At 63.3% G+C, this 57,671-nt stretch carries 36 protein-coding genes (1 of these 36 cut by a window edge); 16 read left to right on the top strand and 20 right to left on the bottom strand.

Annotated features, from left to right (window positions below):
* On the bottom strand, positions 1 to 344 hold the 5' portion of the coding sequence (locus tag AC07RZ_RS16585) for a nuclear transport factor 2 family protein (RefSeq protein WP_494668746.1). Its footprint begins 103 nt before the window's first position; 344 of the gene's 447 nt are visible here — the first part of the coding sequence; it begins with the start codon at positions 342 to 344; its stop codon lies beyond the left edge, outside the window.
* A 254-nt stretch (positions 345 to 598) separates the two neighbouring features.
* Between AC07RZ_RS16585 and AC07RZ_RS16580 the strand changes: the two genes are divergently transcribed.
* From AC07RZ_RS16580 to AC07RZ_RS16560, 5 genes are all read left to right on the top strand, one after another.
* Positions 599 to 1,438 carry an NAD-dependent epimerase/dehydratase family protein gene (locus tag AC07RZ_RS16580; RefSeq protein ID WP_494668745.1) on the top strand — a complete coding sequence of 280 codons (840 nt, stop codon included), beginning with the start codon at positions 599 to 601 and terminating at the stop codon, positions 1,436 to 1,438.
* A 146-nt stretch (positions 1,439 to 1,584) separates the two neighbouring features.
* Positions 1,585 to 2,340 (top strand): amino acid ABC transporter permease, encoded by a 756-nt coding sequence (locus AC07RZ_RS16575; protein WP_494668744.1) that lies wholly within the window; start codon positions 1,585 to 1,587, stop codon positions 2,338 to 2,340.
* Positions 2,337 to 2,990, top strand: coding sequence for an amino acid ABC transporter permease (locus AC07RZ_RS16570; RefSeq protein WP_092400142.1), 654 nt, complete (start codon positions 2,337 to 2,339; stop codon positions 2,988 to 2,990). Before AC07RZ_RS16575 ends, AC07RZ_RS16570 begins: the two co-directional genes overlap by 4 nt.
* Positions 2,974 to 3,750, top strand: a complete 777-nt coding sequence (locus AC07RZ_RS16565) for an amino acid ABC transporter ATP-binding protein (protein WP_494668743.1) — start codon at positions 2,974 to 2,976, stop codon at positions 3,748 to 3,750. Before AC07RZ_RS16570 ends, AC07RZ_RS16565 begins: the two co-directional genes overlap by 17 nt.
* 14 nt (positions 3,751 to 3,764) lie before the next feature.
* Positions 3,765 to 4,562, top strand: coding sequence for a transporter substrate-binding domain-containing protein (locus tag AC07RZ_RS16560; protein WP_494668742.1), 798 nt, complete (start codon positions 3,765 to 3,767; stop codon positions 4,560 to 4,562).
* 65 nt (positions 4,563 to 4,627) lie between these two features.
* On the opposite strand, the gene AC07RZ_RS16555 is transcribed toward AC07RZ_RS16560, so the two are convergent.
* From AC07RZ_RS16555 to AC07RZ_RS16545, 3 genes are all read right to left on the bottom strand, one after another.
* Positions 4,628 to 6,205, bottom strand: a complete 1,578-nt coding sequence (locus AC07RZ_RS16555) for an aldehyde dehydrogenase (NADP(+)) (protein ID WP_494668741.1) — start codon at positions 6,203 to 6,205, stop codon at positions 4,628 to 4,630.
* Positions 6,206 to 6,854: 649 nt separating this feature from the next.
* The gene (gene kdgD / locus AC07RZ_RS16550; RefSeq protein ID WP_494668740.1) at positions 6,855 to 7,766 is read right to left on the bottom strand and encodes a 5-dehydro-4-deoxyglucarate dehydratase; all 912 of its coding nucleotides are present in this window, start codon (positions 7,764 to 7,766) and stop codon (positions 6,855 to 6,857) included.
* A gap of 260 nt (positions 7,767 to 8,026) precedes the next feature.
* The gene (locus tag AC07RZ_RS16545; RefSeq protein ID WP_144738003.1) at positions 8,027 to 8,785 is read right to left on the bottom strand and encodes a FadR/GntR family transcriptional regulator; all 759 of its coding nucleotides are present in this window, start codon (positions 8,783 to 8,785) and stop codon (positions 8,027 to 8,029) included.
* A gap of 313 nt (positions 8,786 to 9,098) precedes the next feature.
* Here AC07RZ_RS16545 and AC07RZ_RS16540 point away from each other — a divergent pair, with 313 nt between their 5' ends.
* The 3 genes from AC07RZ_RS16540 to AC07RZ_RS16530 are packed head-to-tail and all read left to right on the top strand — an operon-like array spanning position 9,099 to position 13,118.
* Positions 9,099 to 10,445 (top strand): MFS transporter, encoded by a 1,347-nt coding sequence (locus AC07RZ_RS16540; protein WP_494668870.1) that lies wholly within the window; start codon positions 9,099 to 9,101, stop codon positions 10,443 to 10,445.
* Positions 10,442 to 12,025, top strand: coding sequence for a galactarate dehydratase (garD, locus tag AC07RZ_RS16535; RefSeq protein ID WP_494668739.1), 1,584 nt, complete (start codon positions 10,442 to 10,444; stop codon positions 12,023 to 12,025). The genes AC07RZ_RS16540 and garD overlap by 4 nt, the downstream gene beginning before the upstream one ends.
* 10 nt (positions 12,026 to 12,035) lie before the next feature.
* Positions 12,036 to 13,118: a lactonase family protein gene (locus tag AC07RZ_RS16530; RefSeq protein ID WP_494668738.1), complete on the top strand. Its 1,083-nt coding sequence runs from the start codon at positions 12,036 to 12,038 to the stop codon at positions 13,116 to 13,118.
* A gap of 31 nt (positions 13,119 to 13,149) precedes the next feature.
* On the opposite strand, the gene AC07RZ_RS16525 is transcribed toward AC07RZ_RS16530, so the two are convergent.
* From AC07RZ_RS16525 to AC07RZ_RS16515, 3 genes are all read right to left on the bottom strand, one after another.
* Positions 13,150 to 14,193 carry a questin oxidase family protein gene (locus tag AC07RZ_RS16525; protein WP_494668737.1) on the bottom strand — a complete coding sequence of 348 codons (1,044 nt, stop codon included), beginning with the start codon at positions 14,191 to 14,193 and terminating at the stop codon, positions 13,150 to 13,152.
* An 83-nt stretch (positions 14,194 to 14,276) separates the two neighbouring features.
* Positions 14,277 to 15,587, bottom strand: coding sequence for an ATP-binding protein (locus AC07RZ_RS16520; RefSeq protein ID WP_494668736.1), 1,311 nt, complete (start codon positions 15,585 to 15,587; stop codon positions 14,277 to 14,279).
* Positions 15,577 to 16,245: a response regulator transcription factor gene (locus AC07RZ_RS16515; RefSeq protein ID WP_092400122.1), complete on the bottom strand. Its 669-nt coding sequence runs from the start codon at positions 16,243 to 16,245 to the stop codon at positions 15,577 to 15,579. Before AC07RZ_RS16515 ends, AC07RZ_RS16520 begins: the two co-directional genes overlap by 11 nt.
* Before the next feature lie 238 nt (positions 16,246 to 16,483).
* Between AC07RZ_RS16515 and AC07RZ_RS16510 the strand changes: the two genes are divergently transcribed.
* The 3 genes from AC07RZ_RS16510 to AC07RZ_RS16500 all read left to right on the top strand — a co-directional run bounded on the left by AC07RZ_RS16510 (position 16,484) and on the right by AC07RZ_RS16500 (position 20,345).
* Positions 16,484 to 18,649, top strand: coding sequence for a TonB-dependent receptor domain-containing protein (locus tag AC07RZ_RS16510; RefSeq protein WP_494668735.1), 2,166 nt, complete (start codon positions 16,484 to 16,486; stop codon positions 18,647 to 18,649).
* 50 nt (positions 18,650 to 18,699) lie between these two features.
* Positions 18,700 to 19,419: an acid phosphatase gene (locus tag AC07RZ_RS16505; protein WP_494668734.1), complete on the top strand. Its 720-nt coding sequence runs from the start codon at positions 18,700 to 18,702 to the stop codon at positions 19,417 to 19,419.
* Positions 19,420 to 19,568: 149 nt separating this feature from the next.
* Positions 19,569 to 20,345: a hypothetical protein gene (locus tag AC07RZ_RS16500; RefSeq protein WP_494668733.1), complete on the top strand. Its 777-nt coding sequence runs from the start codon at positions 19,569 to 19,571 to the stop codon at positions 20,343 to 20,345.
* Between the two features lie 98 nt (positions 20,346 to 20,443).
* Here the strand turns inward: AC07RZ_RS16500 and AC07RZ_RS16495 are convergent, their stop codons facing one another.
* From AC07RZ_RS16495 to AC07RZ_RS16450, 10 genes are all read right to left on the bottom strand, one after another.
* Positions 20,444 to 20,968: a DUF1993 domain-containing protein gene (locus tag AC07RZ_RS16495; RefSeq protein WP_494668732.1), complete on the bottom strand. Its 525-nt coding sequence runs from the start codon at positions 20,966 to 20,968 to the stop codon at positions 20,444 to 20,446.
* Positions 20,969 to 21,151: 183 nt separating this feature from the next.
* Positions 21,152 to 21,634, bottom strand: a complete 483-nt coding sequence (locus tag AC07RZ_RS16490; protein ID WP_494668731.1) for a GNAT family N-acetyltransferase — start codon at positions 21,632 to 21,634, stop codon at positions 21,152 to 21,154.
* A gap of 117 nt (positions 21,635 to 21,751) precedes the next feature.
* A complete protein-coding gene (locus tag AC07RZ_RS16485; RefSeq protein ID WP_494668730.1) occupies positions 21,752 to 23,902 on the bottom strand; it encodes a carboxy terminal-processing peptidase in 2,151 nt (716 codons plus the stop codon).
* A gap of 232 nt (positions 23,903 to 24,134) precedes the next feature.
* On the bottom strand, positions 24,135 to 25,241 hold the full coding sequence (locus tag AC07RZ_RS16480) for an adenosine deaminase family protein (protein WP_494668869.1): 1,107 nt from the start codon (positions 25,239 to 25,241) through the stop codon (positions 24,135 to 24,137).
* An 81-nt stretch (positions 25,242 to 25,322) separates the two neighbouring features.
* Positions 25,323 to 26,285 carry a nucleoside hydrolase gene (locus AC07RZ_RS16475; RefSeq protein WP_494668729.1) on the bottom strand — a complete coding sequence of 321 codons (963 nt, stop codon included), beginning with the start codon at positions 26,283 to 26,285 and terminating at the stop codon, positions 25,323 to 25,325.
* Positions 26,286 to 26,329: 44 nt separating this feature from the next.
* The gene (locus tag AC07RZ_RS16470; RefSeq protein WP_494668728.1) at positions 26,330 to 27,346 is read right to left on the bottom strand and encodes an ABC transporter ATP-binding protein; all 1,017 of its coding nucleotides are present in this window, start codon (positions 27,344 to 27,346) and stop codon (positions 26,330 to 26,332) included.
* 7 nt (positions 27,347 to 27,353) lie between these two features.
* On the bottom strand, positions 27,354 to 28,133 hold the full coding sequence (locus AC07RZ_RS16465; protein ID WP_144737987.1) for an ABC transporter permease: 780 nt from the start codon (positions 28,131 to 28,133) through the stop codon (positions 27,354 to 27,356).
* A complete protein-coding gene (locus AC07RZ_RS16460) occupies positions 28,130 to 28,957 on the bottom strand; it encodes an ABC transporter permease (protein ID WP_494668727.1) in 828 nt (275 codons plus the stop codon). The genes AC07RZ_RS16465 and AC07RZ_RS16460 overlap by 4 nt, the downstream gene beginning before the upstream one ends.
* 22 nt (positions 28,958 to 28,979) lie before the next feature.
* Positions 28,980 to 30,011, bottom strand: a complete 1,032-nt coding sequence (locus AC07RZ_RS16455; RefSeq protein ID WP_494668726.1) for an ABC transporter substrate-binding protein — start codon at positions 30,009 to 30,011, stop codon at positions 28,980 to 28,982.
* Between the two features lie 52 nt (positions 30,012 to 30,063).
* Positions 30,064 to 31,185 (bottom strand): porin, encoded by a 1,122-nt coding sequence (locus tag AC07RZ_RS16450; RefSeq protein WP_494668725.1) that lies wholly within the window; start codon positions 31,183 to 31,185, stop codon positions 30,064 to 30,066.
* Positions 31,186 to 31,333: 148 nt separating this feature from the next.
* On the opposite strand from AC07RZ_RS16450, the gene AC07RZ_RS16445 reads away from it, so the two are divergent.
* A complete protein-coding gene (locus AC07RZ_RS16445; RefSeq protein ID WP_494668724.1) occupies positions 31,334 to 32,257 on the top strand; it encodes a LysR family transcriptional regulator in 924 nt (307 codons plus the stop codon).
* A 42-nt stretch (positions 32,258 to 32,299) separates the two neighbouring features.
* Here AC07RZ_RS16445 and AC07RZ_RS16440 read toward each other — a convergent pair whose 3' ends face one another.
* Positions 32,300 to 32,728, bottom strand: coding sequence for a TOBE domain-containing protein (locus AC07RZ_RS16440; RefSeq protein ID WP_494668723.1), 429 nt, complete (start codon positions 32,726 to 32,728; stop codon positions 32,300 to 32,302).
* A gap of 164 nt (positions 32,729 to 32,892) precedes the next feature.
* Complete coding sequence (locus AC07RZ_RS16435; protein WP_494668722.1) at positions 32,893 to 49,767, bottom strand: amino acid adenylation domain-containing protein; 16,875 nt, start codon at positions 49,765 to 49,767, stop codon at positions 32,893 to 32,895.
* 552 nt (positions 49,768 to 50,319) lie between these two features.
* On the opposite strand from AC07RZ_RS16435, the gene AC07RZ_RS16430 reads away from it, so the two are divergent.
* The 3 genes from AC07RZ_RS16430 (at position 50,320) to AC07RZ_RS16420 (ending at position 54,985) form a co-directional block, all read left to right on the top strand.
* Positions 50,320 to 51,588, top strand: a complete 1,269-nt coding sequence (locus AC07RZ_RS16430) for an MFS transporter (protein WP_494668721.1) — start codon at positions 50,320 to 50,322, stop codon at positions 51,586 to 51,588.
* Between the two features lie 193 nt (positions 51,589 to 51,781).
* The gene (locus tag AC07RZ_RS16425; protein WP_494668720.1) at positions 51,782 to 53,341 is read left to right on the top strand and encodes a S53 family peptidase; all 1,560 of its coding nucleotides are present in this window, start codon (positions 51,782 to 51,784) and stop codon (positions 53,339 to 53,341) included.
* 42 nt (positions 53,342 to 53,383) lie between these two features.
* Positions 53,384 to 54,985 (top strand): S10 family peptidase, encoded by a 1,602-nt coding sequence (locus AC07RZ_RS16420; RefSeq protein ID WP_494668719.1) that lies wholly within the window; start codon positions 53,384 to 53,386, stop codon positions 54,983 to 54,985.
* Here the strand turns inward: AC07RZ_RS16420 and AC07RZ_RS16415 are convergent.
* Entirely contained in the window at positions 54,972 to 55,490 is a 519-nt protein-coding gene (locus AC07RZ_RS16415) for a class IV adenylate cyclase (RefSeq protein WP_494668718.1), read from the bottom strand. The genes AC07RZ_RS16420 and AC07RZ_RS16415 overlap by 14 nt on opposite strands.
* Before the next feature lie 167 nt (positions 55,491 to 55,657).
* Here AC07RZ_RS16415 and AC07RZ_RS16410 point away from each other — a divergent pair, with 167 nt between their 5' ends.
* Positions 55,658 to 57,631, top strand: a complete 1,974-nt coding sequence (locus AC07RZ_RS16410; protein ID WP_494668717.1) for a phosphocholine-specific phospholipase C — start codon at positions 55,658 to 55,660, stop codon at positions 57,629 to 57,631.
* The last annotated feature ends 40 nt before the right edge of the window (positions 57,632 to 57,671 follow it).

Genomic DNA, 57,671 nt, shown 5'->3' with positions numbered 1-57,671 from the left:
GAGTCATTGGTGACTGCTGCCAGGGTGTGGCGCACCACCGCGGTATCTCCCGAAATCTTGACGCTCTGGTCCGACAGGGCAATGCTGACGAAGTCCGATTCGCCGCTGACCAGCGCGCCGATGAATTCCGCCTTGTCTTGCACCTTGCCGTTCGAGTGGCCGTAACTCAGTTCGTCCATGACCAGCCGGTCGAGCGCCGCACGGTCGCCGGGATGGAGCATCGCTGCCCGCAGTTTTTCGACTTGTTCAGCGACGGTTTCTTCATCGGGGGCGGCTGCTGCGCCTTGGGCAATGATCATGGAGCAGACCATTGCAGTGCACAAATACATCCATTTCTTAAACATCGGGGTCTCCTTGGTGGTGGTTTGTTTTCTTATCAGTCATCATACAACATAAAATAGCGTCGAGAATAGCCGGATTACGCGGACCTATCCAATATATCGAGGGATATATCCGATGATTTGACAAGAAGGACGCAGGCAATACATAATCGATTAAGTTGTATGACAACGTATAACAATAAGCGGGAGCACAGCAATCGCAGATACGCCACAATGTCTGCGATCTCTCTCAAATCGGCATCGGCACGGGACATGGCATGAGCGACAAGACAAATAGTGCAGAGGGCGGCGCGCAGTTCCGGCGCCTGTTGTTGACCGGCGCCGGCGGCGGCCTGGGCAAGGTATTGCGGCCAAGGCTGGCAGCGTTCGCCGCCACCGTCAGGGTTTCCGACCTGGCGGCGGTGTTGGCCGGCGACGCCGCGCCAAACGAAGAAGTGCAGCCCTGCAACCTGGCCGACCGGGCCGCGGTGGACGCGCTGGTGGCCGGCTGCGACGCCATCGTGCATCTCGGCGGCGTATCGGTGGAGCGGCCGTTCGAGGAAATCCTGGAAGCCAATATCAAGGGCGTGTTCCACATATACGAAGCGGCGCGGCGGCATGGCGTCAAGCGCGTGATTTTCGCCAGCTCCAACCACGTCACCGGGTTTTACCGGCAAGACCAGGTCATCGACAGCCACGACCTGCGGCGGCCGGACGGTTATTACGGCTTGTCCAAATCATACGGCGAAGACATGGCGCAGCTGTATTTCGACCGTTACGGCATCGAGACCGTCAGCATCCGCATCGGCAATTCCTTCCCCACCGCCAAAGACCGGCGCGCGCTGGCCTGCTGGCTGAGCTACGACGACCTGACCGAACTGCTGCGCTGCAGCCTGTTCACGCCGCAGGTCGGCCACACGGTGGTGTACGGCATGTCCGACAATAACGGCGTCTGGTGGAACAACCGCCATGCCGCGCATCTCGGTTTTAGGCCGCGCGACAGCTCGGAACAGTTCCGCGCCGCGGTCGAGGCGCAGCCTCTGCCGGCCGCGGACGATCCGGTGCGCATGTACCAGGGCGGCATGTTTACAGTGACAGGACCGTTCGAGCCGCAATAAGCCGGCTTGAACGGCAAGTCCCCGGAACAAGCGCAAAAAAAAGCGCAGCCGGGGCGGAATGCAGGGAGACCGCGGCAGTCGGCAGATGAAAATCGCGATTGGCGCGCCGAGATAAGCAGAAAAAGCTACAGGAGCATTCGTCGGTCATGAGTTTTTCTCTTCACTTTAGCGATCTTCTTCCCTATTGGCCGGTGTTCCTTGAGGGCGCATGGCTGACCCTGAAGATGACCGGCGTCGCGGTAGTGGCCGGAGTGAGCATCGGCACGCTGGTGGCTTTCGCCAAGCGCGGCCGCCGCAAATGGCTGTCGAAAGCCTGTTCGGTATACATCGACGCGGTGCGCAACACGCCGTTCCTGGTGCAGCTGTTCCTCTTGTATTTCGGCCTGGCCAGCCTCGGCATCCACATGCCGACCTTCGCTGCTGCCGTGCTGGCGATGATCATCAATATCGCCGCCTACGCCGCTGAAATCATCCGCGCCGGACTGGAAGCAGTGCCGCGCGGCCAGATCGAAGCGGCCGAATGCCTCGGCCTGTCGCGCTGGCGCATCGGCTGGCACGTGATGCTGCAGCCCTCGATAGAGAAGGTCTACCCGGCGCTGACCAGCCAGTTCCTGCTGATGATGCAGGCTTCCGCCATGGCTTCGCAGATCTCGGCCGAGGAGTTGACGGCGATCGCCAACACCGTGCAGTCGGATACCTTCCGTTCGCTGGAAACCTATATCGTGGTGGCTTGCCTGTACCTGGTGCTGTCGCTGCTGGTCAAGCTGCTGGCCTGGGGCCTGGGCGAATATTTCTTCAAGCGGCGCCGGGCGATCCGGCGCGCCGCGGCGCAAGCCGGCCGGAAGCAGCCGGCTGCCCCCGAGGCCGCCGCGATCGGCGCCGGCAAGCGGAGGACGACATGATCGGCAACTTCAGCTGGACCCACCTGATTTACCTGGCGCAGTCGATCTGGTGGACGCTGCTGCTGTCGCTGATCGCCTTCCTGCTCGGCAGCATCGGCGGCTTCGGCGTCATGCTGGCGCGCATTTCGCCGCGCCGCTGGCTGCGTTTGCCGGCCTTGCTCTACATCGAATCGATACAAGGCATCCCGCTGCTGATCCTGCTGTTCATCGTCTACTACGGCTTGTCGGTTTACGGTTTTGCCTTGCCGGCGCTGGTGGCGGCCGGGCTGGCGATGATGGTCTACACCAGCGCCTACCTGGGCGACATCTGGCGCGGCTGCGTCGAAGCGATGCCGAAACCGCAGTGGGAAGCCGCCGAATGCCTGTCGCTGACGCGCTGGCAGACGCTGCGCCTGGTGATCATTCCGCAGGCGCTGCGCCTGTCGTTGCCGCCGACCGTCGGTTTCCTGGTGCAGGTCATCAAGATGACTTCGCTGGCCTCGGTGATCGGTTTTGTCGAACTGACGCGCGCCGGCCAGATCATCAACAACTCGATTTTCCAGCCGTTCCTGATCTTCAGCCTGGTCGGGGCTTTTTATTTCGCACTGTGTTACCCGCTTTCGCGCTGGAGCGAAGCTATGGAGAATAAGCTCAATGTCGGCAATCGCTAACCCAATCGTCAAGCTGGACCAGATCTACAAAAGTTTCGGCGCCAACCAGGTCCTCAAGGGTGTCTCGTTCGAAGTCGGCAAGGGCGAGATGATCGCCATCATCGGCGCCAGCGGTTCCGGAAAAAGCACGGCGCTGCGCTGCATCGACCGGCTCGAAACCATCGATTCCGGCAGCATCGAGGTGTGCGACATCCGGGTCGACGATCCGCAGGTCGACCTGCACCGGCTGCGCCAGGAAGTCGGCATCGTGTTCCAGAGCTACAACCTGTTTCCGCACCTGACGGTGCAGGAGAACATCATGCTGGCGCTGCGCCATGTCAAGCGCCAGCCGCGCGCGGAAGCGTTGCGGGTGTCGCTGGCGGCGCTGGAGCAGGTCGGCCTGGGCGACAAGGCGGCGGCGTACCCGGAACAGTTGTCCGGCGGCCAGCAGCAGCGGGTGGCGATCGCGCGTTCGCTGGCGATGGCGCCGAAAGTAATGCTGTTCGATGAAGTGACGTCGGCGCTCGATCCGCAGCTCACCGGCGAAGTGCTGCGCGTCATGGAAGACCTGGCGGCCGGCGGCATGACGATGCTGCTGGTGACGCATGAAATGGCGTTCGCCAAGCGGGTCGCCGACCGCATCATCTACATGCATCAAGGCAAGGTATGGGAAGTCGGCCCCGGCGACATGCTGGACGCGCCGCAAACCGCGGAACTGCGCGCTTTCCTCAACAACGGTTTGCAGCCGGACCGGATTTTGCGTCACATAACTATTCCATAAAACAGGAGACAGGCATGAAACTCGACACACTTTTTACCCGCGGCTGCATCGCCGCTTTGCTATTCTGCGGAGCGGCCCACGCGGCATTGGCGGACCAGCTGGACGACATCAAGAAAGCCGGCAAGGTGCGGGTGGCGATCGCCATGGGCACGCCGCTGTTCAGCTACGCCGACGCCAACCTGCAGCCGACCGGCTCGGATGTCGACACCGCGACGCAGCTGGCGCACGACCTGGGCGTCAAGCTGGAACTGGTGCCGATCACCAACGCCGCCCGCGTGCCGACCTTGCAGGCGCAGCGCGCCGACCTGGTGATCGCCGACCTGTCGATCACGCCCGAGCGCGCCAAGGTGGTCGATTTTTCGGTGCCGTATGCGGTGATCACGATCATCGTCGGCGGACCGAAGAGCATCAAGATCAAGGACTATGCCGACCTCGCCGGCAAGCGCATCGGCCTGACCCGCGCCACCGTCAACGATACGCTCACCACGCAGCTGGCCAAGGGCGCGGAAATCATGCGTTATGAAGACGATGCGACCTTGATCACCTCGATGGTGACCGGACAGATCGAGATCTTTTCCAGCACGCCCTCCAACCTGGCCGAAATGATCAAGCGGGCGCCGGCCAAGAACCTGGAATTGAAATTCGCGCAAAAGGATTTTGACCTGGGCATCGCCATGAACAAAGACCAGCCGAAGCTGAAGGAGTGGGTCAATGCCTGGGTTGTCGCCAATCACAAGAATGGCAAGCTGAATGCGATCTACAAGAAATACCATGGCCGCGATTTGCCGGCTACCATCGCGAACGCCGGTTGAACCGCGCAACGCCGGCAGCAGTGTTGCCAGCGCCGGCCCGGAGCAGCCGGCGACGGCCGGGATCGTCAAACCGTGACGTACTTTCCATCCACCAGGCGCGACAAGCCTGACGGGTTGCCGTCCTGCAGTTCGGCCGGCAGCAGGGCCGCCGGCAAGTCCTGGTAGCACACCGGCCGCAGGAAACGGTCGATGGCAGTGGCGCCGACCGAGGTGCTGCGGCTGTCGGACGTCGCCGGGAACGGGCCGCCGTGCACCATCGCATAAGATACTTCCACTCCAGTCGGGAAACCGTTCACCAGGATGCGGCCGGCCTTGCGTTCCAGCGTCGGCAGCAGCTTGCGGGCCAGCGCGTGGTCTTGCTCATCCAGTTGCAGCGTGGCGGTCAGCTGGCCGGCCAGGTGTTCGGCGACGGCGCGCATTTCATCTTCGTCCCTGCAGGAAACCAGCAGCGAGCTGGGGCCGAAAATTTCATCTTCCAGCTGCTCGGTGGCGAGGAAGGTGGCGGCGTCGGTGGCAAACAGCGTCGCCTGGGCTGCGCATGGCGCGGTTGCCGCCTGGCCGTGGCCAAGCGTATCGACGCCGGCTACCGCGCCCATGCGTTCGATGCCGGCGGCATAGGCGCCGTGGATGCCGGGCGTCAGCATGGTGCCGGCGGCCTTGGTTTTCAATGCCTGCAATGCCGCTTCCTGGAACTGCGCCAGGTGCTCGCCGGCCAGGCCGATCACCAGGCCGGGATTGGTGCAGAACTGTCCCACGCCCATGGTCAGCGAGTCGACGAAAGCCGCGCCGATTTTCGCTGCGCGCGCGGCCAGTGCGTGCGGCAGCAGGAACATCGGGTTGATGCTGCTCATCTCGGCGTACACCGGGATCGGTTCACGCCGTTGCGCCGCTGCGCGCATCAGCGCAAGGCCGCCCTGGCGCGAGCCGGTAAAGCCGACTGCCTTGATCGCCGGGTGGCTGACCAGGGCCTGGCCGACTTCATTGCCGGTGCCGATGATCAGGGAAAACACGCCTTCGGGCAGTTTGCAGGCGGCGACTGCCTGCTGGATTGCGCGTCCTACCAGTTCTGAGGTGCCGGGGTGGGCATTGTGGGTCTTGACCACGACCGGGCAGCCGGCCGCCAGCGCGGAGGCGGTGTCGCCGCCGGCTACCGAGAACGCTAGCGGGAAATTGCTGGCGCCGAAGACGGCGACGGGGCCGATGGCGATCTTGCGCAGGCGCAGGTCGGAGCGTGGCGGGGTGCGTTCCGGCATTGCCGAGTCGAGGGTGGCGCCGAGGTAATTGCCGGCGCGCAGTACGCTGGCGAACAGGCGCAGCTGGCCGACGGTGCGGCCGCGTTCGCCTTCCAGGCGGGCGGTGGGCAGGCCGGATTCTTGCGTTGCGCGTTCGATCAGGGCGGGGCCCAGCGCCAGGATGCCGTTGGCGATTTCTTCCAGGAATTCTGCGCGTTGCTGGGGCGTGGTGGCGCGATAGCTGTCGAAAGCTTGTTGTGCGAGGGTGCAGGCGCGGGCCACTTCGGTTGCGCCGCCGGCGCCGAAATCGGGGGCGATGGTTTCGTTGGTGGCGGGGTTGACGGCGCGCAGGCTGCCTTCTGTGCCGCGTACCGCGGATTGGCCGATGAGCATTTCACCAGTGATATTCATTTATGTTCCTCAATTCGATTATGCGTATCGCCGCAAAAGCAGTGAAATATATCCACCACCACAAAAACGGTTGTATATATCTGCCACCACAACAGCAGTTAAATGGGGTCAGAGTTTTTTTTCGCGCCTTTTGCGAAAATTACTCTGACCCCATTTAACGGGCCACGGAGTACGTTCGGTGGCATGCGATGTCCTTCGTTCGGTGTTACCTAAAATGTTTTCTACTCCGTGGGTACAAGCCGGGAGCGGCCCGGCAGCCGCTCACTTTCTTTTGCTTCGCCTTACGCGGCCCGGCCAAAAGAAAGTAAGCAAAGAAAAGGCGACCGCAAAGCCGTTGCCCTCCCTTCGGTCGGGTCCCCAAATCCGGCGCGTGTCAGCCGGGTGGGGAACAAAACTCGCCTTCGGCTCAAACATGTCCCCCACAATTCCCGGCTGACACGCGCCGGATTTGGCAACGTCCCAATGCGGAATTCAAAAGCAACCCCAACGGCAACGTCAAAAGCAACTTCAACCCCAACGTCAAAAGCAACTTCAACCCCAACGTCAAAATCAACTTCAAAAGCAACTACAACTTCAAAAACAACAGCCGCGAATTGCTTCAGTCCGGGTACGTATTACCCGTCAGCGCTGCCGTTGCCCGTTCAGATAATTACTGCGGCCCCTGCGCCAGGATCAGTGCTTTCAGTTGCTCATGTTCTTCCGCATTGAGATCAACCAGCGGTGTGCGTACCGGGCCGCCGTCATGGCCGACAATGGTGGCGCCGGCCTTGACGATACTGACTGCGTAACCGGCTTTCTTGTTCCGGATCGCCAGGTAAGGCAGGAAGAAATCGTCCAGCAGGCGGCCGGTGGTGGCGTGGTCGTCGTTCTTGATTGCGGTATAGAAATCGATCGCCATCTTCGGCAGGAAATTGAATACAGCCGAAGAATAGACCGGCACGCCGAGCGCCTTGTAGGGGGCGGCGAACAGTTCTGCTGTCGGCAGGCCGCCGAGGTAGCTCAGGCGGTCGCCGAGGCGGCGCCGGATCGATACCATCAGCTCGATATCGCCGATGCCGTCCTTGAAGCCGATCAGGTTAGGGCAGCGCGCCGCCAGCAGTTCCACCGAGTCCGCGTTCAGGCGGCAGATGCCGCGGTTGTACACGACTACGCCGAACTTGACCGAATTGCAGATGGCTTCCACATGCGCGACCAGGCCGTCTTGCGACGCTTCGGTCAGGTAGTGCGGCATCAGCAGGATGCCTTGCGCGCCAAGGCGTTCGGCTTCCTGCGCAAAAGCGATGGCGGTGCGGGTAGGGCCGCCGGCGCCGGCCAGGATCGGCACTTTGCCGCGGCAGGTTTCGACCGCCACCCTTACCACGTTGGAATACTCGGAGGTGGTCAGCGAAAAGAACTCGCCGGTGCCGCCTGCCACAAACAAGGCGCTTGCACCGTAGGGAGCCAGCCATTCGAGCCGAGCTGCATAAGTGCTCGGGCGGAATTCGCCTTGCGCATCGAAATCGGTGATCGGGAATGACAGCAGGCCGGCGGAAAGCGTTTGTTTGAGTTCTTGAGGATTCATGGTCTCGGGATGAAGTAGTGCTGCGGTTGATAATCGGACGCTTTCGCCGCAAAAGGGCGCCAGGCGTCCGGATGATTAAGTTATCAGTCATCGTACAACAAAGATTTGCAGTATGCAAGCCGGATAATGTTGTTTGTTGTAGTGGGAAGGGGATGAGCCGTGCGCGGAAGGCCGGGTCAGGCGGCGGGGAAAGCGAGCAGGGGGTGGAACGTTGCCATGAAGCTGCCGGGCGCGCCGGCAGCGAGGTTTTCAGTGTCTGTTTACGACGCCAGCGCCATGCTGTCCTGCACCTTGCGCAAGCGCTCGCGGCTGTTGCTCAGGTGGGTGCGCATTGCTGCCCGCGCTGTCTCCGGGTCCTGGCGCACGATGGCGTTGTAGATATCTTCGTGCTCGCGGTGGACGCGGTCCAGGTAGGCCGCCGGATCGTCATGCGCCAGTCTGGCGGAGTTGATCCGGGTGCGCGGGATGATGGTGGTGCCGAGGTGGGTCAGGATGTCGACAAAATAGCGGTTGCCGGTCGCTTGCGCGATATGCAGGTGGAACTGGACGTCGGCCGCCACCGAGTCGCCGTGCTCGTGGGCGCTCTTCTGGAAGGCGTCCAGCGCCATCCGCATCTGCGCCAGCTGCTCGTCGCTGCGCCGCGCCGCCGCCAGCCCCGCGGCTTCCGCCTCGAGGCTGATGCGCAGTTCCAGGATGGCCAGGATATCGCGCATGGTGATCACGGTTTCCGGATCGATGTCGAAGCTGCCGGAGCTGCTTGCCGCCAGCACGAAAGTGCCGATGCCGTGCCGCGTCTCTACCAGTCCCGAAGCCTGCAGGTGCGAAATCGCCTCGCGTATCACGGTGCGGCTGACGCCCTGGGTACGCATCAGTTCCGATTCGGTCGGCAGCTTGTCCCCGGGTTTGCTGCTGCCGTTCCTTATGCTGTCGGCAATATTGGCGACCACGCTCTGCGCCAGGTTGCGATGTTTCTTGCGCGGTGCGCCAGGGTCGGGCTGAGTAGTGAGCGGTGTATTCATGGGGTAGGGGCCGCGGGAAAGGTAAATCTAGTTGCTAAATTATTTCTGGCTGATTATACTACGATTCAAGTTGTAGGATGACTGATAACATCAAGGTAGTTTAACGCAGGTTAAACATCAAGAATAATAAGAACGGCGCCTTGTAACAAGCCCCGGCCTGGACCCGCAGCATGCGGCCAAGGCCGCGGGTGGCGGAAGCTGCGCATTCCAGGCCGCTCTGCCGCAGGCGCCGACTCTGGCGAAACAGGAGACGCAGGTGAATATCGATAAAACGGCCGGGCCGGCAGCGGCCCCGCGCGGCAAGCTGCGCTACATGATTTTGTTCATGCTGTTCGTGGTGACCACTTTCAACTACGCGGACCGCGCCATCCTGTCCATTGCAGGCACTGCGATGAAGGGCGAACTGGGCTTCGACGCGGTCACCATGGGTTTCATCTTCTCGGCTTTCAGCTGGGCCTATGTGCTGGGACAGCTGCCGGGCGGCTGGCTGCTCGACCGCTACGGATCGAAACGGGTCTACGCCGCCAGCATCTTCATCTGGTCGCTGTTTACGCTGCTGCAGGGCGGCGTACATTTCCTCGGCGTGCTGTGGGCGGTGCCGGCCTTGTTCATGCTGCGCTTCATGGTGGGCCTGGCGGAAGCGCCTTCTTTTCCCGCGAACGGCCGCATCGTCGCCGCCTGGTTCCCGACCACCGAGCGCGGCACCGCCTCGGCGATCTTCAACTCCGCGCAATATTTCGCCACTGTGCTGTTCGCGCCGCTGATGGCCTGGATCACGCACGCTTACGGCTGGTCGGAAACGTTTGTCGTCATGGGCGTGGCGGGCCTGGTGCTGAGCATGATCTGGATGCGGGTGATGCACAGCCCGCAAGACCATCCGCGCATGACGCCGGCGGAGCTGGCGCATATCCGCGACGGCGGCGGCCTGGTCGAGATGGACCAGGGCCTGGGACAGGCGGCAGGCAAGGGAGCGCAGGTGAACCGCGGCGTCAAGCTGGGCTATCTCAAGCAGCTGCTCGGCAACCGCATGCTGGCCGGCGTCTACCTGGGCCAATATTGCATCAATACGATCACCTACTTTTTCCTGACCTGGTTCCCCATCTACCTGGTGCAGGAGCGCGGCATGTCGATCCTGAAGGCCGGCATCGTGGCGTCCTTGCCGGCGATCTGCGGTTTTCTCGGCGGCGTGCTGGGCGGCCTGATCTCGGACCGCCTGATCAAGCGCGGCTTCTCGCTGACCTGGGCGCGCAAGATCCCGATCGTCGCCGGCCTGCTGCTGTCGACTACCATGATCTTGTGCAATTACGTCGATACCCAATGGATGGTGGTCGGCATCATGGCGCTGGCGTTTTTCGGCAAGGGCGTCGGCGCGCTGGGCTGGGCGGTGGTGGCGGATACCTCGCCGAAGGAAATCATCGGCCTCACCGGCAGCCTGTTCAACATGTTCGGCAACATCGCAGGCATCACGGCGCCGATCGTGATCGGCTACATCATCAAGCAGACCGGCTCCTTCGAGTGGGCGCTGGTGTATGTCGGCGCCAACGCCTTGCTGGCCGTGGTCAGCTACCTGGTGATCGTGAAAGACATCAAGCGCGTCGAGCTCAAGCCGCTGGACGATGCAGGGCAGCCATACAAGAAATTATCTGGAGTGGAATCATGAGCAAGGCAGCAACCGACAAAACAGACAGCAACACGCCGCTGTATATCCGCATGCAGGAGCAAGACAATGTCGCCATTGTCGCCAACGACGGCGGCCTGCCGGCCGGTTCGGTGTTTCCCTGCGGGCTGGTGCTGCGCGACAAGGTGCCGCAAGGCCACAAGGTTGCCCTGGGCGACCTGGCTGAAGGCGAGGCCATCGTGCGCTACGGCGTGGTGATCGGTTATGCGCAGCGGCCGATCGCGCAAGGCAGCTGGATCGAAGAATCGCTGGTCAGGATGCCGCCGGCACGGGAACTGAGCAACCTGCCGATCGCCACCCGCAAGCCGGTGGCGGCGGCGCCGCTGGAAGGCTACACCTTCGAGGGTTACCGCAACGCTGACGGCACGGTCGGCACCCGCAATATCCTGGCGATCAGCACCACGGTGCAATGCGTGTCGGGGGTGGTGGAGCATGCGGTCAAGCGCATCAAGGCCGAGCTGCTGTCGAGCTATCCCCATGTCGACGACGTCATCGGCCTGGAGCACACCTACGGCTGCGGCGTGGCGATCGACGCGCCGGGCGCGGAGATTCCGATCCGCACCCTGCGCAACATCAGCATGAATCCGAATTTCGGCGGCCAGGCGATGGTAGTCAGCCTGGGCTGCGAAAAACTGCAGCCGGGCCGGCTGTTCCCGCAAGGCTCGATTCCGATCCAGAGCACCGGCGGCAAGGAAGACGGCTTGCGCGTGGTGTGCCTGCAGGATGCCGAACACGTCGGTTTCGAATCGATGATCGTTTCCATCATGGCCACCGCCAGGGAGCAATTGGCGGAACTCGACAAGCGGCGCCGGGTTACCTGCCCGGCCTCGGAGCTGGTGGTCGGCGTGCAGTGCGGCGGCAGCGACGCCTTCTCCGGCGTGACGGCGAATCCGGCGGTAGGGTTTGCCAGCGACCTGCTGGTGCGCGCCGGCGCCGCCGTGATGTTTTCCGAAACCACCGAAGTGCGCGACGGCATCGACCAGCTGACCGCGCGCGCCGCCAGCGCCGAGGTGGCGCAAGCCATGATCCGCGAGATGGCCTGGTACGACGATTACCTGACCCGCGGCGGCGTCGACCGCAGCGCCAACACCACGCCCGGCAACAAGAAGGGCGGCCTGGCCAACATCGTCGAAAAAGCCATGGGCTCGATCGTCAAATCCGGCAGCAGCACGATTTCCGGCGTGCTGTCGCCGGGCGACAAGCTGCGCCAGAAGGGGTTGATCTATGCCGCCACGCCGGCCAGCGATTTTGTCTGCGGCACGCTGCAGCTGGCCGCCGGCATGAACCTGCACGTATTCACCACCGGCCGCGGCACGCCTTACGGCCTGGCCGCGGTGCCGGTCATCAAGGTCGCCACCCGCAACGACCTGGCGCGGCGCTGGCACGACCTGATGGATGTCAACGCCGGCCGCATCGCCAGCGGCGAGGCCAGCATCGAAGAGGTCGGCTGGGAATTGTTCCAGCTGATGCTGGATGTGGCCAGCGGGCGCAAGCAGACCTGGGCGGAACACCACAAATTGCACAATGCCTTGACGCTGTTCAATCCGGCGCCGATTACCTGACAGGACAGAAATGCACCATAACCTCGGCCGGCTGTGTACCTCCCTGGCGCTCATGGCGTGCGCCGCATCGGCTTCGGCCGCAACCATGGTGTACGTGTCCAACGCCGACAGCCGCGACATTTATGTCATGGAGCTCAGCCAGGCGGACGGTAGCGTCGCCCTGGTGGAGAAAGTGGCGGCCGGCGGCACGGTGATGCCGCTGGCGGTCAGTCCCGACCGCCGATTCCTGTATGCCTCCTTGCGTTCGCTGCCGTATTCGGTCAGCAGCTTCTCCATCGATCGGCAAAGCGGCAAGCTGGGCTTGCTGTCGACCGTACCGCTGGCCGACAACATGGCCAACCTGGCGACCGACAAGACCGGCCGTTTTTTGCTGGCGGCGTCCTACACCGGCAGCAAGATTTCCATCAATCCGATCGCCGCCAAGGGCGAGGTCGAGGCGCCGCCGCTGGCCGTGATCCCGACCCGCGAAAAAGCCCATGCGGTAGCAACCGATCCTGCCAACACCCATCTGTTCGCCAGCAGCCTGGGTGGCGACGTCATCCAGCAATATCGCTTCGATGCGGCCAGCGGCCAGGTCACGCCTGGCGTTCCGCCGTATGTGGAAACCAGCCATGGCGCCGGTCCGCGCCATTTCGTGTTCGACCGCCGCGCCCGTTTCGTCTACGGCACCAACGAACTGGACGGCAGCCTCAATACCTATCGCTACGATGCCGCCGCCGGCGCCATGACGCTGCTGGCTTCCGTTTCGCTGCGGCCCAAGGATTTCCAGGGCGCGGCGCTGGCGCCCGCCGACTTGCACCTGACGCCGGACGGCCGTTTCCTGTATGCCTCGGAGCGCACCTCAAGCACGCTGGCCGGGTTTGCCGTCGATCCCGACAGCGGCGCATTGACTCCGATCGGCAATTTTCCGACAGAGACCCAGCCGCGCGGCTTCAATATCGACCCAAGCGGCCGCTACCTGCTGGCGGTCGGCCAGCAGTCGAACCGCATGAGCAGCTACGCCATTGAACAGAAAACCGGCGCGCTGCAGCTGCTGCACCGCTACGACATGGGGAAAAATCCCAACTGGGTCGAGATCGTCGAGCTGCCATAGCCGTCGCCGGCAAGGTGACGACGACCGATCGTCAATGCATCTGGAACATGCGGCCGGCCCGCCGCGCCGCTGCCGCCAGGTACAGCGGCGACGGCGCGCGCAGGTTTTCGCAATAGCAGGTGTAGACCATCTTGATCACGTGGTCGTCGTCGGAGGCGATGGCGGTGGTGAACAGGTCTTGCCAGGTATCCGCATTGTCGATCAAGGTTTCTACATCATCCGAGATCACATCCGATGCCGCCAGGGGCGGCGCGCCTATCGATACGTACGCGGCGCAAACCGCTACCCACAGGTCCGGCAGCAGGCGCTGGACCAGCGCCGCCGGCAGACGGGACAGTACGCGGCGCGCGGCATGCAAGCCGGTGACGACATGCAGGGCGGTGAAATTGTTGGTCTGCCAATACAGGGAAATGGCGGCCCGCGCCATATCGTCGAGCAGTTGCGGCTGCGCCGGCGCCGCCGGCAGCACTGCGTAGAACAGCGGGTAGCCGGCCACCGCCCGCAGGCGCGTAACAATCAGGCTGCCGGTGAATACCGTGCCATGCAGCGCGCGCGACAAGATGGCCAGACCCTGGTTGACCGAGGCAGCCGGTATTCGCTGGTGTGGTCCCGTGTCGATGTGCAGGTTGCCGCAGACCAGCGCCGCCAGCCCCGCAGCGATTTCGCTCAGGTGCTGTGCTTCCAGGCCGTATGCAAGCCGGATCAAGGCATGGAAGGCGCCGCTTGCGGGCGCAAACGGTATCCTGTCCAGCACTTGTTCAAGGACGGCGTCGGCGCCGGCGCTCCAGATCCATTCTTCAAAATATTCGCGCAGGGCGCTGACGGCGCTGGCGTCGCCGATGCAGGCCAGCCAGGTATCGCGGCCGACCGCCTTGAGCACTGGTCGGGCCGGCACGGCCGAGCGGCGTTGCCAGGTGTCGAAAAATTCCTGCAGGCGCGCCGGCTGCGCGCCCATTCCGGCCAGCGCGCACAGCGCCATCGGACAGTGGTTGGTCAAGCCTTTGTTGTCGTCGGCATAGCGGACATTGGCGTCAAGCAGGCGGTGCAGGGTTGGTTCGCGTAGTCGTTGATTCATGTGATAGGCCCAAGATCAGTGGTTGACTGGCGCAGTATGCAAGTTAAAGTAAACTTGAGGTCAACAGGAATTTTTGCTGCGCCCTATGCAGCTCTTTTGAAGATCACGCTGGCTTTCAGGCCGGCCAGCCGCGGCGCCTGGCCCAGCCTCACTTCCGCCTGGTGCAGCTCGGCCACCTGCTTGACGATGGCCAGGCCGAGGCCGCTGCCGGTGGCCTGCGGCACCAGGCAGCGGTAGAAACGGTCAAACACGCGCTCCCGTTCATCCGCAGGAATGCCAGGCCCGCTGTCTTCTATTTCCAGCAGGATGTCGTCCTGGCTGGCGCGGATGGTGACGTCGACCTGGCCGCCGCTGGGGGTGTAGCGCACCGCGTTGTCGATCAGGTTGCGCAGCAGGATGTGCAAATGATGCTCGGATCCCATGATGTGCCCGGCATCCAGCTGCTCGACGCCGAGGTTGATTTTGCGCGTGTTGGCATAGGGGATCAGGTCGATGGTCACCTCGCGCGCAATCTCGTGCAGCTGCAGGCGGGTGTGCGGATCATGGATGCCGCCCGACTCCAGGCGCGACACCATCAGCAATTGTTCGACCAGGTGGCTGGTGCGCTTGACCCCGGCCTTCAGGTCCGCCAGCGCGCGGGCTTCGCGCCCGCTGCCGAGCGACTGTTCCACCAGCTGAGTCTGGATCTGCAGGGTGGCCAGGGGAGTGCGCAATTCGTGCGAGGCGTCGGCGATGAATTTTTTCTGGCCTTCGAGGGCGACGCCCAGGCGCTGCAGCAAGGTATCGAGCGCATGCGTCAGCGGCTTGATTTCAGCCGGCTGGTCTTGCGTGGCCAGCCGGCCCAGCTTGTCGGGAGTGCGCTTGGCCAGCTCCTGCGACAGGCGGGTCAGCGATTGCAGGCCGGTGCCGACGCTCCAATGGATCAGCAAGCCCATGATCAGTAAAAAAATCAGCAGCGGTATCAGTGAACGCAGTGCGTGCTCGACGGCGATGTTGCGCCTGCCGCTGAGCGATTGCGCTACCTGGATCAGGTTGCGGTCGGTCTTGCGAATGAACAGTTTCCATTCGCTGCCGCGCCAGGTTATTTCGCTGAAGCCGGGTGTTGAAAAGCGCGGCAGGACGATAGCCTGGTGCGAGCTGTAGCTGAGCTTGCCGTTCTGGTCCCAGATCTGCAGGATGCTGTCGTCGCCGTCGTATTTCAGCGCCGGTTCGTTGGCGGCCAGGTCGTTGCCGCTGAAATGCACTGGAATGGCGGAGGCGATCTGGCTCATCTGGTCGTCGTAGATATCGGCCAGCAGGGCGCGGTCGATCAGGTAGTCGGCCAGCACAAAACATGCGCCCAGGATAGCCAGCCCGGACAACAGCCAGAACAGCAGGCGGTTTCTAATCGACACACGCGCTCTCGAGCATGTAGCCCAGGCCGCGGATGTTGCGGATCACGCCCGGCGCCAGTTTTTTCCGCAATGCGTGGATATGCACCTCGATGGTGTTGCTCTCCACTTCATCGTTCCAGCCATACACCTTGTCGACCAGCTGCGCGCGCGACAGCACCGCGCCCGGCTTTTCGATCAATGCCGCCAGCACCATCAGTTCGCGGCTGCTCAAGGCAATGTTTTTTCCTTTGTAAGCGACGGTATTGCTGGCCGGGTCGAAATGGATGTCGCCGTGCACCAGCAACGGGCTGGTGCGGCCGCCGCTACGGCGCAGCAAGGCGCGTATGCGGGCTGCCAGTTCATCCAGGTCGAACGGTTTGCTCAGGTAGTCGTCGGCGCCGGCGTCCAGTCCTTCGATCCGGTTCAGCACGCGGTCGCTGGCCGACAGGATGATGACCGGCGTGCTGTTGCTGCCGGAGCGCATTTTTTTCAGTACTTCCAGTCCCGATTTGCGCGGCAGGCCCAGGTCCAGCAGCACCGCGGAATAAGACTCGGCGGCCAGCGCGGCTTCGGCGGCAATCCCGTCCTGGGTCCAGTCGACGGTGAAGCCGTAGGGATAGAACCCCTTGCGGATGCTGTTGCCCAGCATGTAGTCGTCTTCAATCAGAAGTAAGCGCATCGGGTTACCCGCCTTGGTCGACCCTTGAAGATAGCAGCCGATTATGACCAGCGCGTGAAATGCGGCGCAGGTTGACGTAAATCAGACAGATTCCGCACAGCTCATTTTCGCTTAATTTTCAAAGCTTATGCTTCGCCCCGAACTACGGCTGACGGCTGCAGATACAGGCAGCAAGCCATTCGCCGGACAATTTCTTTCGATTTTTTTGCGACAACGATTCTAAAAAGGAAACATGGAAATGAAGCGCCCAAGTTTGAAGCCAGGCACCCAGCAGGTCTTGTACGCGTTAGTATGCATGGCGGCGCCGATGATGGCCGCCGCACAGCAAGCAGCCGACGTCGACGCCGGCGCCGGCGGCGATGCCGCCATCGTTGAAGTGACCGGCAAGGCAGCTACCGCAGCCAAGACCGCGTTGTCGCAGGGTTCGCTGACGGCCCGTTCGGCGCAATCGATAGTGAGCGATGAATTCATCCGCAACCTGACCTCGCCGGTGGCCGATTTCAGCCAGGTGCTGCAGATGACGCCGGGCATGTACAGCTACAGCCCGAACGGCGTCGGCCTGGGCGATACCAAGACTTTCTTCCGCGGCTTTTCCGACGGCGACTATACGATCAGCTTCGACGGCATCCCGTTCCAGGACACCAACAGTCCTTCGCACCACACCTGGGCTTTTTTCCCCAGCCAGTTCCTGGGCGGCGCGGTGATCGACCGCAGCCCCGGCTCGGCCGCCACCATCGGCCCGGCCAACTTCGGCGGCTCGGTCAACCTGCTGTCGCGCAACCTGGAGCCGGAACAGCGCATCAGCGTGTTCGATTCCTACGGTTCGTTCAACACCAAGATCTACGGCGCCGAGGTTGAAAGCGGGCAGTTCGGCGCCGACGGCGCTTCCAACCTGCTGGTCAACGCGCACCAGATGACATCGAACGGCTACCAAAGCTACAACAAGCAAACTCGTGATGCGGTGTCGCTCAAATATCAATATGCGATCAGCAGCAGCACGGCGCTGACCCTGTTCGGTTCCTATATCGACCTGAAAGCCAATACGCCCAACACCAAGGGCGCGACCCGCGCCCAGATCGCGCAGTTCGGCGACGACTACCTGCTCAGCAACGATCCGAAGCAAGCCAACTACTGGGGCTACAACTTCTACCATGTGACTTCGGATTTCGAATATGCCGGCCTCAGCTCCGACCTGGGCGGCGGCTGGAAGCTGGACGACAAGCTGTACACCTACGCTTATCACAACCAGCAAAACTACAACGGCAGCACCATCACAGCCACCAGCGCTACCGACAAGCTCAACAGCTACCGCACCTACGGCAACCTGCTGCGCCTGAGCCAGGAATCGAGCTTCGGCGTCCTGCGCACCGGGCTGTGGGCGGAAAACGCCGACACCAACCGCTACCAGATCCCGTCCGATCCGCGCACCTGGGTCGACGCCGCGCTGCCGAATTTCCATGAACGCTTCAAGACCACGACCCTGCAGCCGTTCGTCGAATATGAATTCCAGGTCGCCAAGGACTTGAAAATCACGCCAGGCGTGAAGTATTCGTCTTACCGCCAGGACCTGACCCAGTACGCCGACAACGGCAAGACCGTCGGCAACCTGGGCGGCAAGCCTAGCGTCCAGCACGCGGTGACCTATAACACCGTGTTGCCGTCGATTGACGTGCACTACATGCTGCAGCCGAACTGGTCGGTCTACGGCCAGTATGTCGTCGGCGACGAAATTCCTCCGAGCAGCGTGTTCGACGTCAAGAACGCTAACGTCACGGCCTTGCCGTCGTCGATCAAGAGCAAGACTTTCCAGGTCGGCTCGGTCTGGAAATCTGACGGCTTCACGTTCGACATTGACGCTTATCACATCAAATTCGATAACGCCTATTCATCGTTCACCGACAACGCCGGCAACACCACTTTCTTCGCCAACGGCGGCTCCACCACCCAGGGCGTCGAAGCCGAAGGCAACCTGGTGCTGGGCGCCGGCTTCAGCCTGTACGCCAACGCCACCTACGGCACCGCCAAGTTCGCCAATGGCCAGTGGATCGCCGGCGCGCCTAGCGATACCGAAACGCTGGGCCTGAACTACAACCGCGGCGGCTGGGATATCGGCTGGCTCAACAAGCGGGTCGGCACCATGTATAACGATAACGGCAGCGTGCACCAGGCGGTCAAGATCAGCCCGTTCACGATCTCGAACCTGTTCGTCAACTACACGATCAAGCGTCCAACCCAATTCATCAAGCAGGCCAAGATCCAGTTCGGCGTCAATAACCTGTTCGACAAGCACAGCGTCGTCGGCGTCAATCCGGCCAGCACCGCCACCTCGGCGCCGGCGCCGGGCGACGTGCTGACGCTGCTGCCGGCGCGCAGCATGTCGCTGACGCTGAACCTGGATTTCTAGACAACGAGCGGGAGCGCCGCTCCCTGTTTTTTTATTTGAAAGTACTGTCCATGCGTAAATTCATTGCTTCCCTGCTGCTCCTGTCCTTTGTCGCCTGCGCCGGCCCGGTGCTGGCGCGCGAGGAAAATCCATTCATCACGTCGAAAGAAATCGACCTGGTCAAGCTGCTGCCGCCGCCGCCCGCCAACGATTCGCTGCAAACCAAGGCTGAGCTGAGCGAAATCCTCGCCCTGCAAGCCGCGCGCACGCCGGAAATGGTGGCGCGTTCGCAAGCCGACGCCACGGAAGACATCTGGCGTTTTGCCGACGTCATGGGCGTGAAATTCAAACGCGACCGGCTGCCGCTGTTCGCCGCGTTCTTCCAGCGCGTGGTTGATTCCGAAGGCGCCGTGGTCGATACCTACAAGGATGTCTGGAAGCGTCCGCGTCCATTCATGTACAGCGACCTGGTCAAGCCTGTCGTCAAACTGTCGCGCTCCGGCGCCTATCCGTCCGGCCATGCCACGGCCGGTACCCTGATGGGCATCGTCTTGTCTAACATGGTGCCGGAAAAACGCGCCGAGATCATGGCGCGCGCCGCCGAATATGCCAACAACCGCATCGTCGGCGGCGTGCACTACCGTTCCGACATTGAAACCGGCCGCATCACAGGCACCGTGATCGCCGCCAGGCTGCAGGCGCGCGACGATTTCAACAGCGCGTTCGACGCCGCCAAGAAAGAGCTGCGCGGCGTGCTGGAACTGGGGGCCGATCCGACTGACAACAGGTAACCGCAAGCGAATCCCCGGATTTCAAAAAACCAATCCCCCGGGATTGGTTTTTTTTAGCCCTCGTTTATATGTTCGGCCCGTATTTTTACGATATCTTTATGCGCGTTTCTCTAGACTGAAGTCATCAGAGACAGCATGCGAGCCTTATCATGATCATCACGGTTTTCAGCGAAGACGAGTTTGCCAAACGCTCGATCATTGCGCTCAACCTGGCGGCCCATTGCGCGCGGAACCGGCGCCGGGTGCTGCTGACAGACGCCACTGCGCTGCAGTATGCATTGGGCTGGGATGCGCGGCGCCGGGCCGCGGGCGGCAAGCCGAAGATCACCGTGCGCGGCAGCGCAGACCTGGAATCGGACCTGGAAAATCCGGCGTCCTATTATCGCAACCATTATCCGGAAACCATCGTCGATACTGACGGCAGCAACGCGCGCAATGCCAACGCGGCGCTGGTCGCCACCGACGTGCTGGTGATCCCGGTCCATTCCCGCCAGGCTTGCAACCGGCAGGCGCTGGTCGAGCGCATCGAAGCAGCGCGGCTGTTCAATCCCGCGTTGCGCATACTGGTGGTGGAAGTCCAGGCCATCAGCGCCTTTGGCGCCGCCGCGGATACCGAAGCCAGCCCGGCCCGGGCCTTGGCAAAAGAAATCCTGACCGCAACCCTGGCCGAGACGGTGATCCACGAGTGGATAGACGATCGCAGCATCTTCGACAAGGGTCTGAGCGTATTCGAGCCGAGCCCTCGCAATGAACGCGCCGTCGCCGAGATCGAAGATCTTTACCAGGAAATCGCAAGGACCAGGATCCAGCCGGTCGAGCAAGAAGCCAACAGCCTGGCGATCTTGCACGCCTTGCAAAGACGGACGCAAGAGAAGGAACTGTGCCACGTCGGCATCGACATCCTCCACGGACCCATCACCCATTAATTAGGGTCAGAGTTGAATTAATTCTTAAAAATTAATTCAACTCTGACCCTAATTAATTATTGCTAAGTTAATTCGACTCTGACCCTAATTAATTTCTGTTAGGCCGGTTCTATGTCGAAGTGGCCTAGGTAGTCGAGTTTTCCTACGGCTACGCCTTTGTTGCGCAGGATGGCGTGGGTGGTGGCTATGTGGAAGAAAAAATTCGGCAGGGTGAACGTCAGCAGGTAGGCGTCGCCTTGCAGGGTGGTTTTGAACTTGCCGAAGGTTAACGTTACCGGATGTGTTGCGCTTTCTTGCAAATCGTCCGGCTGTACGCTTTCCAGGAATGCGATTGTCTTGGCAATCCGTTCTTGCAACTCGGCGAATGTCGTCTCGTTGTCTTCAAAGCGCGGCGGCTGGACCGCCGACAGCCGGCCGATTGCATTTTTCGAGGTGTCGCTGGCGCGCTGGATCTGTCCTGCCAGCGGCAGCATGTCCGGCGCCAGCCTGGCGTTGACCATCTCTGCGGGGTCGGTGTTGCCGGCCTTGGCGTGGGCCTCGGCTTTCTCCAGGTAGCCGGCGAGCACGCCCAAGCCACGCACGAACACCGGAACGGAAATTTGGTACATCGATAAGGACTGCATGTCGGACTCCTGGAAGGATGGGCATCAAGCCGGGAGCATCATCCTATCCGTTTTGGTCTGATGCTGCATGCCAGCCAGGGAACCGCCCGCGCGCCCGGTCCACTTGGTGCGGATCCGGGATGCCAGGTTCACCGCCAAGCTGCGTACCTTCGTCGATTTCCTGGTGCTGCGGCCTGGCCGAAACTACAGGTCGAGGCGATAGAACCTGGTGTCGAGCCCCATGCGTGGGAAAGCCGGCGGCAGGCCGCTGGCGTCGATCTCGGCAAAGCCGTTCTTTTCATAGAAACGATGTGCGGCCAGGAAGGCTGCCGTCGTGCCCAGGAACACCTGCCGCAATCCTTGCCGGCGCGACCAGCTGAGCAGCTCTTGCAACAGGCGATGGGCGACCTGATGCTCGCGGCCGCGGAATGGCGCCTTGACGAACATCTTGCGCAGCGCGCCCTGGGCGTTGCCGATATCCTTCAGCGATATGCTGCCGACCACTTCCTCGCCGGCCCGGGCGATCCAGAAATTGCCGTGGCCGCTCTGGTAGAAATTGGGGATATCCAGCAGGTCGGGCTGTTCCCGCAAAGTGATTGCGAAGCCGAATTCGGTCTGCTGGATCGGCAGGATCAGCGCGATTACGCCGTCGCGATATGGTTCTGAATAGGGGCTGATGGTGATCATTTTCAAGCGGTCCATGGCGGAAGTAAAAAAAGACAGGCAAGCGCCTGTCTTTTACTTTACATCATGCGTTGATCGCTGGCTCGCGCCGCCGGCACGGCCAAGGCGCGGCAGGACCGGTCACTTGTCCTTGCCGCTGGCCGGCTGCATCGCGAATTTCGGATTGGCCTTGAGCAGGTCCGAGGTGTCGCCGAGGATTTTCGCGGCTTCGTTCAGCAATACGTCCTTGGCGCTTTTTTGCGCCTTCTCTGCCGCCAGCTCGGAGCTCAAGCTGCGTTCGTTGGCTTGCAGGCCGTCGTCCTGGCGGTTGAGGTCGGCCGCATCGGCAGCGTCCTTGTCCTTGCTGTCGCTGTCGCCAGCCTTGGCGCGCGCCTTGAGGCGGGCTTCCTGCTGGTTCATTTCATTGCGGCGGTCGGTTTCGTTGAGCGAGATGACGCGCTTCTTGCGCAGCGTATTCAGCTCAGCCACGTCTTCCTGGAAGCGCTGGAAGTCCTTGTCCTTTTCGACCCGCATATCGTGCCGGCTCTGGATCTGCGGCAGCAGGCCCTTGACGTCGCCGACAGGCGTGTAGTCGGCTGCCTTGACCTGCGACCATGGCAAGGCGTTGTCGTAGCTCGATTCGCCAAAACTTTCGGGATCCGAGAAACCTGGCAGGCTGATGTCCGGGGTCACGCCGCGCAGCTGGGTGGTGCCGCCGTTGATGCGGAAAAACTGGGCGATGGTCATCTTCAGTTCGCCGAATTTCGGCTTGTCGTTGTGCGACAGCTCGTCGAGGTTGACCATGGTTTGCACCGTGCCCTTGCCGAAACTGCCTTCGCCGATGATGACGCCGCGGCCATAGTCCTGGATCGCCGCCGCAAAGATTTCCGAGGCGGAGGCCGAACCGCGGTTGATCAGCACCGCCAGCGGACCGGTCCATGCCGGCGCAGGAATATCGTCGCCCTCGACGTTGACATCGCCGCGCGCATTGCGCTGCTGGACGATCGGGCCCTTGCCGACAAACAGGCCGGTCAGGTCGACTGCTTCGGTCAGCGAACCGCCGCCGTTATTGCGCAGATCCATCAGGACGCTGTCGACCTTCTCTTTTTTCAGTTCGGCCAGGAGCGCCGCGACGTCGCGGCTGGCGCTGCGGAAATTCTTGTCGCCCTTGCGCCGGCCTTCGAAATCCTCGTAGAACGCTGGCAGGGTAATCACGCCGACCTTGCGGGCAGTATCGCCGTTCTTGATCGTCAGGATGGTTTTCTTGGCGGCCTGCTGCTCCAGGCTGATCTTGTTGCGCACCAGGCTGATCAGCTTGTGCTTGCCGTCCGGGCCGGCGTCGGCCGGCAATATGTCGAGCCGCACCACCGTGTCCTTGGCGCCGCGGATCTGCTTGACCACATCGTCGATGCGGGTGCCGACCACGTCGGTCATGGCGCCCTTGTCGCCTTGCGCGACGCCGACAATCCGGTCGCCGACGGCAAGCTTGCCGGACAATTGCGCCGGGCCGCCCGCCACCAGCTCGCGGATGGTGGTGTAGTCGTCCCTTTCCTGCAGCACTGCGCCGATGCCGACCAGCGAAAGCTTCATGGAGATATCGAAATCGGCCGCCGCGCTGGTGCCGAGGTAGTCGGTATGCGGTTCAATCGATGTCGCATAGGCGTTCATGAAAATCTGGAACACGTCGTCGCTCTTGTACTTGTAGGCGCGCGCCAGGGAATTTTCGTAGCGTTTGCCGAGCGTGTCGCGGATCGCCTGGTCCTTCTTGCCGGCCAGCTTCAGGCGCAGCCAGTCGTTCTTGACGCGCTTGCGCCACAGGTCACGGCTCTCGGCTTCGGATTTCGGCCAAGGTTCCTTGTCGCGGACGAAGGAGTAGTCTTCTTTCTGGCTGAAGTCGAACCCCTGCTTGAGCAGCTCGCGCGCATACGTCAGGCGTTCGACGATGCGCTGCTGGTACAGGTTGAAAATGGAAAAAGGGATGCGCAGGTCTTCATGGTAGATGGCGTCGTCCAGCTTGGTGTTCTCGGCGGTGAACTGGTCAATGTCGGCCTGCACGAAAAAGAACTTTTCGGGATCGAGCGACTTGATGTAACGATTGATGACCTTGGCCGACAAAGTGTCGTCCAGCGGCACCGGCTTGTAATGGAAGCGTGTCAGGAACTGCGCGCTCAGGTGCGCCGCCTGCGCTTGCTGCTGCAATGGCGACAGGACCGGCGGCGGCCCTGATTCCAGCGCGTGGGCAGCGGTCGAAATTGCCAGGATGACACATAACAGACTGTTTTTTAAGCGCATATAACCTTCAATTCGATGTTCGGTGTTGATTTGAGCGGCAAGGGCATCGTCCTTGCCCGCCACATCGGGCATGGCCGCCGGAGGCCGGCGCTGTGCAATTCGACCCGCACGCCGGGCAAGCGTTCAGATTAAGTAATTCTACTTGGCTTTACTTAAAGCTTGCTTAAATCAGGCTTTCCCGGCTTGTTGCGCCATTAATTTTCCCCAATGGCAACTCAGAACACCGCTTGAATCAGGGCGCAGGCGCCAGCTGGCTGCGCAAGGTATCGAACTCGGCGCTCCACTGGCTGCGCCAGCCGCTGCGCGTGGCCGCGTCGATCCAGGCGCCGTCGAGGCCGTTCAGCAGGCATGCCCGCAGCGCGTCGAGGTCGAGGCCGAACTGCAGCATCATCAGCCAGGCCTGGGTCGGCGTGACATTGTGCAAGGTGGGGTCGTCGGTATTCGGATGTACGCGCAGTCCCTGCCGCACCATTTCGCGGATAGGGTGGTCGAGGTGCCAGCGCTCCGGCGCCAGCGCCCGCAAATAATAGGAGTTGGTCGGTACCACCGTGAAGATCACGTCTTGCTCTATGCAGCGCTGCACCAGTTCGGGATTGTCGATCACGGTGTAGCCGTGGTCGATGCGGTCGACCTTGAGCAGCTCCAGCGCGCTTTCGACATTGACCCATGGCATGCCGAATTCGCCGGCGTGCGCGGTGGTCTTGAAGCCGGCCTGGCGGGCGTCGCGGTAAGCCTTCCAGAACAGTTCCGGCGGCCGGTCGTTTTCGCGGTAATCGATGCCGATGCCGATCACCTCGTCGCGCCGGTGGGCGCACATCCATTCCACCATTTCCACCGCCGCCGCCGGATCGGCCTCGCGGTCTATGCTGGGCACCAGGCGGCCGACGACGCCGAAATCGTGCAGGGCATCGCGGATCGCCGCGACAATCGCATCCTGGGCCGCGGCATAGCCGATCTGCGAGACGTGCACGGTGCCGGTCGGATTCCAGAAGAATTCGGCGTAGCGCACGCCATGCCGGCCGGCGTCCTGCAGGTATTCGTAGGTGATCCGATGCAGGTCTGCCGGGCTGACGATCAGGTGGGCGTCGAGTGCGCGCAGCACCCGCAGCACGCCGACCGGTTTTTCGCCGCGGGTATAGAAAGCCTCGATTTCCTCGCGGCTGACAACGTTGCCGACCTTGGCGGCCAGCTCGATGAAGGTTTGCTTGCGCACCGTGCCGTACAGGTGGCAATGCAGCTCGACCTTGGGAATGGCGCGCAGGAATTGCTCCAGGCGCGGCGCATCGGGTATGTCCACGCCCCGTTTGATCTGGCTCATGAGACAGGGCGTCCGGCGCAGCCGGCGGGAAACGATAAAAATTTGTTCATGGTGATTCGTTTGTTTCGTTTGAAAAATGACATGCGCGCGGGAGGCGCCGGTTCAGGATATGGCCGGCAGCAAATCTTCCATCAGGTGCTGCATGGCCAGCCAGCCATTGGCGGCCATCGCGATCTCGACGTTGGCGGCGGCGCGTTGCGGCACGCGGAATTCGCAGACCGTCATGCCGCGCGTGAAGCGACCGTTCAGTTCGATGACGACGTGCGCCGGCTTGAATTCAAACAGCTCGGGCCAGCGCAGGTACAGGGCGACCACCGGGTCGTACATCGGCATCGGCACGCTGCCGTCCGCGCTGCGGATGCGCAGGTAGCCTTCCAGGTAACCCGCCAGCCAGTCGCTGCGCTGCGTGCCGACCTCCCTGACTTGCGCTACCTCGGCGCCGGTCACCGCCAGCTGCCGGCACAGGTTGAGGCCGAACATGCGCAACGGCACGCCGCTGCGGAATACGACATCGGCGGCTTCCGGATCGGCATAGATATTGAATTCGGCGGCAGCGGTGTGGTTGCCCTGGTCGGTAGAGCCGCCCATCAGGATGATTTCCTTGATCTGCGCGGCGATATCGGGCGCGCGCAGCAGGGCTGTCGCGACATTGGTCAACGGTGCGATCGCCAGCAGCGTGATTTCTCCGGGATGCCGGCGTATCGCCGCGATCAAGGCGTCGCATGCATGCAGGTCGGGCGCCGTTGCGTTGGGCGCCACCGCGTCGGGCGCCACCGCAGCCACCGGCGGCAGGCTGGCGCCGGTGGTGCGCATGCCGGCTTGGCCGAGGATGCACTGGGCGGTTTCCTGCCGGCCGTTGAGCGGTTCCGCGCAGCCGCGGTAGACCGGCACGTCCAGGCCGTAGTGCGCCTTGATGCGCAGCGCATTGTCGTAAGTCACGTCCAGCGGCGCGTTGCCGGCCGCGACGCTGACGCCCAGCCATTCCAGCCAGGGATTGGCCGACAGCAGCAGCATGGTCAGCCAGTCGTCGAAGCCGGGATCGGTATCTAGCCAGATTTTACGCATAGCATGGACTCCATTTGGTTCGGTTTGCCGCCGGGTCATTTGCATCATTGGTTCAGGAACAGGGCGTCTTTGGCGGACAGCGCAAAGCTGACCTGGTCGCCCTCGCGCCAGATCGAAGCGCCGACCGCGGCCAGCCCCTTGACCGGGCCGATCGCGGTCTGCAATACGTATTCCACCGTGTCGCCCAGGAAACCGCGCGACAGCACGGTGCCGCTGTGCTGGCCGGCGCCGACCTGGATGCGGTCAGGGCGCCAGCCGATGCAAGTGGTGTCGCCGGGCACGCTGTCGCCGAACGGCAGGCTGTGCGCTTCGTGGTGCAAGCGGCCGTCGCGGTACTCGAACAGGTTTTCAAAACCCATGAAATTGGCGACGAAGCGCGTGCGCGGCGCGTTGAAGATGGTTTCCGGAATGTCCAGCTGCTCGATCTTGCCGCCGTTCATCACCACGATCCGGTCCGACAGCGCCAGCGCTTCTTCCTGGTCGTGGGTGACGTACAGCATGGTGATGCCGAGCTCGCGCTGGATGCGCCGCAGCTCGGCGCGCATCTGCACGCGCAGCTTGGCATCCAGGTTGGACAGCGGTTCGTCCAGCAACAGCAGCTTGGGTTCGATCACCACCGCCCGCGCCAGCGCCACGCGCTGCTGCTGGCCGCCGGACATCTGCGTCGGCAAACGGCTTTCAAAACCGCTCAGGCCGACGGCTGCGATCACTGCTTCCACTTTCTGCCTGAGGATTGCCTGCGGCACCTTGCGCAAGCGCAGGCCGAAAGCGATGTTGTCCCACACGTTCAGGTGCGGAAACAAGGCGTAGGACTGGAACACCATGCCGATGTTGCGCTTGTTGGGCGGCTTCTTGCCGATGTCTTCGCCGTCCAGCACGATGCGGCCGTGCTGCAGCTCGAGCAGGCCGGCGATTGCGCGCATGGTGGTGGTCTTGCCGCAGCCGCTGGGGCCCAGCAGCGATATCAGTTCGCCTTGTTCGACTTCCAGGTCCAGCTGGTTGACGGCGGCCTTGTTGTTGCCGTAGCCGCTGCTCAGCTGCTGCAGTTGTAGGTAGCTCATGGTGTTCTCACATGTATTTTGAAATGCCCAGCACGCGCTCGGTGACGAGCACGAACGCCATCGTGAACAAGACCAGCAAGGTCGACAGGGCGGCAATCGAGGGATCGAAGGTGTTTTCCATATGGCCCAGCATTTCTATCGGCAAGGTGCTGATGCCAGGGCCGGTCAGGAACAGCGATACCGGCACCTGGTTGAACGAGGTGACGAAGGCCAGGAAAAAGGCGGCGATCACGGCGCCGCGGATATTCGGCAGCACCACCATGAAAAAACTGCGCAGGCGGGACGCGCCCAGCATCACGGCGGCGTCTTCGATATCGACCCGCAGGTTGACCAGGCTGGCGTAGACCACCCGCACCGCGTACGGGATCAGCAGCGCGATATGGCCGATCAGCAGGCCGGCGAATACCGGCGCATGGATCTGCAGCACTACATAGCGCATCAGGCCGAGGCCGACGATCATGCCGGGGATGATCAGCGGCGAAGTCAGGACCTGCTTGATGGCCGCCATCGCCGGCAATCGGGTGCGCGAGAGGGCATAGGCTACCGGTGTGCCCAGCAGCAGGGCAACTGCGGTGGCGACCAGGCCGATCTGCAGGCTGGTCAGGAAAGCGCGGCGGAATTCGTCGGCGGCGAGCACCTCGAAGATCCAGCGCAGCGAATAAGACGGCGGCGGGAACGCCAGCGTTTCGCCGCCGCTGAAACCGGCCATGAACACGATGGCGAACGGCCCCAGCAGGAACAGCAGCACCAGCCACAGCATGCAGCGCGAAAAGAGTCCTTCTTTCATACCTTGCTCCGGCTCGAAGAAATGCGTTTTAACCCGGCGTTGACCATCAGCGTCATCACCACCAGGATCACGGCGATCACGTTGGCGGAACCGAAATCGCTTTCGACGCTGACTTTCTGGTAGAGCAGCGTTTCCAGCATCAGCACCTTGGGACCGCCCAGCAGCGCCGGCGTGACGTAGGCGGTGACGCAGCCGGTAAACACCAGGGTGCCGCCGACGATCAGGCCTTCCTGCGTCAGCGGCAGCGTCACCTTGCAAAAGGTTTGCCAGGCGTTGGCGCCGAGCGTGGCGGCAGCGTGGGCGACGTCGCGCGGCAGGTTTTCCAGCGCCCCGACCAGCGACATCAGCATCAGCGGCAGCAGCAGCTGCAGCAGGCCGACATACACCGCCAGTTCGCTGAACAGCAGGCGCTGCGGCTCATCGCTCAGGCCCAGCGCCTGCAAGGCCGAATTGACCGCGCCGTTGCGGCCGAGCAGGACGATCCAGGCGTAGGTGCGGGCAATCGGCGACACCATCAGCGGCAGGATCATCATGCCCAGCATCAGGCCGCGGTAGCGCGGCGCCACCCTGGCCGCCGCCTGCGCCGCCGGGTAGCCCAGCAGCACCGTCGACAGCGTCACCAGCACCGCGATGCGCAAGGTGCGCAGGAATACCTGGCGGTTCAGCGGATCGCCGAAAAACGCGACAAGGCGCTGCAGCCCCCAGGCGCCGCCGTCGATCTGGAACGCCTCCAGCAGCAGGGCCAGCACCGGCAGCAGGAAGCAGGCCAGGGTAAAGACCAGGGCCGGCATCACCAGCAAGATGCCTACATGTTTCTTTTGCATTGCAAATATCCCGTTTCAGCAGTTATTTGCTGATTGCCTTGTTCCACTGCGCGATCCAGTTCGAGCGCTGTTTCAGGATCAGCTCGGGTTTGACGAATTTCAGCGAGCGTATCTGTTCCGCGCCATAGGTATTGAATTCGGCCTTGTCCTTGGGCAGCACCACTTGCTGGTTGACCGGCGAGTCGACCAGGTCCATCGCCAGCGCGGTCTGCACTTCCTTGGATAGCCAGAAGTCGATCAGCTGGTAGGCCAGGTCGGCGTTTTTCGACTGGCTGACGATGCCCATCACATTCATCCCGGCGGCTTGCCCTTCGGCCGGGATGGCCCATTTCAGGGGCATGCCGGTCTTCAGCAGCTGCGACCAGGTGAAGCGCGCCACCGGCGCCGCCCAGATTTCATCCTGGGCGAACAGGGAAGACAGCTGGGCGCTGTTTTTCGAGAATGTCACCACATTGTTTTTGATGGCGGTGATTTTCTGCATGCCGGTGGCGTAGTCGTCGCCTTTTCCGCCCCAGGCCAGGTCAGCCATCTGCAGCATCAGCGGGCCTTGGGTGGTGCTGACGTCCGGCAGCGAAATGCGGCCCTTGAGGTCGCTGCGCCAAAGGTCCTGCCAGGATTTGATGCCGCTGACCTTGTCGCTGCGATACACCAGGCCGACCGAATAAATGGTGTAGCCGACGGCAAAATTGCCGCCTATGGGATTCTTGGCGAAATTGTAGATTTGTCCGTAGTTTTTCAGTTTGGCGTAGTCGAGCGGCGCCACCAGGCCCTTGTTGGCCGCTTCCAGCATGCCGAAATCCGACAGCAGCACCAGGTCGATCACCGGGCTGGCGCGGTGCGCTTCGAGCTTGGCGATGCGGTCGGCGTTGTTGCCGGTCTCGACCACGATGTCGCAGCCGCAGCGCGCCTTGAACGGTTCATAGACATGTTTGGCAAACAAGGGCTGGGCGATCGGATAGGCTGAAATCACCAGCGTGCGTTTTTCCGCCTGGGCAGCGCCGGCAGCCAGCAGGGCCAGGCCGCCGGCGAACAGGTATGGGAGAGTGTTTTTCACAAGGTTTCCTTAAATCGAAGGGCCGCCGGCAGCGCGCCGCCGGCCCAGGCGCTCAGAATACGTGGCGCATGCCCAGCAACAGCACCGACTGCTGGCGGTCGCTGGAGGAGGGAAAACCGAAGATCGTGGCCTGGGTCGCATCGCCCACCGCCTTCTGGTAGCTGTATGTAATGGCCACATCCGTCCGTTTCGACAGGAAATAATCGGCCTGCAGGTTGATCTGGTGCCATCTCGGCTTCTTGTCGATCACATCGTATTTGCCGGTGGTATAGAAATACGAAGCGCCCAGGTTCAGCATCGGCGTCAGGTGGTGCACCAGGTTCAGGTCGAAATTCTGCAGAGTCAGGCTGGAATTGTCCAGATAGTTATAGCGCACATTGGTGTACAGGGCGCCGAAATCGGTGGCGCCGACCTTGTAGAAGCCGCCGGTGCCGGCAATGCGCTGTTTGCTCACGCCGGTGTTTTTGGTGACCGCGCTCTTGTTGAATATCAGCAGCGGGCTGGCGTAGTCGTTGCTGATGGCGCCGTCCGGGCTTTTTGCGCTGTTCGGCGTGTTGAACTGGGTGTAGGCCACGGCCCAGCTGAAATCGCCGTTCTTGTAGCCGCTGCCCAGGCTGTATACCCGGTTGACGCTGGCGTCGCCGGCGACTTCGCCGAAACCGTACACCGCCGTGAGATTGAAGTTGCCGATGGTCGGGCTGACGTACTTGACCGAATTCTGCACCCGCAGGTTGTTGTAGCCGTTATCGTTGTCGCCGATATGCACGCCGTTGCTGGCGATCACCACCGGGCCGAGGTAATCCTTGACCGCCTCGTACTGGCGGCCCATGGTAAAGGTGCCGGAATTGACGTTGCTCAGGCCGACATACGACAGCCGGCCGAACAGGCGGCCGCTTTGCGACGCCGTGCCGGTCATCAGGTTAAAGCCGTTTTCCAGCGCGAACAGCGCTTTCGAACCGCCGCCCAGGTCTTCCTGGCCGCGAAAGCCGATGCGCGGATTCTGGTTGGTGCCGCTGACGGCTTCCAGGTTGTGCTTGCCGTTTTCGTTGGACAGGTAACCGATGCCGCCCGACAATAAACCGTATATCTCGAATTTGTTCTGCGTCACCTGCGCCTGCGCCGTCCCCGCGCATATCCCCGGCACGGCCAGCACCCCAATCATCCACTTTTTCATCGCATCTTCTCCCCGTTGATTTGAATCTTGCATGCTTCATGCTGCTATATAAATGATCACTCCCTGATCCATTGGGCTGAGAATATGTTAAGTTGATGAATAAGATAATGTGTTTATTTTTATAATTTAATAAATTTAATTTATAACCATGGCAATCCTCAAACTCGACAACAAGGTTACCCTGCGCCATCTGCAGGCTTTTGTGGAGCTGGCCGGCAAGAACAGCTTCAGCAAGGCGGCCCAGGAACTGTCGGTGACCCAGCCGGCGCTGAGCGCGGCCATCAAGCAGCTGGAGAACCAGCTCGGAACCAAGTTGTTCGACCGCACCACGCACCAGATTGAACTGACCCGGCAAGGCGCGGTGGTGCTGGAGTACGCCAAACACTTGCTCAATACCGCCAACAACACGTTCGGCGACATCCAGCGCGCCATCGGCAGCGGCCGCCACCGGATCCGCGTCGGCACCATTCCTTCCGCCATGACGCTCACCGCCGCCGTGGTGGCGCGCTATAGCAAGAGCTACGGCGACCAGATCGAGATCGTGCTGTGCGACATGCCTAACGACGCGCTGCTGGAAGCCCTGCATACGGGCGAGCTGGATTTCTGCGTCGGCGTCAAGCAGGCCCAGACCGATGCGCTGGAAACCGTGACTTTGTTCGAGGACGAGCTGGTGCTGATCGTGGCGCGCGGCCATCCGCTGGCCGCGGCCAAGGAAGTGCAGTGGCGCCAGATGGCGGGGGAAGAGATCGTGATGTTTACTACCGGCAGCATCTGGGAGTTCGCTTCAGCCGCGCTGCGCCAGCATGAACTGGCGCCGTCCAGCCTGTACCAGGTAGTCCACAGCGAATCGCTGTACGGCATCGTGCGCTCCGGGATTGCGGTGGGCATCATGCCCAGCCTGTATACCGCTTACCTGAAAGACAGCAGCCTGCATGTGGCGCCGCTGCGCTCGCCGACGCTGAAACGGAAGATCATCCTGATGCGCAGGAACGAAGTCAGCCGCAGCAAATGGACCGATCATTGCTTTAAAGAACTACGCAACGACCTGAAACAGGCCAATCACTGGTTCTGAGCGATGCCTTCGGCGCCGGGCTGCGGCTGCCGGTCGCCGCGCTCAGGTCTTGACGCCGACGATTACGTGCGATGCCTTGAAAATCGCCACGATCGGTTTGCCGGCTGCGAGGCCGAGGCTGGTCGCGCTTTCCTGGGTAATGATGGCCACCAGCGTCGCGCCGCCGTTCAGGCTGACTTCGACTTCCGTATTCACCGCGCCGGCTTTCACTGCCTTGACCGTGCCTTGCAGGCGGTTGCGGGTAGAGAACTTGATGCCGGCGTCGGGCGCAGACAGGATGATCCATGGCGCCTTCACCAGCGCCAGTGCTTCCGCGCCCGGCTTCAGTTCCAGGTATTTGGTGCTTTCCCGGGTGATGACCGCAACGATGCGGTCGCCGCCGGGGAGGGTGATCTCGACTTCATCGTTGACCGCGCCTTCTTGGATGGCGGTCACTTTGCCTGTGAATTCGTTGCGCGCACTGGTCAGCATTTCTTGCTCCTTGAATCAGGTTAAGCGCCAAGCCCGGGGCCTGGAGCCGAGGAGTTTTATCATACCCCACCGTGCCGTCCGGGCATTCGCTTCCGGCTGCTAATGGCTATCAGCCGACGGTGATAGCCGGCCAGCCGGAAGTTTGCCTGTTGCAACGTCCTGTGTCAGGGCTGCAGGGATGCCAGTACTCCTTCCTGCCTTGCCGGCTGCAAGGCGGTATTCAATGCATGCGCAAAAACCTCGATATGCGGTGAAATCATCATCGACTGGTGGGTGCCCGGCACCGGCACCAGCCGCAGCAGCATTTCCGGCACCACGGCGCCCCAGCCGCGCAGAGGCTCGTTGACGGTATCGCCCTCGGCGCTGTAGAAGTGCACCGGAACGCCGATCGGCTGCGCCGCATAGTCGCCGTAGGCACGGATGATGGTGCGGCTGTTCTCCATCAGCTGTAGCAAGCCCTGCAAGGAAAACCCGGCCGGAAACAGGCCGTTCCGCCTGGCCATCTGCAGCAGGGTGGGGACATCGATATCCGGCGCGGCCGCTTTCAGCTTTTCCATCGCGGCCTTGAGCACTGGATCGTTGCCGGCGGCAGCCTCCAGCAGCGTCAGCATCAGCTGCTTGTCGCCCAGTTTCCATTCGCGCTCGTCGTCGTCGCCGATGGAGCAGTGGGTATCGAACAGCCCGATAAACTCGACCTCCTGGCCTGCATTGAGGAACTGTTGCGCTACTTCGTAAGCCAGCGCTCCGCCAAACGACCAGCCGGCCAGCCGGTAGGGGCCGTTCGGCTGCACCGCCCGGATCAGGCCGGCCGCGCGCACCGCCATGCCCTGCACCGTCGACAGCTGCGGCTGTTCCAGCGGCACCGGCGGCAAGCCGTAGACCGGGATGTCGGGATGGATATGGGTTGCCAGCATATGCGCATAAATCAGCAAGCCCGAGCCTTCGTGCATCAGGAACAAGGGGCGTTGCCGGCCGCCGGCGCGGATCGGCACGGCAGCGTTTTCCGTCTCCAGCGGATTCAGCTGCGCGATGTGTTCGGCCAGCCCGGCGACGGTCGGATAGGTAAACACGTCGCTGGCTGAAATCCGCACGCCTTTTTGCTTGAGCAGGTTCACGACCTGCAATATCGAAAGGGAATGCCCGCCCAGCGAGAAGAAATTGTCGTGGCGGCCGATGCGTTCGATCTGCAGCAGTTCCGACCAGATGCCGGCCAGGACCGTTTCGATTTCTCCCTCGGGCGCCACATAACCGCCGACCGCATAGGCGTCCGCCGCAGGCACAGGGAGGTGCTTGCGGTCCAGCTTGCCGTTCGGCGTCAGCGGCAGCGCCGCCAGCATGACATACGCTGCCGGCACCATGTACTCCGGCATGTTGACGCTCAGGTAGGCGCGCAGCGTTTCGGCATCGACTGTTTCCATGCCGGCAGTTTCATGCGCGACCACATAGGCCACCAGGCGCTTGTCGCCAGGATTGTCCTCGCGCGCGATCACCACCGCTTCGCGCACCGCCGGATGCAAGGCCAGCTTGGCTTCGATCTCGCCCAGCTCGATGCGGAAACCGCGGATCTTGACCTGGAAGTCGTTGCGTCCCAGGTGCACCAGGTTGCCGTCGGCCTGCCAGCGCGCCAGGTCGCCGGTGCGATACAACAGCGCGCCGGGCAGTCCGGAGAAGCGATCCGGAACGAACCTTTCTTCCGTCAGCTCGGGACGGTTCAGGTAACCGCAGGCTACGCCCGCGCCGCCGATATAGATCTCACCCGTCACGCCAACCGGCACCGGCTCGCCGTGGGTATCCAGCAGATATACCTGGGTGTTGGCGATCGGCCGGCCTATCGGTATGGTGGCCTGGGCGGGGTCGACCGCCGTGATTTCATAAGTGGTCGCATAGGTAGTGGTTTCGGTCGGCCCGTAGCAGTGGATCAGGTGCCCGGGTTTGCCGGCGTCCAGCACGCGCGCAAACGCCGCCGGATCGCAGCGTTCGCCGCCGGTCAGCAGGTAACGCAGCGTGCCGAATGCATCCGGCACGATCGCCGCGCATTGGTTGAATACGGCGGTGGTGATGAACAGCGCAGTGACAGCGTGCTGTTCCAGCGCCCCGGCAAACCGGAACGGATCGAGGAATACCTCCTTGTCGATCACGACGATCCGTCCGCCGTTGAGCAAGGCGCCCCAGATTTCCATGGTCGAGGCGTCGAAGGCCGGATTGGCGGCGAATGCGATGCGGTCGCTGGCGTCGAATGCGGCGTAGCCGTTTTCCAGCACCAGGCGCTTGATGCCGCGGTGGGGCACCATCACGCCCTTCGGCTGCCCGGTCGAACCCGAGGTGTACATGATGTAGGCGATCGTGCCGTTATCGCCCGCCGGCGCCAGGTTATCCGCGGCGCATGCGGTTTCCGGCGAGCCGTCGAGGTTGACCCTGGCTACCGTGGCCAGTGCCGGCCAGTTGCCGTCCTCCAGGGCCAGGACCAGGCGGACGCTGCTGTCGCTTGCCATGAATACCTTGCGTTCATCGGGCAGCGCCGGATCGATCGGCACATAGGCGGCGCCGCATTTCAGGATTGCCAGTTCGGCAACCACCAGTTGCGATGAACGGTCAAGATGCAGGGCCACCCGGTCGCCGGGCTTGACACCCAGCTCACGCAGGTAGTGCGCCAGCTGGTTGGCGCGGCGGTTGAGTCCGGCGTAGCTCAGCTGCTCGGCGCCATGCACTACTGCAATCGCCTGCGGCGTCTTGGCCGCCTGTGCTTCGAACAGCTGCGGCAGCAAGTCTTGCGGATTGCCGGCGCCGGTGGCGTTCCACGCCGTGACGATCTGGTGGCGTTCGGCGGCGCCCAGCAGCGGCAGGCGCGCGATCTGCTGCGCATCGTCCTCGACCATCGCTTGCAGCAGGCGCTGCCAATAACCCAGGTAACGCTCCACGGTGCCGCGTTCGAACAGCGCCGTGGCATATTCCAGGACGCCGGCGATGGCGTCGTCCGATTCGCCCAGCGACAGGGTCAGGTCAAACTTCGCGGTGACCTGCTTGAACGGCAGCTGCGTCATTTCCAGGCCAGCCAGGCTGAGCCTGCCTCGCGGCGCGTTCTGCCAGGCGAACATCACCTGGAACAGCGGACTGTGCGCCATGCTGCGCACCGGGTGCGTATGCTCGACCACCTGCTCGAAAGGAATTTCCTGGTGCTGCTGCGCGGCCACGGATTGCTGCTTCACATGGGTCAGCAGCGTGCCTACCGTCGCCTGCTCGGGCAGATGGATGCGCAGCGCCAGCGTGTTGACAAAGAAACCGATCAAGCCTTCCACTTCCTGCTGGCTGCGGTTCGCCGCCGGGGTGCCGATGACGATATCGTCCTGTCCCGCCAGCCGGCCCAGCAGCAGCGCCCAGCTGCCCAGCAGCGTCATGTGCAGGGTGGTGCCGTGGCGCTGGCTCAGCGCCTTGAGCTTTTTCGTCAGATCGCTATCCAGCACGGTGTCGACCCAGGCGCCGGCATAGTCTTGCTGCGGCGGACGCGGGTAATCGGTCGGCAGTTCCAGCAAGGTCGGCGCGCCGGCCAGGTTTTCGGTCCAGTACGCGGTCTGCTGTTCTAGCACCGTGCCGCTCATCCAGCGGCGCTGCCATGCCGCGTAGTCAGGATATTGCACGGCCAGGGCCGGCAACGGATCGTGCTCGCCTTGCCGGTAGGCGTTATACAGAGCGCTGACTTCGTTGAGCAGCACGCCGAGCGACCAGCCGTCCGAAACGATATGGTGCATGGTCACCAGCAGCGTGTGCTGGGTGCGCGTCTCTTGCAGCAGGCGGCCGCGGATCAGCGGGCCGCGGGCCAGGTCGAACGGTGCGGCGGCTTCCGCGGCGATCAGGCGTTCCCGTTCGGCGTCGCGTTCGGGATGGTGCCGCAAGTCGTGCTCCAGCAAATGAAAATGGCTGACGTCAGCCGCTGCGACCTGCTGTATCGCACCTTGGCCGTGCTGCGGGATAAAGCTGGTGCGCAGCGCTTCGTGGCGGAACACCAGCCGCTCCAGCGCCTGGACCAGGGCCACCCGGTCGAGTTCGCCGCGCAGCTGCAGGGCCAGCGGCACATGGTACGCCTGGCGCACTTCGCCCATCTGCTCCAGGAACCACAAGCGCTGCTGGGCGAACGACAGTTGTTCCCGCTCGGCGCCGGTGGCGAGCGTCATCGCCGGCCGGATGCTGGCGTCGCTGCCGGGCAGCTGCGCGGCAAAGTCGGCAAAAAACGGATGCATGAACAGGGTGCTCAACGCTACTTCGACGCCGAACGCCTGCCGGATGCGCGACATCATCTGCACCGCCAGCAGCGAATGCCCGCCGAGGGAGAAGAAGTTGTCGTGGCGGCCGACACGCTCGACCCGCAGCAGCTCCGACCAGATGGCCGCCAGGGCGGTTTCGCTTTCTCCTTCCGGCGCTGCATAACCGTTGGCGGCGTAGGCGCCGCCGTCCGGGGCCGGCAGGCTGTTGCGATCCAGCTTGCCGTTCGGCGTCAATGGCAGCGCTGCCAGCGTGACATAGGCGGCCGGCACCATGTAGTCCGGCATGCTGCTGCCAAGGTGCGCGCGCAGGGTCTCGGCGCCGATTTCTTCGTCGGCCACGATGTAGGCCACCAGGCGCTTGTCGCCGGGAATGTCTTCGCGCGCGATCACCACCGCCTCGCGGATCGCCGGATGGGAAGCCAGCTGGGTTTCGATCTCGCCCAGCTCGATGCGGAAGCCGCGGATCTTGACCTGGAAGTCGTTGCGCCCGAGGTAGGCCAGGTTGCCGTCGGCTTGCCAGCGCGCGAGGTCGCCGGTCTTGTACAGGCGGGCGCCGGGCTGTGGCGAGAACGGATCGGGAATGAAGCGCTGCTCGGTCAGTTCCGGCCGGTTCAAGTAACCGCGCGCCACTTGCACACCGCCGATATGCAGTTCGCCGGCGACACCGATCGGCGCCGGCTGGCCGAGGGCGTCGAGGATGTGGATGCTGGTATTGGCAATCGGCTTGCCGATAGGAATCAGCGCCTTGGCTTCTCCCGCAGCGGAAGTCCACGCAGTGACATCGACCGCGGCTTCGGTAGGGCCGTACAGGTTATGCAGCCGGGCTTGCGGCAGCAGCGCATGGAAGCTGCGCACCAGCGCTGCCGGTAGCGCTTCACCGCTGCACATCACGCGGACGATGCCGGTGCAGCTTGCCGCCTCGCCATGCGCGGCGAATACTTGCAGCATGGATGGCACGAAATGCAGCGTGGTCACGCCGGCGGCACGGATGACTTCGCTCAGGTAACGCGGATCCTTGTGGCCATCCGGCTTGGCCATCACCAGCTTGGCGCCGACGATCAGCGGCCAGAAGAATTCCCACACCGAGACGTCGAAACTGAAAGGCGTCTTTTGCAGCACCACGTCGTGCTGTTCCAAGCCGTAAGCCTGCTGCATCCACAGCATGCGGTTGACCACGCCGCGATGCTCGTTCATCACGCCCTTCGGTTTTCCGGTCGAACCCGAGGTGTAGATCACGTACGCCAGGTCTGACGGCGTGAGATGGCTGCTGTCCGGATTGTGGCCTGGATAGGCATCCCAGCTTGACGCTTGCAGGTCGAGCACCGGCAAGCCCTCTGGAATCGCTGTCAGGACCTGCTGCCAGCCGCCTTCGATCCCGGCTTGCGTCAATACCACGCGCGGTCCGCTGTCGCTGAGCATGTGCGCCAGGCGGTCCGCCGGATAGGCCGGATCCAGCGGCACGTAGGCAGCGCCGGCCTTCAGCACTGCCAGCAGGGCAACCACCATGGCCAGGCTGCGTTCGGCGCAGATCGCCACCCGGTCGTCCGGCTGCACGCCCAGCTCGCGCAGGTAATGCGCCAGCTGGTTGGCCTGGCGATTGAGTTCGGCATAGCTCAGCTGCTGCGTTCCCTGTTCCACCGCTACCGCTTGCGGCGTCCGCGCGGCTTGCGCTTCGCATAACTGATGCAACAGCGATTCACGCTCCGGATACGCCACCTGGGTTGCATTCCAGCCATCCAATAGCCGGCGTTCCGCTTCACCTGCCAACGGCAGGCTGGCGATCTGCTGCCCATCGTCGGCGACCATCGCTTGCAGCAGGCGATGCCAATAACCCAGGTAGCGCTGCACCGTGCCTTGCTCAAACAAGGCTGTCGCATATTCCAGCGAGCCGGTTACCGCATCGCCCGATTCGGCCAGCGCCAAGGTCAGGTCGAATTTTGCCGTGACCTGCCTGACGGCCAGCGGCGCCAGCTCCAGCCCGGACAGCTGCAGCTTGCCTTGCGGCGCGTTCTGCCATGCAAACATCACCTGGAACAGGGGGCTGTGCGCCATGCTGCGCACCGGATGGGTATGTTCCACCACTTGCTCGAACGGGATTTCCTGGTGCTGCTGCGCCGCCAGCGCTTGCTGCCTGACATGCGCCAGCAGCGTGGCAACCGTTGCGTTTTCCGGCAGGCGGATGCGCAGCGCCAGCGTGTTGACGAAAAAGCCGATCAAGCCCTCTGCTTCCTGCTGGCTGCGGTTGGCCGCCGGGGTGCCGATGACGACATCATCCTGTCCCGCCAGCCGGCCCAGCAGCAAGGCCCAGCTGCCCAGCAGCGTCATGTACAGGGTGCTGCCGTGGCGCTGGCTCAGTGCTTTCAGTTTGCGCGTCAGCGTGGCGTCCAGCGTTGTATCGATGCTGGAGCCGGCATAGTCTTGCTGCGGCGGGCGCGGATAATCTGCCGGCACTTCGAGCAAGGTCGGCGCGCCTGCCAGGCTCTGCTTCCAGTACGCCGCCTGCTGTTCCAGCACCGCTCCGCTCATCCAGCGCCTTTGCCATGCCGCGTAATCGGGATATTGCACCGTCAGCGGCGGCAGCGGGTCATGGCGACCTTCGTGGTAGGCGTTGTAGAGCGCGTTGATTTCATCGAGCAGGATAGCTGTCGACCAGCCGTCTGAAACGATATGGTGGGCCGTGATCAAGAGCGTGTGCCGGGTCCGCGTTTCTTGCAGCAGCAAGCCGCGGATCAGCGGGCCCTGGGCCAGGTCGAACGGCCGCGCCGCTTCCACGGCAAGCAGGCGCTCCAGCTCCGCATCGCGCTCCGGATGGTGCCGCAAGTCGTGTTCCAGCAGATGGAAATGGCTGACGTCCGCGGCTGCCACGCGCTGGATCGCGCCGTGGCCTTCTTTTGCAGCAAAGCTGGTGCGCAGCGCTTCGTGGCGGAACACCAGGCGCTCCAGCGCCTGGACCAGGGCCACCCGGTCAAGTTCGCCGCGCAGCTGCAGGCCCAGCGGGATGTGATAGGCATGGCTGACCCCGCCCATCTGTTCCAGGAACCACAAGCGCTGCTGGGCGAACGACAGCTGTTCGCGCTCGGCGGCGGTGGCGGCGGTCAGCGGCGGCCGCGCGCTCTGGCCGCCGGCCGGCAGCTGCGCGGAAAAATCGCGCAGCACCGGATACGCGAACAGGGTGCTGATCGCTACCTCGACGGCGAACGCCTGCCTGATGCGCGAAATCATCTGCACCGCTATCAGCGAATGGCCGCCCAGCGAAAAGAAATTGTCGTGGCGGCCGATGCGGTCGACCCGCAGCAGTTGCGACCAGATCGCCGCCAGGGCGATTTCGGTTTCGCCTTCCGGTGCGACATAACCGCTCGCAGCGTAAGCGTCGGCCTCGGGTGCCGGCAAGTGTTTCCGGTCCAGCTTGCCGTTCGGCGTCAGCGGCAGCGCCGCCAGCATGACGTACGCCGCCGGCACCATGTACTCGGGCATGCTGACGCTCAGGTGGGAGCGCAAGGCCGCGGCGTCGATTTCTTCGCTGGCGATGATATATGCCACCAGGCGCTTGTCGCCAGGATTGTCTTCGCGTGCAATCACCACCGCCTCGCGTACTGCCGGATGCGATGCCAACTTGGCTTCGATCTCGCCCAGTTCAATGCGGAAACCGCGGATCTTGACCTGGAAGTCGTTGCGTCCCAGGTGCACCAGGTTGCCGTCGGCCTGCCAGCGCGCCAGGTCGCCGGTACGGTACAGCAAGGCGCCTGGCTGGCCGCTGAAACGGTCCGGAATGAAGCGTTCCGCCGTCAATTCTTCGCGATTGAGGTAACCGCGCGCTATGCCGGCGCCGCCGATATACATCTCGCCCGCCACGCCAACCGGCACCGGCTCGCCATGCGCGTCCAGCAGGTACACCTGGGTGCTGGCGATCGGCCGGCCTATCGGTATGGTTGCCTGGCTTGCATCGACCGCGCTGACTTCGTATGTAGTGGCGTAGGTGGTCGCTTCGGTCGGCCCGTAGCAGTGGATCAGGTGCCCGGGTTTGCCGGCTTCCAGCACACGCGCAAACGCCACCGGATCGCAGCGTTCGCCGCCGGTCATCAGGAAACGCAGGCGGCCGAACGCATCCGGCGCGGCCGCTGCGCATTGGTTGAACACCGCGGTCGTCAGGAACAGCGTGGTGATGCCTTGCCGTTCAAGCGCATCGGCCAGGTGCAGCGGATCAAGGAATATTTCTTTGTCGATTACCACGATGCGCCCGCCGTTCAGCAAGGCGCCCCAGATTTCGACGGTCGAGGCGTCGAAGGCCGGATTGGCGGCGAATGCGATGCGGTCGCTGGCGTCGAATGCGGCGTAGCCGTTTTCCAGCACCAGGCGCTTGATGCCGCGATGGGGCACCATCACGCCCTTCGGCTGCCCGGTCGAGCCGGAGGTGTACATGATGTAGGCGATCGTATCGTCGTCGCCGCCCGGCGTCAGGTTGTCGGCGGCATAGGCGCTGGCGGCGATATGGTCCAGGTCGAGCCTGGCCAGTGGAGCTTGCGCCGGCCAGCGGCCTGAGCTGTGCGCCAGGAGCAGGGTGGCGTTGCTGTCGTTCGCCATGAAGATCTTGCGCTCGTCGGGCAGGCCGGCGTCGATCGGCACATAGGCGGCGCCGCATTTGAGGATCGCCAGTATGGCGACAAGCAGCGGCAGCGAACGCTCCAGCTGCAGCGCTATGCGGTCATTGCGCTTGACTCCCAGCTGCCGCAGGTGATGCGCCAGCTGGTTAGCCTGGCGATTGAGTTCGGCATAGCTCAGCTGCGCCGTTCCGTGCACCGCCGCGACTGCTTGCGGCGTCTTCGCGGCCTGCGCCTCGAACAGCTGCGGCAACAATGGCGCCGGCTGCCTGGTTTTTGTTGCGTTCCAGCTGCTGACGACCTGGTGGCGTTCGGCGGCCGGCATGACATCGATGCTGTTGACGGCACGTTCCGGGGTTGTCTCCAGCGCCGCCACCAAGCGTTCCAGCGCGGTCTGCATGAAACCGCACACGCGCAATGCGCCGACCTCAGGCGTCACTTGCGCGGTCAAGGCGAAGCCGGATCCGAGGTCGTCCACCGACAGGGTCAACGGATAATTGCTGCGTTCCTCTCCCGAAATCTGGGTGATGCCTTCCCAGGTTGCCTGCTCGGCGGCTGTGGTTTCGCCAAGCACGCTGTGGCGATAGTTGAGCAAGGCCGAGAACAAGGGCTGCGGCGCGGCAATCGCACTGGCGCGCTGCGCCAGCGCCAGCGAGGCATGTTCGTGTTCCATCAGTTCGGTCAGCAAGGCATGCGTATGCCGCACGCTTGCCGCCGCGCCTTGCGCATCGATGCTGATCCGCAGCGGCAGGGTATTGACCAGCAAGCCCATCATGCGGTCGGCGCCTTCGCCGCCTTGCATGCGGCCGAACAGCACGGTGCCGAACACGACGTCGCTGCGGTTGGCGATCCGCGCCAGCACCTGGCCCCATGCAAGATGGAACAGGCTGGCTGCGCTGACGCCCAGTTGCCGCGCCTGCTGCCGCAGACGCTTTGACAGCGCTGCACTGAGCTGCACATGGCCTTCTTCCAGTCCGCCGCCGTCGCCATGCACTTCCAGCAAGCCGAACGGCGCGGTTGGCTCATCGACGTCGCCCAGCATCCGGCGGAAGAAGGCTTCATGCACCTCGATGTTGCCGCCCAGCCGGGCCTGCGCTACGTAATTGCGGAACTGCAGCGGGACCGGCAGCTGCGCTTGCTGTCCTTGCAAATGCGCGGCGATTTCGGCGCGCACTACTTCCAGGGTGGTATGGTCGCTCACCAGGTGATGCATCAGGGTCAGCAACACCCAGCGTTCCTGTACAGAGTCGTAGGCAAAGCTGGTCCGCATCAGGGGCGCCTGCGACAGGTCGAGGCGGGTGTGGCGCGGATCGAAACGGGCGCGCAGCTGGGCGGCGACGTCGCCGTCGGCTGGATCGAGCATCAGTTCCTCCTGCACCAGCGGCGCCGAGCGCCAGACCACCTGCAGCGGTTCGGGTACGCCTTCCCAGACAATCGCGGTGCGCAGTACGTCGTGGCGCTGCATCACGCCTTGCAGGGCTGCCAGATATCCATCGAGGCGCGCCCGCGTATCGAAAGCGGTCAATCCGACCAGCAGATAGGGATCGCCGTCCTGGGCCATCAGGTGATGGAACAGGATTCCTTCCTGCAGCGGCGCCAGCGGATAGATATCCTGCACATTGGCGGCGCCGCCGGGGACGCTGTCGACCACGCGGTCAATTTCAACGCTGCTCAAGGCAGCCATCGGCAGCATTGCCGGTGTGATGAGCTCGCATCCGGCCGGGATCAGGCTGGCCGGGACAGCGACCAGGCGGCTCTCCTCGCCGATGGCGGCGGCCAGTCCGGCCAGGGTCGGCGCGGCGAACAGCGCGCGCACCTCTGCCTGCAGGCCTTGCTGGCGCATTTTTTCCATCAAGCTGACAGCCAGCAGCGAATGGCCGCCCAGCGAAAAGAAATTGTCGTGGCGGCCGATGCGGTCGACCTGCAGCAGGGTAGACCAGATGGCCGCCAGCGCCATCTCGGTTTCACCCTGCGGCGCTTCATAACCGCTCACGGCGTAGGCGCCGCTATCCGGCGCCGGCAGGTTCTTGCGGTCCAGCTTGCCGTTCGCCGTCAACGGCAAGGCCGGCAGCGTGACATAAGCCGCCGGCACCATGTAGTCCGGCAGGTTGAGGTTCAGGTGCGCGCGCAAGGTTTCGGCGTCGACTTCTTCATGGACCACGATGTAGGCCACCAGGCGCTTGTCGCCGGGAATATCTTCGCGCGCGATGACGACCGCCTCGCGGATCGCTGCATGCGCCGCCAGCTGGGTTTCGATTTCGCCCAGTTCGATGCGGAAGCCGCGGATCTTGACCTGGAAATCGTTGCGGCCCAGGTAAACCAGGTTGCCGTCGGCCTGCCAGCGCGCCAGGTCGCCGGTCTTGTACAGGCGCGCATCCGGCTGTTGCGAGAATGGATCGGGAATGAAGCGCTGCTCGGTCAGTTCCGGCCGGTTCAGGTAGCCGCGCGCCACGCCGGCGCCGCCGATGTACAGTTCGCCGGGCACGCCGACCGGCGCCGGTTCGCCTCGGGCATCCAGCAGGTACACGCTGAGGTCCGGGATGCGCACGCCGATCGGACTGACGCCGCCGCGCGCGGTGTCGGCCGCTTCAATCGGCTGGTAGGTAACGTGGACAGTGGTTTCCGTAATCCCGTACATATTGATCAGGCGCGTGGCGCAGCCCTGGTTTTGCGCGTACCACGGGGCCAGGGTTGCCGGTTCCAGCGCTTCGCCGCCGAAAATCACATGCCGCAGCCGGTGCGTTTCGGCGCTGCCGCCTTGCGCTGCAATCAGCTGACGGAAGGCGCTTGGCGTCTGGTTGAGGATGGTTATTTTTTCGCGGCATAACAGGCGATAGAAATCTTCCGCCGAACGTGCTGTTTCCAGGGGCACCACCACCAGGCGCCCGCCATGCAGCAAGGCGCCCCAGATTTCCCATACCGAGAAATCGAAGGCGAAGGAATGGAACAGACTCCAGGCATCTTGCGAATCGAAATGGAACCAGGCGTCGGTCGCCGCAAACAGGCGCGTTACATTGCGATGTTCGACCATCACGCCTTTCGGCATGCCGGTCGAGCCCGAGGTGTAGATCACGTAGGCCATGTCTGACGGCGCCAGGTGGCTGCTGTCGGGATTGTAGTCCGGATAGGCGCTCCAGGCCGGCGCCTGCAGGTCCAGCAGCGGCAGGCCGGGTGCAATCGTCGCTTTCACCTGCGGCCAGCTGCCTTCGATCCCGGCCTGCGTCAGCACTACCCGCGGCGCGCTGTCGTTGAGCATGTGCGCCAGGCGGTCGGCCGGATAAGCCGGATCGAGCGGCACATAGGCCGCGCCTGCCTTCAGCACGGCCAGCAAACCGACCACCATCGATATGCCGCGCTCGACGCAGATCGCGACCCGGTCGTCCGGCTGCACGCCCAGTTCGCGCAGGTAGTGCGCCAGCCGGTTGGCCTGGCGGTTGAGTTCGGCGTAGCTCAGCTGTTCGGCGCCATGCGTCACTGCCACCGCCTGCGGTGTCTTTGCGGCCTGCGCTTCGAACAGCTGCGGCAGCAATTGCCCGGGATAGCTGGGCTGGTTTGCGTTCCACGTTTCGACGATCTGCCGGCGCTCTGTTGCCGGCAGCACGTCTATGCTGTTGATGGCGCGCTCCGGCGTCGTCTCCAGCGCCGCCACCAGGCGTTCCAGCGCGGTCTCCATGAAACCGCACACGCGCAATGCGCCGACCGCAGGCGTCACTTGCGCGGTCAGGGAGAAGCCGGATCCGAGGTCGTCCACCGACAGGCTCAAGGGATAGTTGCTGCGTTCCTCGCCTGAAATCCGGGTAATGCCGTTCCAGGCTTCTTGCTCGGAGGGCGCTGCCTGGCTGGGCATGCTGTGGCGATAGTTGAGCAAGGCCGAGAACAAGGGCTGCGGCGCTGCAATCGCACTGGCGCGCTGCGCCAGTGCCAGCGAGGCATGTTCGTGTTCCATCAGTTCCACCAGCAAGGCGTGGGTGCGCCGCACGCTTGCCGCCGCGCCTTGGGCATCGATGCTGATCCGCAGCGGCAGGGTATTGATCAGCAAGCCCATCATGCGGTCGGCGCCTTCGCCGCCCTGCATGCGGCCGAACAGCACCGTGCCGAACACGACGTCGCTGCGGTTGGCGACCCGCGCCAGCACCTGGCCCCATGCGAGATGGAACAGGCTGGCTGCGCTGACGCCCAGTTGCCGCGCCTGCTGCCGCAAGCGCTGCGACAGCCTGGCGTCGAGCTGCACGTGGCTCTCTTCCAGTCCGCCGCCGTCGCCATGCACTTCCAGCAAACCGAACGGCGCGGTTGGCTCGTCGACGTCGCCCAGCATCCGGCGGAAGAAAGTTTCGTGCGCCTCGGTGCTGGCGCCGGACCGCGCCTGCGCCACATGGTTGCGGAATTGCAGCGGGACCGGCAACTGCGCTTGCTGTCCCAGCAAATGCGCGGCGATTTCGGCGCGGACTACTTCCAGAGTGGTGTGGTCGTTCACCAGGTGGTGGATCAGGGTCAGCAGCACCCAGCGATTTTGTAAAGAGTCGTAGGCAAAACTGGTGCGCATCAATGGCGCCTGCGACAGGTCGAGGCGGGTATGGCGCGGATCGAAACGGGCGCGCAGCTGGCCGGCGATATCGCCGTCGGCCGGATCGAGCATCAGTTCCTCCTGCACCAGCGGCGCCGAGCGCCAGACTACCTGCAGCGGTTCCGGCACGCCCTCCCAGACGATGGCGGTGCGCAGCACGTCGTGGCGCTGTATCACGCCTTGCAATGCCGTCAGGTAGGACGCCAGCCGGTCCCGCGTATCGAAGCCGGTCATGCCGACCAGCAGATAGGGATCGCCTTCCTTGGCCATCATGTGATGGAACAGGATGCCTTCCTGCAGCGGCGCCAGCGGGTAGATATCCTGCACGTTGGCGGCACCGCCGGGAACCTTGTCGGCCACATGGGCAATTTCTGCATCGGTCAACGCCACCATCGGCAGCATCGCCGGCGTGATGCATTCGCAGCCGGCGGGAATCAGGCTGGGAGGCGCGGCAACCAGGCGGCTCTCCGCACCGATGGCGGCGGCCAGTCCGGCCAGGGTCGGCGCGGCGAACAGCGCGCGCACCTCCGCCTGCAAACCTTGCTGGCGCATCCTTTCCACCAGCGTCACGGCCAGCAGCGAATGGCCGCCCAGCGAGAAGAAATTGTCATGGCGGCCGATGCGGTCGATCTGCAGCAGCTCCGACCAGATCGCCGCCAGGACGGTTTCGGTTGTTCCCTCTGGCGCGGCATATCCGTTGAAGGCGTAAGCATCGCCGCCGGGCGCCGGCAGGTTCTTGCGGTCCAGCTTGCCGTTCGGCGTCAATGGCAGCGCCGCCAGCGTGACATAAGCCGCCGGCACCATGTAGTCGGGCAGGCTGAGGCCAAGATGCGTGCGCAGCGCCGCGGCCTCGATTTCCTGGTCGGCCACGATGTAGGCCACCAGGCGCTGGTCGCCGGGCGTGTCTTCGCGCACGATGACCACCGCTTCGCGGATGGCCGGATGGGAAGCCAGCTGGGTTTCGATTTCGCCCAGTTCGATGCGGAAGCCGCGGATCTTGACCTGGAAATCGTTGCGGCCCAGGTAAACCAGGTTGCCGTCGGCCTGCCAGCGCGCCAGGTCGCCGGTCTTGTACAGGCGTGCGCCGGGTTGCGGCGAGAATGGATCGGGAACGAAGCGCTGTTCGGTCAGTTCCGGCTGGTTCAGGTAGCCGCGCGCTACGCCGGCGCCGCCGATGTGCAGCTCGCCTGCCACGCCGACCGGCACCGGCTCACCCTCGGCATCCAGCAGGTAGGCCTGGGCGTTGGCAATCGGCCGGCCGATATGCAAGACCTCGTCGGTTGCTGCCAGCCTGCCGGAAGTGGCGACCACCGTGGCCTCGGTCGGGCCATAGTTGTTGACCAGGGAGAACGGCAAACCGGCCTGCGGAGCGAGCCGCAAGCGATCGCCGCCGGTCAGCAGGCGGCGCAGGTGCGGATTGCCGATGCCGTTGCGCAGGGCGTGTTCGGCCATCGGCGTCGGCAGGAAACTGACATCCAGCGTTTGTTCGCTCCACCATGCCAGCACCGTCGCCGCGTCGTCGTCCTGCACCGGCAGCAGCAGGGTTGCGCCGATGCTCAGCCCCGGCCAGATTTCCCAAGCCGCGGCATCGAATCCCAGCCGCGCTACGCACGAAGTCCGATGGCCCGCCTGTACCTCGAATGCTGCGTTGTGCCAATGCACCAGGTTGCTCAGGTTGCGGTGTTCAATCATCACTCCTTTCGGCGTGCCGGTCGAACCCGAGGTATAGATCACGTAAGCCAGGTGGGATGGCGCGAGCCGGCTGCTGTCCGGGTTGTGGTCCGGACAGGCGCTCCAGGCCGGGGTCTGCAGATCGAGCAGCGGCAAGCCAGATGGAATCGCTGCCCGGACCTGCTGCCAGCCGCCTTCGATCCCGGCCTGCGTCAGCACTGCCCGCGGCGCGCTGTCGTGCAGCATGTGCGCCAGCCGGTCCGCCGGGTAAGCCGGGTCCAGCGGCACATAGGCCGCGCCTGCCTTGAGCACACCCAGCAGGCCGACCACCATCGATACGCTGCGCTCGACGCAGACCGCGACCCGGTCGTCCGGCTGCACGCCCAGTTCGCGCAGGTAATGCGCAAGCCGGTTGGCCTGGCGATTAAGTTCGTCGTAGCTCAGCTGTTCGGCGCCTTGTATAACTGCCGCCGCCTGCGGCGTTTTTGCCGCCTGCGCCTCGAACAGCTGCGGCAGCAGGGACGATGGATAACTCGCCTGCGTGGCGTTCCAGGCCGTCACGACCTGGTGGCGCTCCCCGGCATCGAGCAGCGGCAGCCGGGCTATCGCACAATCCGCGCCGTCGATGACGGCATCCATCAGCAAGGCCATGCGGCTTTGTATCCGGGCGATTTCATCCTGCGTGAAATGACGGGTGTTGTAATCGAACACCACCAGCACGTCCTGGCCCTGGTGGAAATCCCGGACCGACAGGGCCAGCGGCGTCTGTTCGAATCCATGGTCCAGCTTGACGCCGCTGGCCAGCCCGTCGCCCATGGGGAAATCGGTATTGAAGACTTCATAGGAAAGCGAGACGTCGAACAGCTGGCGATAGCCGTTCTGCACCACGTTGTGGGCGCGGTTGATCTCGACGATCGGGCAGCGCTGATGGCGGTAGCAACGGCGCAATTCCTTGGCAACGGCTGCCATCGCCTGGCTGAACGGCTGCTGCCGGTCCAGTGCGATCCCCACCGGAATGATCGACGAGAACATGCCGAAGGTGTTTTTTTCGCGCGCGTTGCCGCGGTTATGGATGGGCACGCCGATGACAACTTCGTCGAGGTCGTTGGCGCGCGCGAAATACACGCTGGTCAAGGCCAGCATGAAATCCGGCGCGGAAAATCCGTGTGCCGTTGCAAAGGCGGTCATCTTGTCGAAGCGCGCACGTTCGATAGACCAGTAGTGCTGCGCGCTGGGAGCCAGCTGCCTGGCCGCGAGCGCGCTGTCGCCGGCAACCAGCCGCGCCGGCAGCTGCGTGAAACGCTGGCGCCAGAATTCCTTGTCGAGCGCAAACCGCGCGGAAGAAAAATAGTCCCGGTCCTTGGCGATGAAATCCAGGTAGGAGGGCGCGGCTTCGGCCAATGTCACGTCCAGTCCGAGCAGCCGGTTGTAGGCGCTGGCGATGCTGGTGAAGCTCTGCGAAGTACTGATGCCGTCGGCGACTAGGTGGTGGTAGCACAGCAGCCAGTAATAGCGCGAAGGGCTCACGCGTATCAGCGCCATTTTCCAGAGCAGCCCGCCGTACAGGTCGAACGGCTGTTTGAACACCTGTTCCATGCGCTGCCGGGCATGCAGGTCGCCATCGGCTTCGCCGGAAAAATCCAGTACCGGCAGCACAAAATCCACCGACGGCAGCACCTGCTGCTGCGCCATGCCGCCGGCTTTGACCAGCACCAGCCTGGCGGCGTCGTTTTCCATCGCGAAATGGCGGATGGCCTGCTGCAGTATGAGCGGATCGACGGCCGCGTCGATTTGCACCGCCAGTCCGATGTTGTAGTAAGGGATGTCCGGATTCAGCATCTGGTCCAGCCAGACCACTTGCTGCACGGAAGAAAGTGGGTGGACCGACGCTGGTCCGCCGTTGGCCAACGCGCCTGGTGCTGCAAGTGTTTCAACCGGATTCGACATAAAAACCTCTAGGCAGTGTTTTGACAACAATCGGAAATCAAGGAGGTGTTCTGCTTCTCCCGGGCCGCCGCCTGCCACGGCATGTGGATCGCCGGCGTCGATTCTCGGGTTGGAGCAGGGTCTTAAGGGATGCTGCTGGAGGCGGTTGCCTCAGTGGCGAGAGAGAATGGACAAAGCTGCTGTAGGGGGAGCGCGCGCATGGAATTCTCTTGGCTTGGAAACAAGTTTGTGACGGACACCAGTTGCGGTAACCAGCCTTCGGCGGCGGCGCCAGGAAGGCAGCCAGCCGCCGCATTGACTGGTTGCGAGGCAAAAGTGATAACGCTATTGCAAGTAAAACGAAGTAACATTGTTACTGTACAGAAAGTAAAAAACGCCGAAACTGTCACTTTTCACAGGCTGTTGCATTGCGGAAAATCACAGTAGACTAATGCGCACCCAGTCTTTTGATTGCATTTTCAACAACGTTGATAGCATTTGCATCGGTAATGCACGGATCCCGCCTTGCCTTCCCACGCCACGCCAGACTGCTCGAAAGCACAAGCTCCCGCCATGACCGAAATGACCGAAGAACTCGCAGCGGAAAACGCGGTTCCTGCCGACCGGGCGGGGCCGCCGCCGGTATTGCTGCATCGCGGTTTCCTGCTGCTGATGCTGGGGGCCTTCGCCGCCTTCCTGGGCGAGCAGCTGACGACGGTGGCGTTGCCTTGGCTGGTGCTGAAGCTGAGCAACAACAGCCTGGCGCTGGGCACGGTGCTGGCGGTGATGGCGGTGCCGAAAATCCTTTTCCTGGTGTTCGCCGGCGTGGTGGTTGACCGGCATTCGCCGCGCACTGTGCTGACATGCGCCCTGGCCGGCGGCACCGTCCTGCTGACGGCAGTCGGCGCGTTGCTGCTGCATGACTTGCTGGCGCTCTGGATGGTCTACCTGTTTGCCTGCGGCATGGGACTGGCGGGCGCTTTTGCGATCCCGGCGCGGGTCGCCATGTTGCCCAGGCTGATCGACCCGCGCCAGCTGCAGCCGGCGAACGCCATGCTCATGGGCGTCACCCAGGTGTCGATGCTGGGCGGGCCGCTCCTGGCCGGCCTGCTGGCGTCGGCGGCGGATGGGCTGGGACTGGTTTTCTTGCTGAATGCGTGCTGTTTCCTGCTTGCCGCAATCACCGTGCCGCGCTTGCAGCCGCACCGGCAGGCCGCGCCGGATCATCATGTGCCGCTGCTTGCCACCATCGTCCCCGCCGCAAAATGGCTGTGGTCCGACCGCGTGCTGAGGACGCTGATCAGTTACTGGGGCGTGGTCACCTTGCTGCTGGCCGGCCCGGTGCAGGTAGGGCTGCCGCTGTGGGTGGACCGCCAGCTGGGCGGCGGCGCCTCGGCGTTCGGCATACTGATCGCCGCCAACGGCCTGGGCCAGCTGGCCGGCATCGTGTGCTCCGGCTTGCGCGCCAGGAAAACGGCCAGCCTCGGCGTCGCGGTCTGCCTGATCGACGGCCTGGCAGGCATGGCCGTGCTCGGCATGGGATTCACCCATGTGCTCGAGGTGGGCCTGGCGCTGATGCTTGCGGTAGGCGTCGGCGCCGGCTACGTGCAGGTCGGATTGTTCACCTGGATCCAGCGCCGGATTCCGACCGAACTCCACGGCCGGGTGCTCAGCATCCTGATGCTGATCCTGATCACGATTGCACCGCTGTCGGCGCTGATTGCCGGCTACCTGATCTTGTACCTGACGCCGTCACAGCTGTTCATATACAGCGGCATGCTGCTGTCGCTGTTTGCCATGCTCATGCTGCTGCATCCGGACTTGAGGAAGCTGCGCAACTAGTGCACAGCGGATTGGCCGCCGCGGCATGGCAAACAGGGATCCGCTGTAGAATATTTCTACGCAGAAAGGAACTGTGCCCCCATGCACCGGTCAGACCTGGACCAGGCGTGACGCTGCCATCGGCAAGACGGTGGCAGCAATGTTTTTCTGCACGTCTTCACTGTATCTGTTCCAGAAACGGAGTTTGACAGTTATGGCAAAAATCCCCCTCCCAGGCAGCGAACGCAGCCTCCCTTCCGGCGCCAAAAGCGTCGGCAGCGCCGCCCCCGCCGAGCAGCTCGAAGTGACGATCGTCATGCGCCGCAGCGCAGACCAGGAGTTGTGCGACATCGTCGACAAACAATGCGCGGGCGCGGCGGTTGCAGCGCATCTCTCGCGCGAAGAATTCGCCCGGAAATTTTCCGCTTCGCCGCAAGATGTCGCCAAGGTGACCGCATTTGCGCGCGACCATGGATTGCAGGTGGTGCGCGAAGATCCTGCTTGCAGCACCGTCACGCTGAGCGGCAGCGTGGCGCAGTTCAACCAGGTATTCGATGTCGACCTGCAGCGTTACGAATCGCATCTTGGCAACTATCGGGGCCGCACCGGTGCGGTCCACATCCCGGCCGAGCTGCAGGATATCGTGACGGCGGTGGTCGGCCTCGACAACCGCCCGCAAGCGCGCCCGCTGTTCCGCCTGCAGCCGCCGTTCCGCTTCGCGCCGCACAATGCCGCCACCGCCTCCTTCCTGCCGACCCAGTTTGCATCCCTGTACGACTTTCCTGACAACCTCGGCGCCGGCCAGTGCATCGCCATCATCGAACTGGGCGGCGGTTACCGGGACGCCGACCAGCAAGCTTATTTTTCCAAACTGGGCATCGCGCTGCCGAAGATCACCGCGGTCACGGTGAACGGCCCCGGCAACCAGCCCAGCGGCGATGCCAACGGCGCCGACGGCGAGGTGGTGCTGGATATCCAGATTGCCGGCGCGCTGGCGCCCGAAGCGCATATCGTGGTGTATTTTTCGACCAATACGGATGCCGGTTTCCTCAACGCGCTCAACAGCGCCGTGCATGACAACGTCAATAAGCCGTCCATCGTCTCGATCAGCTGGGGCAGCGCCGAACCGCGCTGGACGCAGCAAGCCATGCAATCGTTCAATGCAGCGCTGCAGGCGGCGGCCGCGATGGGAGTAACGGTGTGCGTTGCTTCCGGCGACAGCGGTTCGAGCGACGGCGTGGCCGGCGGCAACCATGTCGATTTTCCGGCGTCCAGCCCGTATGTGCTGGCTTGCGGCGGCACCCGCCTGCAGGCGGCCGGGAAGGCGATCGAGAGCGAGGTGGTATGGAACGGCGGCACGCAGGGCGGCGCCGGCGGTGGCGGCGTCAGCGCGGTGTTTGCGCTGCCGGCCTGGCAAAAAAGCCTGGTGCTTACCGGCAGCGACGGCAGACACCAGCCGCTGGCGAAACGCGGCGTGCCGGATGTGGCCGGCAACGCCGATCCGGTCACCGGCTACCAGGTGTATATCGACGGCGCCGATGCAGTAGTGGGCGGCACCAGCGCGGTGGCGCCGCTGTGGGCGGCATTGCTGGCCCGTATCAACACGGTGAAGGGCAGCGCGGTCGGCTTCGTCAACCCGAAGCTGTACCAGCAGCAGGCTGCCTTCCACGACGTCACGCAGGGCAACAACGGCTACTTTGCCGCGGCGCCCGGCTGGGACGCCTGCACCGGACTGGGCAGCCCGGACGGCAAGAAACTGGCAAGCGTGCTGTAGCAGCGGCGGCCGGCGGACCGCAACTTCGACCAAGGAGAGACCATGAGCAGCAACCATGCATCGGCCCGCGCAGCGGACCCAGCCGGCGACCAGCCTTGTTTCGACCCGACCGCCTACGGCACCGGGCCGAGCGATTCAGTGGCCGAGGCGTCCGAGAATGCAGCGGTCACCCATCACGCCACCACGATAGGCAAGCGCGCCTATCAGTACACCGCCACCGCCGGCCACCTGGTGGCGGTCGATGCCGATACTTCGCAGCCGGCTGCAAAAATCTTCTACGTCGCGTTTACTGTCGACGGCCAGGACCTGAATGCGCGTCCGGTCACGTTCTTCTATAACGGCGGGCCGGGCTCGTCGTCGGTGTTCGTGCTGCTGGGCTCGTTTGCGCCGAAGCGCATCAAGACCTCCATGCCTGGCTTCACGCCGCCGCCGCCGTATACCCTGGAAGACAATCCCGACAGCCTGCTCGACAAGAGCGACCTGGTATTCATCAATCCGGTCGGCACCGGTTATTCCGCCGCCATCGCGCCTTTCAAGAACAAGGATTTCTGGGGCGTCGACCAGGACGCCCGGTCGATCAGGCAATTCATCAAGCGTTACCTGACCGCCAACGACCGCTGGAATTCACCCAAATTCCTGTTCGGCGAATCGTATGGCACGCCGCGCAGCGCGGTGCTGTCGTACCTGCTGCATGAGGATGGCGTGGACTTGAACGGCATCACCCTGCAATCGTCGATCCTCGATTATGCGCAAGCCGGCAATCCGGTAGGCGCACTGCCGACCGCCGTGGCGGATGCCTGGTATCACAGGAAAACCAGCGTGACGCCGGCGCCGGCGGACCTGCCGTCGCTGATGGCGAGCGCCGCGCTGTTTGCGCGTAGCGACTACGCCACGGCGCTGGAGAAATTTCCCAAGGCCGATCCGGCGACGCTGCAGAAACTGAGCGATTTCACCGGCATCGACCCGACCACCCTGACGGCCTGGGGGCTGGACATCACTGCCGGCGACAGCCACGGCAGGACGCTGTTCCTGATCAGCCTGCTGCAGAGCCAGGGGCTGGCGCTGGGCGCCTACGATGGCCGCGTGACCGGCATCGACACCGGCATCGCGGCCGACATCTCGCCTAACGCGGGCGGCAACGATCCCAGCATGACGGCGGTGGCCGGCGTGTATACGGCGATGTGGAACAACTACCTGAACGACGGCTTGAAGTTCACTTCGAATTCCGCGTTCACCGACCTGAACGACAAGGCATTCCAGAACTGGGACTTCAGCCACACCGATCCGACCGGCGCCCAGAAAGGCATCGACGCCAAGGGCGACATCATCCTGTACACCGCCGGCGACCTGGCCGCGACCATGAGCTTGAACGTCGACTTGAAAGTGCTGTCCGCAAACGGCTACTACGATTTTGTCACGCCGTTCTACCAGACCGTGATGGACTTGCAGAAAATGCCGCTGGCCGATGCGGCCGTGCGCAAGAACCTGAGCGCGAAATTTTATCCGTCCGGCCACATGATCTACCTGGAAGCGGGTTCACGCACTGCCTTGAAAGCCGATGTGGCGGCGATGATAGACGCTGCGACATCGGACCGCCAGGCGATGGCCAGGATCAGGTCGCTGCAGGCGCTCAAGCGCGGCTAGCCGCCAGCAGGTCGACGTAGGCGCCCTCGACCAGCTGCCCGGGCTGGACGCCGATCCTTGCCATCAAGGCGTGCGCTTCGTCTACACCCGCCTGCGCCGCTTCGCCGGCGCCGAGCACGACTTCAAGTTCGAGGAATTCGCCCAGGCCTGCGACGCGGTCAAGATGGATGCGGGTGCGGCCGGCCAGGTACAGCGTGCGCTGCTTCTCGACCCGGCCGGCTTGCCCGTGCGCCTCGGACAATACCGCGCGCAGCAGTTCCGGTTCGGCGGTAGCCGAGATCAGGTAATACGATTCCTTTGGTCCTTGCCGGTCGGCGCGGCGGTAGAAAATCAGCTGGCCGCTGCCGTCGCCGAAGGCGCGCAGCTTGAGCCTGCCGTTGGCGCAGTTGAAGAAGGTGTCGTCCTGGGCGATTTCAAGCGGGCCTTCGTCTGCCATCGCCGCCACCCTGGCGACCAGCTCCGCCGTGATGTCGATGCGCGCTTTTATTTCTATGTTGCTTGCCATGTGCTGCTTCCAGGGTTGTCGGATACGGGCAAAGCATAGCAGGATCTTTTCGCCGGCAGGCAGCGCTCCGGCTGCTGCGCCATCTGTCACCGAGACGTAATCAGGGCGTCACCGTTGCGTAATATTTCATGTATAGAGTCGGGCCATTCTTACTTTATGGAAACAACATGGCGCACTCAAGTCGTAGGAAATTCCTCAAAGATTCCGTGGCAGCGATGGGTGCAACCATGCTGCCTCCGGCCGTGCAGCAAGCGCTGGCGGCGCCCGCGGCGAGCGGCACGCTGGGCTCGGTTGCCCATGTCGTGATCCTGTGCCAGGAAAACCGTTCGTTCGATCATTATTTCGGCACCATCAAAGGCGCGCGCGGTTTCAACGACGATCACGCCGCCGCGCTCCAGGCCACCAGCCGCAACGTCTTCACCCAGGCCGACAGCGTCGGCAGCCTGTACACGCCATGGCGCCTGAATTCCAGCACCAGTTCGGCGCAGTGGCTGTCGGACGTGCCGCACGACCTGGCCAGCGGCACCGCCGCCTGGAACAAAGGCCGCAGCGACAAATGGATCCCGAACAAGGGGATGAATGCGATCACCTACATGACGCGCAACGACATTCCTTACCACTATGCGCTGGCGGATGCCTTCACCCTGTGCGACAACTATTTCTGCTCGGCGCGGACCTCCACCAATCCGAACCGCCTGTACCTGATGAGCGGCACCATCGATCCGCAAGGCTTGCACGGCGGGCCGGCCACCACCAATGGTTTTACCTACGGCTCGCTGACCTGGCAAACCTATCCTGAAGCGCTGCAGGCCGCCGGCATTTCCTGGCGCACTTACCAGGAAGTCGACAATTACGACGACAACGCCCTGGCGTGGTTCAAGCAGTTCCAGAACCTGCCGGCCAATTCGCCGCTGTACATCAACGGCGTGCAGACCCGGGTGCTGGCCGATTTCCAGAACGACGTGATGCAAGACACCTTGCCGGCGGTCTCCTGGATCGTTGCGCCGGCGGCCAAGTCCGAGCACCCCAGCGGTTCGCCGAATGTCGGCGTCGATTACGTCAACCAGTACCTGCAGGCGCTGGCGTCGAATCCGGCGGTGTGGGCCAAGACCGTATTCATCTATACCTACGACGAGAACGGCGGTTTCTACGACCACGTCACCACGCCGACGCCGCCGGCCGGCACCGCCAACGAATTCGTCAGCGGCGTGCCGATCGGCCTCGGCTCGCGGGTGCCGACCATCGTCTGCTCGCCCTGGAGCCGCGGCGGCTGGGTCGCCAGCGAAGTGTTCGACCACACCTCGACCATCCAATTCCTGGAAAAATGGACCGGCGTCACTTGCCCCAACATCAGCCAGTGGCGGCGCGACATCTGCGGCGACCTGACCTCCTGCTTCGATTTTTCCATCAGCAATGCGGCATTCCCGGTGTTGCCGGACACAGTGGCGCTGGCGGCGCAAGCCAACGCCCAGAAGAGCCTGCCAAAACCGGTTCCGCCCGCACCCAGCACCGTCATGCCGGCCTACGAGGCCGGGCAAAAACCGCTGCGCGTGCAGCCCTACCAGCTCAACGGCTGGCTGACGCAGGATTTCGCCGGCCAGCAAGTGTGGACCAACTGGAGCAACGGCGGCAGCAAGCCGGCGCCGCTGCAAATCAATGTCGACAACTATCGCAGCGACAACCCGTGGATGTACACCATGGCGGCCAACGCAACGTCCAGCGACTATTGGCACGTGGTCAGCTACGGCGGCGGTTATTACGACCTGGAGATGATCGGCCCCAACCAGTTCTACCGGCGCTTCAAAGGCTATCTCAGCGCCACCGCGTGGCAGGGGCAGCCGGAACCGCAGGTGAAGCTGAGCAACGATGGCGCCGGGCAGGCGGTCAGCATCCTGTTCGACAATAGTGCGACCACCAATACCGCGGTGTTCACGGTGCTGGACCGCATCACCTCCGGCAGCCTGGTCACCCAGACCGTCACGGTAGCGGCGAAGCAGACCGCCACGCTGCAATTGAATACCACCGGCGGCTGGTATGACGTGAAGGTCAGCCTGGGCGGCGACAGCAATTTCATGCAGTCGATGGTCGGCTACACCGAAGGCCACCAGGGTTTGACCAGGCCGCCGGTATTGCGCTGGTAGGTTCGTGACCGGGCCGGGGCGGTCGCGCTGTCGACCGCCC

The organism is Collimonas sp. GW821-FHT07E08 (genome assembly GCF_059418905.1).
This window is presented reverse-complemented; position numbering and strand designations above follow the sequence as displayed.

What these genes read in the sequence shown, in the direction of transcription:
- AC07RZ_RS16580 (WP_494668745.1), top strand. Translation starts at nt 599, where the DNA reads ATGAGCGACAAGACAAATAGTGCAGAGGGCGGCGCGCAGTTCCGGCGC.
- AC07RZ_RS16575 (WP_494668744.1), top strand. Translation starts at nt 1,585, where the DNA reads ATGAGTTTTTCTCTTCACTTTAGCGATCTTCTTCCCTATTGGCCGGTG.
- AC07RZ_RS16570 (WP_092400142.1), top strand. Translation starts at nt 2,337, where the DNA reads ATGATCGGCAACTTCAGCTGGACCCACCTGATTTACCTGGCGCAGTCG.
- AC07RZ_RS16565 (WP_494668743.1), top strand. Translation starts at nt 2,974, where the DNA reads ATGTCGGCAATCGCTAACCCAATCGTCAAGCTGGACCAGATCTACAAA.
- AC07RZ_RS16560 (WP_494668742.1), top strand. Translation starts at nt 3,765, where the DNA reads ATGAAACTCGACACACTTTTTACCCGCGGCTGCATCGCCGCTTTGCTA.
- AC07RZ_RS16555 (WP_494668741.1), bottom strand. Translation starts at nt 6,205, where the DNA reads ATGAATATCACTGGTGAAATGCTCATCGGCCAATCCGCGGTACGCGGC.
- kdgD (WP_494668740.1), bottom strand. Translation starts at nt 7,766, where the DNA reads ATGAATCCTCAAGAACTCAAACAAACGCTTTCCGCCGGCCTGCTGTCA.
- AC07RZ_RS16545 (WP_144738003.1), bottom strand. Translation starts at nt 8,785, where the DNA reads ATGAATACACCGCTCACTACTCAGCCCGACCCTGGCGCACCGCGCAAG.
- AC07RZ_RS16540 (WP_494668870.1), top strand. Translation starts at nt 9,099, where the DNA reads ATGATTTTGTTCATGCTGTTCGTGGTGACCACTTTCAACTACGCGGAC.
- garD (WP_494668739.1), top strand. Translation starts at nt 10,442, where the DNA reads ATGAGCAAGGCAGCAACCGACAAAACAGACAGCAACACGCCGCTGTAT.
- AC07RZ_RS16530 (WP_494668738.1), top strand. Translation starts at nt 12,036, where the DNA reads ATGCACCATAACCTCGGCCGGCTGTGTACCTCCCTGGCGCTCATGGCG.
- AC07RZ_RS16525 (WP_494668737.1), bottom strand. Translation starts at nt 14,193, where the DNA reads ATGAATCAACGACTACGCGAACCAACCCTGCACCGCCTGCTTGACGCC.
- AC07RZ_RS16515 (WP_092400122.1), bottom strand. Translation starts at nt 16,245, where the DNA reads ATGCGCTTACTTCTGATTGAAGACGACTACATGCTGGGCAACAGCATC.
- AC07RZ_RS16510 (WP_494668735.1), top strand. Translation starts at nt 16,484, where the DNA reads ATGAAGCGCCCAAGTTTGAAGCCAGGCACCCAGCAGGTCTTGTACGCG.
- AC07RZ_RS16505 (WP_494668734.1), top strand. Translation starts at nt 18,700, where the DNA reads ATGCGTAAATTCATTGCTTCCCTGCTGCTCCTGTCCTTTGTCGCCTGC.
- AC07RZ_RS16500 (WP_494668733.1), top strand. Translation starts at nt 19,569, where the DNA reads ATGATCATCACGGTTTTCAGCGAAGACGAGTTTGCCAAACGCTCGATC.
- AC07RZ_RS16495 (WP_494668732.1), bottom strand. Translation starts at nt 20,968, where the DNA reads ATGCAGTCCTTATCGATGTACCAAATTTCCGTTCCGGTGTTCGTGCGT.
- AC07RZ_RS16490 (WP_494668731.1), bottom strand. Translation starts at nt 21,634, where the DNA reads ATGATCACCATCAGCCCCTATTCAGAACCATATCGCGACGGCGTAATC.
- AC07RZ_RS16485 (WP_494668730.1), bottom strand. Translation starts at nt 23,902, where the DNA reads ATGCGCTTAAAAAACAGTCTGTTATGTGTCATCCTGGCAATTTCGACC.
- AC07RZ_RS16475 (WP_494668729.1), bottom strand. Translation starts at nt 26,285, where the DNA reads ATGCGTAAAATCTGGCTAGATACCGATCCCGGCTTCGACGACTGGCTG.
- AC07RZ_RS16470 (WP_494668728.1), bottom strand. Translation starts at nt 27,346, where the DNA reads ATGAGCTACCTACAACTGCAGCAGCTGAGCAGCGGCTACGGCAACAAC.
- AC07RZ_RS16465 (WP_144737987.1), bottom strand. Translation starts at nt 28,133, where the DNA reads ATGAAAGAAGGACTCTTTTCGCGCTGCATGCTGTGGCTGGTGCTGCTG.
- AC07RZ_RS16460 (WP_494668727.1), bottom strand. Translation starts at nt 28,957, where the DNA reads ATGCAAAAGAAACATGTAGGCATCTTGCTGGTGATGCCGGCCCTGGTC.
- AC07RZ_RS16450 (WP_494668725.1), bottom strand. Translation starts at nt 31,185, where the DNA reads ATGAAAAAGTGGATGATTGGGGTGCTGGCCGTGCCGGGGATATGCGCG.
- AC07RZ_RS16445 (WP_494668724.1), top strand. Translation starts at nt 31,334, where the DNA reads ATGGCAATCCTCAAACTCGACAACAAGGTTACCCTGCGCCATCTGCAG.
- AC07RZ_RS16440 (WP_494668723.1), bottom strand. Translation starts at nt 32,728, where the DNA reads ATGCTGACCAGTGCGCGCAACGAATTCACAGGCAAAGTGACCGCCATC.
- AC07RZ_RS16435 (WP_494668722.1), bottom strand. Translation starts at nt 49,767, where the DNA reads ATGTCGAATCCGGTTGAAACACTTGCAGCACCAGGCGCGTTGGCCAAC.
- AC07RZ_RS16430 (WP_494668721.1), top strand. Translation starts at nt 50,320, where the DNA reads ATGACCGAAATGACCGAAGAACTCGCAGCGGAAAACGCGGTTCCTGCC.
- AC07RZ_RS16425 (WP_494668720.1), top strand. Translation starts at nt 51,782, where the DNA reads ATGGCAAAAATCCCCCTCCCAGGCAGCGAACGCAGCCTCCCTTCCGGC.
- AC07RZ_RS16420 (WP_494668719.1), top strand. Translation starts at nt 53,384, where the DNA reads ATGAGCAGCAACCATGCATCGGCCCGCGCAGCGGACCCAGCCGGCGAC.
- AC07RZ_RS16415 (WP_494668718.1), bottom strand. Translation starts at nt 55,490, where the DNA reads ATGGCAAGCAACATAGAAATAAAAGCGCGCATCGACATCACGGCGGAG.
- AC07RZ_RS16410 (WP_494668717.1), top strand. Translation starts at nt 55,658, where the DNA reads ATGGCGCACTCAAGTCGTAGGAAATTCCTCAAAGATTCCGTGGCAGCG.